Source organism: Paraburkholderia sp. Ac-20336 (genome assembly GCF_017105025.1).
In the GTDB taxonomy this organism is placed as follows: domain Bacteria; phylum Pseudomonadota; class Gammaproteobacteria; order Burkholderiales; family Burkholderiaceae; genus Paraburkholderia.
On sequence record NZ_JAAGPS010000019.1, the window covers coordinates 1 to 57671 of the forward strand.

Annotated in this window: 50 protein-coding genes and 2 pseudogenes (1 of these 52 running past the window's edge); 23 read left to right on the plus strand and 29 right to left on the minus strand. The window is 64.1% G+C overall.

The genetic code is table 11. The annotated features are described in order from the left end of the window. The 7 genes and pseudogenes from GXB81_RS09530 to GXB81_RS09560 all read right to left on the minus strand — a co-directional run. Positions 1-213: pseudogene (locus tag GXB81_RS09530) on the minus strand (hypothetical protein); the annotation flags it as partial. 3 nt (positions 214-216) lie between these two features. Beyond that, positions 217-2337 (minus strand): squalene--hopene cyclase, encoded by a 2121-nt coding sequence (gene shc / locus GXB81_RS09535; RefSeq protein ID WP_205988982.1) that lies wholly within the window; start codon positions 2335-2337, stop codon positions 217-219. Continuing rightward, a complete protein-coding gene (hpnE, locus tag GXB81_RS09540) occupies positions 2334-3602 on the minus strand; it encodes a hydroxysqualene dehydroxylase HpnE (RefSeq protein WP_205988983.1) in 1269 nt (422 codons plus the stop codon). Before hpnE ends, shc begins: the two co-directional genes overlap by 4 nt. A gap of 4 nt (positions 3603-3606) precedes the next feature. Further along, the gene (gene hpnD, locus GXB81_RS09545; RefSeq protein ID WP_167038897.1) at positions 3607-4458 is read right to left on the minus strand and encodes a presqualene diphosphate synthase HpnD; all 852 of its coding nucleotides are present in this window, start codon (positions 4456-4458) and stop codon (positions 3607-3609) included. Positions 4459-4695: 237 nt separating this feature from the next. Further along, positions 4696-5643: a diguanylate cyclase gene (locus GXB81_RS09550; protein ID WP_205988984.1), complete on the minus strand. Its 948-nt coding sequence runs from the start codon at positions 5641-5643 to the stop codon at positions 4696-4698. Continuing rightward, positions 5640-6263, minus strand: coding sequence for a chemotaxis protein CheC (locus GXB81_RS09555; RefSeq protein WP_167038901.1), 624 nt, complete (start codon positions 6261-6263; stop codon positions 5640-5642). The genes GXB81_RS09550 and GXB81_RS09555 overlap by 4 nt, the downstream gene beginning before the upstream one ends. Continuing rightward, positions 6256-6621, minus strand: coding sequence for a response regulator (locus tag GXB81_RS09560; RefSeq protein ID WP_167038903.1), 366 nt, complete (start codon positions 6619-6621; stop codon positions 6256-6258). The genes GXB81_RS09555 and GXB81_RS09560 overlap by 8 nt, the downstream gene beginning before the upstream one ends. Positions 6622-7175: 554 nt before the next feature. Between GXB81_RS09560 and GXB81_RS09565 the strand changes: the two genes are divergently transcribed. Both GXB81_RS09565 and GXB81_RS09570 read left to right on the plus strand, forming a co-directional pair. After that, positions 7176-9470 carry a hybrid sensor histidine kinase/response regulator gene (locus tag GXB81_RS09565; RefSeq protein WP_167038905.1) on the plus strand — a complete coding sequence of 765 codons (2295 nt, stop codon included), beginning with the start codon at positions 7176-7178 and terminating at the stop codon, positions 9468-9470. 310 nt (positions 9471-9780) lie between these two features. Then, positions 9781-10893, plus strand: a complete 1113-nt coding sequence (locus GXB81_RS09570; RefSeq protein ID WP_205988985.1) for a hypothetical protein — start codon at positions 9781-9783, stop codon at positions 10891-10893. Positions 10894-11006: 113 nt separating this feature from the next. Here GXB81_RS09570 and GXB81_RS09575 read toward each other — a convergent pair whose 3' ends face one another. Both GXB81_RS09575 and GXB81_RS31740 read right to left on the minus strand, forming a co-directional pair. Then, positions 11007-11558, minus strand: a complete 552-nt coding sequence (locus tag GXB81_RS09575; protein WP_167038909.1) for an NADPH-dependent FMN reductase — start codon at positions 11556-11558, stop codon at positions 11007-11009. A gap of 325 nt (positions 11559-11883) precedes the next feature. After that, positions 11884-12015, minus strand: a complete 132-nt coding sequence (locus tag GXB81_RS31740; RefSeq protein WP_275691442.1) for a hypothetical protein — start codon at positions 12013-12015, stop codon at positions 11884-11886. A gap of 447 nt (positions 12016-12462) precedes the next feature. Here GXB81_RS31740 and GXB81_RS09580 point away from each other — a divergent pair, with 447 nt between their 5' ends. Then, the gene (locus tag GXB81_RS09580) at positions 12463-13071 is read left to right on the plus strand and encodes an RNA polymerase factor sigma-70 (RefSeq protein ID WP_205988986.1); all 609 of its coding nucleotides are present in this window, start codon (positions 12463-12465) and stop codon (positions 13069-13071) included. Continuing rightward, positions 13058-13264, plus strand: a complete 207-nt coding sequence (locus tag GXB81_RS09585; protein WP_167038913.1) for a zf-HC2 domain-containing protein — start codon at positions 13058-13060, stop codon at positions 13262-13264. The genes GXB81_RS09580 and GXB81_RS09585 overlap by 14 nt, the downstream gene beginning before the upstream one ends. 140 nt (positions 13265-13404) lie before the next feature. On the opposite strand, the pseudogene GXB81_RS09590 reads toward GXB81_RS09585, so the two are convergent. Continuing rightward, positions 13405-13687: pseudogene (locus tag GXB81_RS09590) on the minus strand (DUF1272 domain-containing protein). A gap of 182 nt (positions 13688-13869) precedes the next feature. Beyond that, on the minus strand, positions 13870-15246 hold the full coding sequence (locus tag GXB81_RS09595) for a gluconate:H+ symporter (protein ID WP_167038915.1): 1377 nt from the start codon (positions 15244-15246) through the stop codon (positions 13870-13872). A gap of 411 nt (positions 15247-15657) precedes the next feature. On the opposite strand from GXB81_RS09595, the gene GXB81_RS09600 reads away from it, so the two are divergent. Then, positions 15658-16641 (plus strand): sulfonate ABC transporter substrate-binding protein, encoded by a 984-nt coding sequence (locus tag GXB81_RS09600; protein ID WP_167038917.1) that lies wholly within the window; start codon positions 15658-15660, stop codon positions 16639-16641. A 57-nt stretch (positions 16642-16698) separates the two neighbouring features. Here GXB81_RS09600 and arsC read toward each other — a convergent pair whose 3' ends face one another. Further along, entirely contained in the window at positions 16699-17058 is a 360-nt protein-coding gene (gene arsC, locus GXB81_RS09605) for an arsenate reductase (glutaredoxin) (protein WP_205988987.1), read from the minus strand. A 761-nt stretch (positions 17059-17819) separates the two neighbouring features. On the opposite strand from arsC, the gene parA reads away from it, so the two are divergent. Both parA and GXB81_RS09615 read left to right on the plus strand, forming a co-directional pair. After that, positions 17820-18482 carry a ParA family partition ATPase gene (gene parA / locus GXB81_RS09610; RefSeq protein WP_167038919.1) on the plus strand — a complete coding sequence of 221 codons (663 nt, stop codon included), beginning with the start codon at positions 17820-17822 and terminating at the stop codon, positions 18480-18482. 24 nt (positions 18483-18506) lie between these two features. After that, positions 18507-19562 carry a ParB/RepB/Spo0J family partition protein gene (locus GXB81_RS09615; RefSeq protein WP_167038921.1) on the plus strand — a complete coding sequence of 352 codons (1056 nt, stop codon included), beginning with the start codon at positions 18507-18509 and terminating at the stop codon, positions 19560-19562. A gap of 76 nt (positions 19563-19638) precedes the next feature. Here the strand turns inward: GXB81_RS09615 and GXB81_RS09620 are convergent, their stop codons facing one another. Then, entirely contained in the window at positions 19639-20988 is a 1350-nt protein-coding gene (locus GXB81_RS09620) for a replication initiation protein (RefSeq protein WP_167038924.1), read from the minus strand. Positions 20989-21444: 456 nt separating this feature from the next. Between GXB81_RS09620 and GXB81_RS09625 the strand changes: the two genes are divergently transcribed. Together GXB81_RS09625 and GXB81_RS09630 are read left to right on the plus strand one after the other, a co-directional pair. Next, entirely contained in the window at positions 21445-21753 is a 309-nt protein-coding gene (locus GXB81_RS09625; RefSeq protein ID WP_205988988.1) for a hypothetical protein, read from the plus strand. Between the two features lie 1180 nt (positions 21754-22933). Continuing rightward, positions 22934-24160, plus strand: a complete 1227-nt coding sequence (locus GXB81_RS09630) for a DNA-binding protein (RefSeq protein ID WP_167038928.1) — start codon at positions 22934-22936, stop codon at positions 24158-24160. 51 nt (positions 24161-24211) lie between these two features. Here GXB81_RS09630 and GXB81_RS09635 read toward each other — a convergent pair whose 3' ends face one another. From GXB81_RS09635 to GXB81_RS09645, 3 genes are all read right to left on the minus strand, one after another. After that, entirely contained in the window at positions 24212-25294 is a 1083-nt protein-coding gene (locus tag GXB81_RS09635; RefSeq protein ID WP_205988989.1) for a tyrosine-type recombinase/integrase, read from the minus strand. 120 nt (positions 25295-25414) lie between these two features. Then, positions 25415-25828: a DUF2471 family protein gene (locus GXB81_RS09640; protein WP_205988990.1), complete on the minus strand. Its 414-nt coding sequence runs from the start codon at positions 25826-25828 to the stop codon at positions 25415-25417. Between the two features lie 131 nt (positions 25829-25959). Continuing rightward, entirely contained in the window at positions 25960-26610 is a 651-nt protein-coding gene (locus GXB81_RS09645; protein ID WP_205989001.1) for an XRE family transcriptional regulator, read from the minus strand. Between the two features lie 201 nt (positions 26611-26811). On the opposite strand from GXB81_RS09645, the gene GXB81_RS09650 reads away from it, so the two are divergent. Further along, positions 26812-28026, plus strand: coding sequence for a glycine C-acetyltransferase (locus GXB81_RS09650; RefSeq protein WP_167038935.1), 1215 nt, complete (start codon positions 26812-26814; stop codon positions 28024-28026). 28 nt (positions 28027-28054) lie between these two features. Beyond that, positions 28055-29086 carry an L-threonine 3-dehydrogenase gene (gene tdh / locus GXB81_RS09655; RefSeq protein WP_167038937.1) on the plus strand — a complete coding sequence of 344 codons (1032 nt, stop codon included), beginning with the start codon at positions 28055-28057 and terminating at the stop codon, positions 29084-29086. A gap of 40 nt (positions 29087-29126) precedes the next feature. Here the strand turns inward: tdh and GXB81_RS09660 are convergent, their stop codons facing one another. Then, positions 29127-29777 carry a YceI family protein gene (locus GXB81_RS09660; RefSeq protein WP_167038939.1) on the minus strand — a complete coding sequence of 217 codons (651 nt, stop codon included), beginning with the start codon at positions 29775-29777 and terminating at the stop codon, positions 29127-29129. Between the two features lie 129 nt (positions 29778-29906). Between GXB81_RS09660 and GXB81_RS09665 the strand changes: the two genes are divergently transcribed. The 3 genes from GXB81_RS09665 to GXB81_RS09675 all read left to right on the plus strand — a co-directional run bounded on the left by GXB81_RS09665 (position 29907) and on the right by GXB81_RS09675 (position 31896). Continuing rightward, positions 29907-30641, plus strand: a complete 735-nt coding sequence (locus GXB81_RS09665) for a TetR/AcrR family transcriptional regulator (RefSeq protein WP_167038941.1) — start codon at positions 29907-29909, stop codon at positions 30639-30641. A 13-nt stretch (positions 30642-30654) separates the two neighbouring features. Next, on the plus strand, positions 30655-31134 hold the full coding sequence (locus GXB81_RS09670) for a nuclear transport factor 2 family protein (protein ID WP_167038943.1): 480 nt from the start codon (positions 30655-30657) through the stop codon (positions 31132-31134). Between the two features lie 243 nt (positions 31135-31377). Further along, a complete protein-coding gene (locus tag GXB81_RS09675; protein ID WP_167038945.1) occupies positions 31378-31896 on the plus strand; it encodes a hypothetical protein in 519 nt (172 codons plus the stop codon). A 310-nt stretch (positions 31897-32206) separates the two neighbouring features. On the opposite strand, the gene GXB81_RS09680 is transcribed toward GXB81_RS09675, so the two are convergent. Next, entirely contained in the window at positions 32207-33406 is a 1200-nt protein-coding gene (locus GXB81_RS09680; RefSeq protein WP_205988991.1) for a succinylglutamate desuccinylase/aspartoacylase family protein, read from the minus strand. A 475-nt stretch (positions 33407-33881) separates the two neighbouring features. On the opposite strand from GXB81_RS09680, the gene GXB81_RS09685 reads away from it, so the two are divergent. Beyond that, entirely contained in the window at positions 33882-34079 is a 198-nt protein-coding gene (locus GXB81_RS09685) for a hypothetical protein (RefSeq protein WP_205988992.1), read from the plus strand. A gap of 30 nt (positions 34080-34109) precedes the next feature. On the opposite strand, the gene GXB81_RS09690 is transcribed toward GXB81_RS09685, so the two are convergent. Beyond that, a complete protein-coding gene (locus tag GXB81_RS09690; RefSeq protein ID WP_167038949.1) occupies positions 34110-34769 on the minus strand; it encodes a TetR/AcrR family transcriptional regulator in 660 nt (219 codons plus the stop codon). Positions 34770-34907: 138 nt separating this feature from the next. Here GXB81_RS09690 and GXB81_RS09695 point away from each other — a divergent pair, with 138 nt between their 5' ends. Next, complete coding sequence (locus GXB81_RS09695) at positions 34908-36554, plus strand: acyl-CoA dehydrogenase family protein (protein ID WP_205988993.1); 1647 nt, start codon at positions 34908-34910, stop codon at positions 36552-36554. A 95-nt stretch (positions 36555-36649) separates the two neighbouring features. Here GXB81_RS09695 and GXB81_RS09700 read toward each other — a convergent pair whose 3' ends face one another. From GXB81_RS09700 to GXB81_RS09715, 4 genes are all read right to left on the minus strand, one after another. Then, positions 36650-38290 (minus strand): NRAMP family divalent metal transporter, encoded by a 1641-nt coding sequence (locus tag GXB81_RS09700; protein ID WP_167284113.1) that lies wholly within the window; start codon positions 38288-38290, stop codon positions 36650-36652. A 1091-nt stretch (positions 38291-39381) separates the two neighbouring features. Then, a complete protein-coding gene (locus GXB81_RS09705) occupies positions 39382-39786 on the minus strand; it encodes a BON domain-containing protein (RefSeq protein WP_205988994.1) in 405 nt (134 codons plus the stop codon). Between the two features lie 781 nt (positions 39787-40567). Then, positions 40568-41326 carry an SDR family oxidoreductase gene (locus GXB81_RS09710; RefSeq protein ID WP_167038959.1) on the minus strand — a complete coding sequence of 253 codons (759 nt, stop codon included), beginning with the start codon at positions 41324-41326 and terminating at the stop codon, positions 40568-40570. Positions 41327-41379: 53 nt separating this feature from the next. Then, a complete protein-coding gene (locus GXB81_RS09715) occupies positions 41380-42342 on the minus strand; it encodes a GlxA family transcriptional regulator (RefSeq protein WP_167284112.1) in 963 nt (320 codons plus the stop codon). A 269-nt stretch (positions 42343-42611) separates the two neighbouring features. On the opposite strand from GXB81_RS09715, the gene GXB81_RS09720 reads away from it, so the two are divergent. The 4 genes from GXB81_RS09720 (at position 42612) to GXB81_RS09735 (ending at position 47297) form a co-directional block, all read left to right on the plus strand. Further along, positions 42612-43619 (plus strand): LysR family transcriptional regulator, encoded by a 1008-nt coding sequence (locus GXB81_RS09720; RefSeq protein WP_241016300.1) that lies wholly within the window; start codon positions 42612-42614, stop codon positions 43617-43619. A gap of 104 nt (positions 43620-43723) precedes the next feature. Next, a complete protein-coding gene (locus tag GXB81_RS09725; protein WP_167038965.1) occupies positions 43724-44917 on the plus strand; it encodes a CaiB/BaiF CoA-transferase family protein in 1194 nt (397 codons plus the stop codon). Then, positions 44914-45879: a hydroxymethylglutaryl-CoA lyase gene (locus tag GXB81_RS09730; protein ID WP_205988995.1), complete on the plus strand. Its 966-nt coding sequence runs from the start codon at positions 44914-44916 to the stop codon at positions 45877-45879. The genes GXB81_RS09725 and GXB81_RS09730 overlap by 4 nt, the downstream gene beginning before the upstream one ends. An 80-nt stretch (positions 45880-45959) precedes the next feature. Then, the gene (locus tag GXB81_RS09735; protein WP_167284110.1) at positions 45960-47297 is read left to right on the plus strand and encodes an MFS transporter; all 1338 of its coding nucleotides are present in this window, start codon (positions 45960-45962) and stop codon (positions 47295-47297) included. A 439-nt stretch (positions 47298-47736) separates the two neighbouring features. Here GXB81_RS09735 and GXB81_RS09740 read toward each other — a convergent pair whose 3' ends face one another. Next, positions 47737-48654, minus strand: a complete 918-nt coding sequence (locus GXB81_RS09740; protein WP_205989002.1) for an AraC family transcriptional regulator — start codon at positions 48652-48654, stop codon at positions 47737-47739. Positions 48655-48866: 212 nt separating this feature from the next. Here GXB81_RS09740 and GXB81_RS09745 point away from each other — a divergent pair, with 212 nt between their 5' ends. Next, the gene (locus GXB81_RS09745; protein WP_205988996.1) at positions 48867-49769 is read left to right on the plus strand and encodes an EamA family transporter; all 903 of its coding nucleotides are present in this window, start codon (positions 48867-48869) and stop codon (positions 49767-49769) included. Between the two features lie 212 nt (positions 49770-49981). Continuing rightward, complete coding sequence (locus GXB81_RS09750) at positions 49982-50239, plus strand: hypothetical protein (protein WP_167038975.1); 258 nt, start codon at positions 49982-49984, stop codon at positions 50237-50239. 183 nt (positions 50240-50422) lie between these two features. Here the strand turns inward: GXB81_RS09750 and GXB81_RS09755 are convergent, their stop codons facing one another. Then, positions 50423-51082: a GntR family transcriptional regulator gene (locus tag GXB81_RS09755; protein ID WP_167284107.1), complete on the minus strand. Its 660-nt coding sequence runs from the start codon at positions 51080-51082 to the stop codon at positions 50423-50425. Between the two features lie 363 nt (positions 51083-51445). Between GXB81_RS09755 and GXB81_RS09760 the strand changes: the two genes are divergently transcribed. Then, positions 51446-52585: a branched-chain amino acid ABC transporter substrate-binding protein gene (locus GXB81_RS09760; RefSeq protein WP_205988997.1), complete on the plus strand. Its 1140-nt coding sequence runs from the start codon at positions 51446-51448 to the stop codon at positions 52583-52585. 226 nt (positions 52586-52811) lie between these two features. On the opposite strand, the gene GXB81_RS09765 is transcribed toward GXB81_RS09760, so the two are convergent. From GXB81_RS09765 to GXB81_RS09780, 4 genes are all read right to left on the minus strand, one after another. Further along, positions 52812-54542: a cyclic nucleotide-binding domain-containing thioredoxin-disulfide reductase gene (locus GXB81_RS09765; RefSeq protein WP_205988998.1), complete on the minus strand. Its 1731-nt coding sequence runs from the start codon at positions 54540-54542 to the stop codon at positions 52812-52814. An 84-nt stretch (positions 54543-54626) separates the two neighbouring features. After that, positions 54627-55619: a DedA family protein/thiosulfate sulfurtransferase GlpE gene (locus GXB81_RS09770; RefSeq protein WP_205988999.1), complete on the minus strand. Its 993-nt coding sequence runs from the start codon at positions 55617-55619 to the stop codon at positions 54627-54629. 355 nt (positions 55620-55974) lie between these two features. Next, positions 55975-56226: a hypothetical protein gene (locus GXB81_RS09775; RefSeq protein ID WP_008921056.1), complete on the minus strand. Its 252-nt coding sequence runs from the start codon at positions 56224-56226 to the stop codon at positions 55975-55977. A 643-nt stretch (positions 56227-56869) separates the two neighbouring features. After that, positions 56870-57671, minus strand: partial view of a GntP family permease gene (locus GXB81_RS09780; RefSeq protein WP_167284103.1) — the 3' portion only. The gene runs 599 nt beyond the window's last position; 802 of the gene's 1401 nt are visible here — the last part of the coding sequence; its start codon lies beyond the right edge, outside the window; the stop codon is at positions 56870-56872.

Consider the following 57671-nt stretch of genomic DNA (forward strand, 5'->3'; position numbering starts at 1 on the left):
TGCTGTCCCGAAACTGACGATGCCCGCCGCCCCGCGCTCGAGCGCCGCGTTCAGCGCGCGTTCGAGCAGATCGGCCCGCGCCGCGTAGACCACCTCGACGCCATCGCTGCCGTCGCCGCGCGCAATGCGCGCCTCGAACGCCATGCCCGTCACGACGATCACGGGCAAACCGCGGCGGTCCGCATCGGCGGAACGCGCTGTCGAAAAAGGCATCCGTTACATCCCGACCGCGACGCGCGTCAACCCGTTGCGCTTCAGATGACGGAAGCGCGCGAGCGCCCACAGCGGGAAGAACTTGCAATAACCGTGATAACGCAGATAGAACACGCGCGGGAAACCGGTTGCGGTAAATCGCTCTTCTTCCCACAGCCCATGCTCGCGCTGCTCGCGCTGCAGGTAATCGATGCCGCGCGCGACCGCCTCGTGATTGACCTCGCCCACCGCCATCAGGCCGAGCAGCGCCCAGGCGGTCTGCGAGGCCGTGCTCGGCGCGCGCTCGTAGCCGCGATAGTCGAGCTTGTAGCTCTCGCCGCCCTCACCCCAGCCGCCGTCCTTGTTCTGGATCGACAGAAGCCACTGCACCGCGCGCTTCATGCGCGGATCGTCATGCGGCATGCCGGCCGCGTTCAGCGAGCACAGCGCGGTCCACGTACCGTAGATGTAGTTCATGCCCCAGCGGCCGTACCAGCTGCCGTCCGATTCCTGCTCGTTCAGCATGTAGTCGAACGCGCGCCGCGTAGGCTCGCTGCCCTGCGGCAGTTCACCGAGCTGCGCGAGCATCGACAGGCAACGGCCCGACACGTCCGCGGTCGGCGGATCGAGCAGCGCGCCGTGATCGGAGAACGGAATGTTGTTCAGGTAGTACTGGGTGTTTTCGGGCTCGAACGCGCCCCAGCCGCCGTCGCTGCTCTGCATGCCGACGACCCACTCGCGCGCGCGCGCGATCGCTTCGCGATAGGCGTCGGACTGCGTGAGCGCCGCCGAGCGCTGCATCGCCATCACGACCACGGCCGTATCGTCGACGTCGGGATAATGCGCATTGTTGTACTGGAACGCCCAGCCGCCCGGCCGCAGGTTCGGGCGGCGCGAAATCCAGTCGCCGCGCACGTCGAGAATCTGCAGCGGACGCAGCCATTCGAGCCCGTGTTCGGCCGCCTGCTCGGCGTGCTTCTCGCCGGTTTCGAGCAGCGCATGCGCGACGAGCGAGGTATCCCACACCGGCGACAGACACGGCTGGCAATACGCTTCGTCGTCCTTGACGACGAGCAGCTTGTCGAGCGACTTGCGCGCGATGGCGCGATTCGGATGATCGGCCGGATAGCCGAGCACGTCGTACATCATCACCGAGTTCGCCATCGCCGGGAAAATCGCGCCGAGGCCGTCCTCGCCGTTCAGCCGTTCGTCGACGAACGCGACCGCCGCGCGGATCGCGCGCTCGCGCATCGCCTTCGGGAACAGGCCATCGACCGCGCGCAGCACCGTATCGACACAGCGGAAGAAGCCGAACCAGCCCGCATGCTGATGCGGTGCGCGCTCGTTCATGCCGGTATTCACGGGCGCGCCGCGGAACACTTCGTCGATGCGTACCTTGCGCGGGTTGCGCGCGAGCGGCCGCTTCGCGTTGAGCACGAGCAGCGGCACGATCACGGTGCGCGCCCAGTACGACACCTTCGACAGATGGAACGGAAACCACGTCGGCAGCAGCATGATCTCGACCGGCATCATCGGCACCGCGCGCCACGAGACCACGCCGAACAGCGCAAGCAGAATCCGCGTGAACACGTTCACGTTTTCCGCGCCGCCATGCGCGAGGATCGCCTCGCGCGCGAGCACCATGTGCTCGGCGTCGGGCGAATCGCCGATCATCTTTAGCGCGAAGTACGCCTTCACGCTCGCGCTGACGTCGAGCGCGCCGTCGGTGAAGAGCGGCCAGCCGCCGTTCGGCAACTGGGTGCGGCGCAGATAGCGCGCGATCTTCTGTTCGAGTTCGAGGTTCGGCGTTTCGCCGAGATAGTGGACGAGCAGCACGTACTCGGCGGGAATCGTCACGTCAACTTCGAGTTCGTAGACCCAGTGGCCGTCGGGCTGCTGAGCGGCGAGGATCGCGTCGGTCGCGCGCGTGATAGCGGCGTCGAGCGAGGCCGCGTCGGGGGTAGCAGCAGCAGTCGCTTCGGTTGCCGCCGCAGCCGCCGCCTCAGGCGCCGCCGCTTGCGCGGTCGTTGACGTTGCGCCAGCTTCCGGCGCGTTCTGCGCGGCGGCAGCCCCAAGCGCCGTTCCGGCGGCTTCGGCGTCAGGCAGGACCGCGTCGAGCGGCGGGTTCTGGGATAGGTCGTTCATCGGCGTTCCATCGGTTGATTCAGCAGCGTGTCCGCAGCCTTCTGGCCGGAGCGGATCGCGCCTTCAAGTGTCGCGGGCAGGCCGGTGGCCGTCCAGTCGCCCGCGAGCATGAGATTGTTCCAGCGGGTACGCATGCCCGGCCGCCGCGTTTCCTGATCGGGCAACGCGGCAAACGTCGCGCGTCGTTCGCTCACCACCTGCCACGGCGGCAGCGGCGCGAGCGGCAGATCGACCGCCTGCGCGACCTCGGCCCAGACGCTCGCCGCGAGCGCTTCGTGCGGCGTGTCGAGCAGGCTCTCCGCGCCGTTCAGCGTCACGGAGAAGCGGCCGTCCAACGCAAACAGCCAGGCGGCCGTCCCGTTGAGCAACGCGGTGATCTGCGGCGAGCCGAACGGCGGCTCGACCGCGAAATGCACATTGAGCGCCGCCGCGAAGCGGGTCGGCGCGCACAGACCCGGCACGAGCGCCGGTGCGTCTTCGGACGACAGCGCGAGGATCACGGCATCGTTCGCGTCGAGCGCGATCCTTTCGTCGGCGAAATGCAGCGCCTGCACGCGCGCCGGCTCGGCGGCGAACGTGATCTCGCGCAGACGCGAGCCGAGCCGGATCGTCGTGCCGCCGTGTTGCAGCAGCCGCAGCGCCGGATCGACGAACGCGCTGCCGAGCCCGTTGCGCGCCACCAGCGGTCGGCCGGCGAGGCCGCCGGCCAGTAACGTCTCGCGCACGATCGCGCCGGTCAGCTCGGCCGACGCCTCACGCGGCTCAACGTTCAGCAGCGCATGAAACAGCGGCCGCAACAGCCGGTCCCACAGCGGCCCGTGACAACGCATGGTCTGCGCGACGCTGCGCGCCGGCTTGGCGAACAGCAGCGGCACAAGCGCCAGGTAATCGGCCGGGTGCGTGTCCGGCACGCGCGCATGCGCATCGAAAATCCACCACGGCACAAGCCCCGGCGACAACCGCACGGTCCAGCGCGCTCGCGTCGCCAGATCCACGAACGGATACTCGGGCCGCGCCGGGCCGCTCAGTTCGTCGATCGCGCCGATCGCGCGCACGTAGTTGAGCGTCGCGGCATTGCCCGACAGCACGATGTGATTGCCGCTGTCGATCGTCATGCCGAGCTTCGCATCGTAGTACGAACGGCAGCGGCCGCCGGCGTGGTCTCGCGCCTCGTGCAGCACGACCCGCGCGCCGCGCCGCTGCAACTGCACGGCGGCGGCGAGGCCCGCCACGCCCGCGCCGACCACGTGGACGAGCTTCGGCATCAGCTCAGAAAAGCGCGTACCGCGCGACGATCAACAGCAGACGCAGCTTCGGCTTGCGGACCTTCGTGCGCGGAATGTCGAAGCCGCGCTCCAGCGTGCGCTCGAACAGCACCCGATAGACGCCCGACATGATGCGCGGCGCGCGCACGTGGGCGCGCGGCTCGCGATCCATGATCGCGTCGGACGCCGCGAAGTGCTGCCTCGCGCGCTCGGCAAGCGTCGCGCAGACGCGCGGCAGCAACGGATCGTCGGCGATCTGCGTGGGGTTCGTGATCGCGATGCCCTCGCGCGCGAGCAGCTCGCGCGGCAGATAGCAGCGGTTGATGCCGGCGTCTTCGTCGATATCGCGCAGGATGTTGGTCAGCTGCAGCGCGCGGCCGAGGTGGTGCGCGAGCAGCCGGCCGGGCTCTTCCCGCATCCCGAATATCCTCACCGACAGACGGCCCGCCGCGCTCGCGACACGGTCGCAATAGAGGTCGAGCGTGGCGTCGTCGGGGGCGCAGATGTCGGCGGCGGCGTCCATCGCCATGCCGTCGATCATCGCGTGAAAATCTTCGCGTTGCAGATGAAACGTGTGAATGTGCCGCGTGAGCGCGCGCAACGAGGCGCGCGGCTGGCCGGCATAGCACGCGTCGATGTCGGCGCGCCATTGATCGAGCGCGGCCGAGCGCTCGGCGCGCGGTATGTCGTCGCTGTCGGCGATGTCGTCGACGGCGCGGCAGAAAGCATAGACCTGATACATCGCATCGCGCTGCGCAGCCGGCAGGATGCGCATGGCGAGATAAAACGAGCTGCCGGACGTGGCGGCAGCGGCATCGATTTCGTTGTCGTCCACGACGAGATTGGAAACAGCCAAGACGATCTCCGCTGGAGGCGCCTGCTGAAAGGCGTTCAAAGAAGGTTTTATGCCGACCCGCAGGACAGTGGGCCCGCGCGCGCGGACACGCGCGAAACATCCGGCTGGGAGGCCGGAAACGGCGAAAAGTATAACAACCTTTGCCGGTGGCCGCAGTTTCGCGGCCCCATTTAGGGACAGACAGGAAGGCCGCCGGGCGAGGCGCTCCGGCCAGCGGCCAGCGCGCCCGCCGCCCGGTCAGCCCGGTGGCCGGAAAGCGACCGAGCGGTTGCGCCCCTGCCGCTTCGCGCTGTAGAGCGCCGCGTCGGCCTCGTTGATCAGCACGTCGTAGCTCGGCACGCCTTCGCGCGCCGCCGCGCCGCCGAGGCTCGCCGTCACCGGCACGCTCGTGCCGAGCAGTTCGACCGGCGTTTCGGCGATCACGCTGCGAATCTTGTCCGCGACGCGCATCGCATCTTCGAGCGGCGTGCACGGCAGCAGCAGCGCGAACTCCTCGCCGCCGAAGCGCCCGAACGTGTCCTGCGCGCGCACGACGCCCGCGACGCGCTGCGTCATCACGCGCAATACCGTGTCGCCGACGCTGTGGCCGAACTGGTCGTTGATTTTTTTGAAGTGGTCGAGATCGAACAGCAGCATCGACATATCGCCGCCATAGCGCTGCCAGCGCGCGAATTCGTCCTGCAGACGCGTCTCGAAGAAACGGCGGTTGGCGATGCCGGTCAGTCCGTCGCGGTTCGCATATTCGCGCAGCTTCTCGACCGCTTCCTCGCGTTCGCGCTGCACGATGCTCACGTGCGTGACGTCGGAGATCGTCACGCAGACGGCCACCACGTCGCGTTCGCGCATCAGCGGCATGAACGTGCAGTCCTGCTGCATGAAGTCGACGCCGCCGGTGATCGGCCGGTCGTGATCGAATCTGAACAGATACGGGCGCTGCTCCCACGAACTGAACGCGAAGGTGCCGAGCTGGAACACGCTCTCGATCTTGCGCGCGAGCCACACGCGCGGCAGCTCCGGAAAATGCGCGAAGATCGGGCGGCCGACCACCTGTTGCGCCGACAGCCCGCTGTGGTCCTGCATGAAGCGATTCCACATCAGCACGTTCATCTCGCGGTCGAGCACGAAAATGCCGAAGCCGACCCGCTCGACCACGAGGTCGCTCAACGATTCCACCGGTTCATTCATAGGCTGGACAGCAGCGCGTCGAGCGCGTCGTTCATGGGGAGAATCGATTCCTCGGCCATCAGCATCACGAGATGCGCGCGGAAGTCCCGATCCTCGAGCGTGAAATTGACTTCGAGAAGCAGCGCGACGCGCCATTGCAGCACGCCGGGCTGGAACACCTCGTCGAGCGTGAGCGCCTCGCCGAGCAGGCCCGGCGCGGAGAACACCGGCGTGCGGCCAAGCTGGTCGAGTATCGACGATACGCACGCGCCGCTCAGCAGATTCGCCACGTCGAACATCAGCTCCCGCTGGCTGATCGACTCGTAGCTCGAGCGCGCGTAGGGATCGCCGACGAGCGCACACAGCTGCGCGATGCTGTCGCTGCGGCAGATCACGAGCGCCTCGCCCTTGATGTCCGAGCGAAAGCCCTGGCGCACCGCGCTGACCGTATCGTCGATGCCGGTCATCTCGCGCAGCGCGCGCGCCGCCTCGCTCACGGCCACCATCCGCACGCGCGGCACCGAGAGTTCGATGAACGAATCGAGCAGCCGCGCGAGCCGCGTCGCGGCCCGGCCCATCGCGAGATTGGCGATCTCCTGCAGCGCGTCGCGCTGGTCCTCGGTGAAGTCCGTCTCAGACATACAGCCCGTACTCCTTGAGGACCGGCAGGAGCGCCTCGGACGTCACGGGCTTGGCGATGAACGCGAGCGCGCCGAGTTCGCGCACGCGTGCCCGGGCGAGCGGCTGCACGTCGGCGGAAACGACGATCACGAAGCAGTTCAGGTCCTCGTGCTGCAACGTTTCGAGCACCTGGTAGCCGGTCATGTCCGGCATCGTCAGATCGAGGAACATCACTGGCGCCTTGCCCGCGCGATACAGCGCCAGCGCCTCGCGCCCGTTCGCCGCGTAGGACACCTCGACGTCCCAGTCCGGCGGCAGCGCTTTCGTCAGCACACGGCGGGCAAGCAGCGAATCGTCGGCGATCACAATGGGCAGCATGGCAACGTCGGCTCGGACGGGTTGAAAAGCGGAATGGCTCGTTCGTATCTGCAACGGATGGCGGCCTGGGCTTCGGCGCGCAATCGACCGATGCGCGACAAAGCACACTGGCGCCTGTCGAAATACGGCTTGCCTGGCGAGAAGGGAGCGTGTGCGGCGGGACGCGTTCAGCGGACCCTGACGATCCGCGGCACGGACGTGGCAACGGCTTTTTTGTCGTGGCAAGGATTGTCGAAGCAAACTCGCGCAAAGGCAACTCACCAGGACGAGGTTCATTAATGAGATTTTTCTATGCGAAGCAGATTTTAAAAATGATTAACTAGTTCCAGTGCCCATTCTTTTATCTTTATACTTTTGTGTACGTTTGCGCTTGCCGATTCGTCGCTGTTTGTTTTAAGACTACTTTTAAAGAACAGCGGGAACGGCAAACCCTGGCTCCCGGCGCTTTGCGGCAACTTTTGCCGCTCGGGGTCTATGCTTCCTCTGAAAGCGGCGACAAACTACCGGGCCGCTACGGGGCTGCCCGCTTCAAATGACTTTTGGCATCAACGAAAATGACACCTGACCGGGTCGACTCACCACGTGCGAGCCGCCTTCCCCGCCGTTCTGTCCGCGAACAGGACGACGCCTCGTTCCCCGCCGTGCCGGAACAGAATTTCCATGTGCGGCGCATCACGCTGATCGCGCTGCTGGTCGCGGCCGTCGTGCTGCCGTTCGTCTACGTCGCGGCGATGGCGTTCACCGATCTGCGCTCGCGCGAGGCCGACGCGACCGACATGACGCGACGTACCGTGCGCGTCGCCGAAGAACACGCGCTGAAGGTGTTCGACATGAACGAGACGCTCAACTCGCGCATCGTCGATCTGACCGCGGGCCTCGACGACGACGGCATTCGCGGGCGCGAACACACGATTCACGACAAGCTGCGCACGATGGGCGGCGGCTATCCGCAGGTCGCCGCGGTGTCGATCTTCGGGCTCGGGGGCGACCTGCTCGCGAGCAGCCGCTTCTATCCATCACCGGTGCTGTCGATCGGCGAGCGCGACGACTTCGTCGGCATCCGCGACGGCAACGAACTCCAGCACGTCTCGAAGGTGATGAGCGGACGCGTGGCGAGCGAAGAGGTGTTCAACATGGGCGTCGAGCGCAAGATGCCCGACGGCTCGTTCGCGGGGGTCGTGTCGATCGCGCTGCGGCCGAGCTATTTCGACGCGTTCTATCGCGAACTGCTCGGCGGCAGCGGCGATACGCCGATGATCATGAGTCTCGTGCGCACCGACGGCGCGGTGCTCGCGCACTATCCGCCCGGCCCGCGCGAGGCGACGGCGATCTCGCCCGACACGCCGTTCACGAAAGCGGTCGCGCAAGGCCAGCGCACGGGCGTCGTGCGGATGCATTCGCCCCTCGCCGGCGGCAACCTGATCGTCGCATTCCGGCGCGTCGGCTCGTATCCCGTGTACGTGCTGTGCGGCTACCGCACCTCGGCGATCTGGACCGCCTGGTACACGCACCTGAGCGTGCTGATCCTGTCGATGTTCACGCCGTCGATCGCGCTGTGGTGCGTGATCTGGCTGTCGCTGCGGCGTCTGAGCGCCGAAGAGGAAGCGTGGCAGCGCTGGCAGGCCGAGGCGTCGATGCGCCGCTCGATCGAATCGGCATACCGCCAGTCGCGCAAGATGGAAGCGCTCGGCACGCTGGTCGGCAGCGTCGCGCACGACTTCAACAACCTGCTGATGATCCTCTCCGCCAACGTGCAGATCGTGCGGCGGCGCGGCGTCGGCGGGGTCGAGCGCGAACTCTCGGCGATGGAGCGCGCGTTGAAGAGCGGCCAGTCGCTCACGCGGCAGTTGCTCGGCGTCGCGCGCAAGCAGCCGCTGCGCACCGAGACGCTGTCGCTCGAACGCTGGCTGCCGACCTGCCGCGAACTGCTGCGCGCGTCGCTCGGCGCGAAGGTGTCGCTCGTGATCGACAGCGGCGCCGATACGTGGCCGGTGCGCGTCGACGTCGCGGAACTCGAGCTCGCGCTCATCAACGTCGCCGTGAACGCGCGCGACGCAATGGCCAACGGCGGGCGCTTCGCGGTGCGCGCGAGCAACGTGGTGTTCCGTCACGAGGACGGCTTCCCGCTCACCGGCGAATTCGTGCAGATCTCGCTCGAGGACACCGGCACCGGCATGGCGCCCGAGGTGCTCGCGCGCGCCTTCGAGCCGCTCTTCACGACCAAGCCGAAGGGCATGGGCACGGGCCTCGGGCTGCCGCAGGTGTTTGCGTTCTGCGAGAGTTCGGGCGGGCTTGCCGCGATCGACAGCGCGATCGGCGCGGGCACCTCGGTGCGCCTGTATCTGCCGCGCGCGTCGGCCGAGCCGCAAAGCGTCAGCCCGGACGAAGCGGGTCCGCAGGAGATCGAAGCGCCGCAGGGGCTGCGCGTGCTGCTCGTCGAGGACAACCAGGAAGTGGCCGCCGGCACCGAAGCGCTACTGCAGATGATGGGCCACAAGGTCACCGGCGTATTCAACGCCGACCTCGCGCTGCGCCTGCTCGACGACGCCCGCGCGAAGCGCGCGGACACCGGCGAGCCGCTGCCGTTCGATCTCGTGCTGTCGGACATTCACATGCCCGGCAAGCTGAACGGCATCGATCTGGCCGAAGCGGTGCTCGCCTTCGATACGCAACTGCCGGTCATTCTCGTCACCGGCTACGCGGAAGAACTCGACCGCGCGCGGCATGTGAACGTGCGCGTGCTGTCCAAGCCGTTCGACATCGGTCTGCTCGAGAAGCTGCTCGAAACGATCCAGCGCAATCTCGCGCAGACGGATAACGATCCGGTGACGCATCCGGCCGATTCCTGAGGGGCGGGGCCTCCTGACCTCATGGCCTCGTAGCTTCTCGGCCGTGTGCTCCGTGCGCCTGAATCCGGGGGTCATGCAGGCATCACCCGGACGTCACTCAGGCGTCATTTACCAGGACTTGTAAAAGCGCGGCGGCGACACGCCGCGCTTTTTTGCATGGACGCCCCACGCGGCGTGGCCTCACGGCAGATCACAGCGGATACGCGAGCGCGCGGCCACGCTCCGGCACGATCGTTGCGGCGTCCACGGGGGCAAGGCGGATAGCGCGTGCGGCGCTGCCCGTTCCGCCTGAACATGTCGGGAGATAGCCATGCAACACACCGTGATGGGTTTATTCGACACCCGCGTGCAAGCCGAAAGCGCCCGCGACACGCTCGTGCAGACCGGTTTTGCACGCGAGGCGATCGATCTGCGGACGAACCCCGAGCCGTCCGCCGGCCCGGCGAGCGACGATGTCACCAATGCGGGGATGTTTGCGAATATCGAGCGCTTTCTGTCGAGCCTGTTCGCGACCGGTTCGCGCGCGCTGGACACCGCGCGCTACGCGGAAGCGCTGCGGCGCGGCGCAGTGCTCGTGTGCGTCAATGCTGCGAGCGAATCGCATGCGGAGCTTGCGCGCAATACGCTCGTGCGGCTCGGTGCGACCGAGGTCGACGACCGCCTGCCCGACTGGGACGCGCAGACGGCAGGTGCGCAGGCCGCGGCACGGCGCGAATATTCGGTGCTCGACGAACTGGGCATCGGCGCGGTGATGCCGGGCACGCCGCACACGTCCAGCGCAACGACGGCGGCGGCCGGGGCGGCTACGTCACTGCGGGCGGCGGGGGCGCCGGGTGCGGCTCGCGCGTCCCCCTCCACCGCGACAATTGAAAACACCGGTGTAGCCGGAACGACGAGCGCGACTGTGCCGATGGGTGCCACGCCACGCGATCCGCGCCACACCACGCCGCCGGACAGCCTCCGAGCCGAACCGTTCGCGCCGTCGCCGCTCGACGAGCATCCGAAGTCCGATCCGCTGAACGCGCGAGCCAGCGACGTGGACCGCAGCGCGATTGCCGCCGGCTTGGTGCCGGGCTCGGGCGCGGTCATGCAGCCGCCGGAAGTCATCCCCGAACGCGGGCAGCCGACTGCGGAGCCCGGTGCCCGGATGCCTAACGAGTATCTGGAGTACGAAGAAGATTTCCGCGCCCATTACGACGAACAGTACGCGTCCGACAACCCGCGTTACGAGGACTATGTGCCGGCTTATCGTTATGGCGCGGAGATCGGCAACGATGCGCGATTCCGCGATCGTCCGTGGGAAGAGATCGAGCCCGAAGCGCGGCGCTACTGGGAAACCACGTCGCCGGAGAGCACGTGGGAGCGCTTCAAGCTCGCGGTGCGTCATGGGTGGGAGCGGGTGACGGGACATCACCACGCCTAGACAGGCGAGCGGCGGATCAGGCTGTGGCCGCCGCCCGCGTAGGCCTCTCACACGCGGGTGCGGCCTTCGGGCATGCGACGCGCCGCCGGTTGTTGCGTTAGCGAAACGGCCCGTTACGCCGCGTGCCGCTTGACCCAGGCGACGTAGCGGTCGACGAAGGTTTGCAGGAACTTGCGCGTGCCGTCGTTCACGATCTCGCCTTTTTCGTTGATGACCGACAGATCGTGCTTGATGAAGACTTCGGGCTGGGCAAGCGTGGCGACGTCGAGGTAGGCGAGCACGTTGCGCAGATGCTGCTGCGCGAGCGCCGTGCCGGTTGCGCCAAGCGACGTGCCGATAATCGCGCCGGGCTTGTTGCCCCACGAGTTCGTGCCCCACGGGCGCGAACCCCAGTCGAGCGCGTTCTTCAGCACGCCCGGCATCGAGCGGTTGTATTCGGGCGTCACGAACAGCAGGCCGTTCGCGGCCTCGACCCGTTCCTTGAGCTTTTTACCGGCTTCGGGATAGTCGGCATCGTAGTCCTGGCAGTAGAGGGGCAAGGAGCCGATATCGATGAACTCGAAGGTGAAATCGGATGGAGCAAGGGAAATGACCGCTTGGGCCAACTGGCGATTGAACGAATCCCGCCGCAGACTGCCAACGACAACTGCAATGTGATAAGCCATGGTTCGCTTCCTCGGGTAAGGCGCTCGACGCGCAAAGAGTACGAGGTGTTCATCATAGGCAAAAGCCGCGCGAGTGGCGACGCGGGGCGACAAATTGGCGGAGCGGGACAGGCCGGAAGGCGGCTACGGAGATCGTGCCGGTGGATAACGATTTATCCCTGAAAGTTATCCACAAATTCACTGAATAACCTTGTGGATAACTGAGACTTTTGCCTTGTCAATCAAGCCCGCCCCCGGGCCGGGACGATTTGAGGCAAAGCGATGCAATGCATTTATCGAGGACCGGACCGGGTCGATGTTCTGTCCGGCCCTGCGCGTGCTTCGATCAGTTGCCGAAGAACACGTTGCAGTACGACGGCGGGCCGTTGCACGCGGCCGGAGCGGCAGCGTGAGCCACGCCGGAAGCAGCGGCAAACAGGGCGGCGGAAGCGATCAGGGCGGAAAGAATGCGTTTCATGGCAAAGGTCCTCGTCAGCGTGTGGTTTGCGATCTCGGGTGATCGTTGGCGTGAAGCATAGCGAGCCGCTCACTGCCCACAAACAGCGAAGATGGGAAGATATTTTCTTATAAAATGAAATAATTGGAATTATCCCTCTGTGTCAATTCGGTGGCAGAACGGCGCATGCCTGTTTGCCGTGCTGCCGATTGACCACCGTTTCGCCCACGACTTTAATTTCATTTTTCGAAATAATCTCTTGCCGTTGTCATAAGCTGCCGCGTCGCGCGACCAAGCTATCTGGCGATCGCAGACCGGAGATCTATGTTCAATACCGATTCGCTTGCGCAGGAGCGTGAGGGAGAATGGCGCACGCATCCGCAGACAGCGCAAGGACGATCATCCGCTCATGAATCGCGAAGTCTCAGAAGAACAGGCGCGGCAGTCCGTGCATCGAAGGAGCGCGACATGACGCAGCCACGTGGCGCGGCGCTCGACGATCCCGTCTATCTCGCGCAACTGCGGCGCGATCTCGTGCGCTTCGCGCGCCTGCAATTGCGCGACGCCGCGGCCGCCGAAGACGCCGTGCAGGAAGCCCTGACCGCCGCATGGACCCAGGCCGAGCGCTTCGCCGCGCAATCGGAACACAAGACGTGGGTGTTCGGCATCCTGCGCCACAAGCTCGTCGACACGCTGCGCGCGCGGCGGCGCACGATCAATCTGTCGGCGCTCGAAACCGAACTCGACGGCGAGGCGCTGCTCGATCGCGAGCTGTTCAAGGACAACGGCCACTGGTCGAGCGAGACGAAACCGCGCCCGTGGCCGACGCCCGAAACCGCGTTGCGCCAGCAGCAGTTCTGGACCCTCTTCGAGATGTGCCTCGATCATCTGCCTGAGCACATTGGGCGCGTATTCATGATGCGCGAGTTTCTCGACCTCGATATCGCGGCCATCTGCACCGAATTGCAGATCAACGCGAATCATTGCAGCGTGCTGATCTATCGGGCGCGCTTACGGCTACGCACGTGTCTGAGCGAAAAGGGCTTATCGAGCGAGGATGCCAATGGGGAAGTGTAAGAACATCACGCGGCTGCTATCCGACGCGCTCGACCGGTCGCTGACAAGCGGCGAGTGGCTTGCGATCCGCCTGCATCTGCCGACGTGCAGCGGCTGCCGTAACTATCGCAAGCAGATACGGTTGTTGCGAGCGGCCGCGCACACGGTCAGCGGAATCGAGTCGGCGGATGCGGCGGGGAATGACGAGCGGTGAAATTCAAGCGATGGGATGCAGAGGCTCTGGACGGAGCGCTGAGGGCGTAGCAAGGCTTGGACGCCTGGCACGGCGCCTGTGCCTCGATGTGCCATTCACTGTCCGCTGTTCGCTTGCTTCGGTGTTGGCGGCGCCAGCGATCAACGCTCGGCCGGTGGCGTGTCGCGATAGCGTTCGAAAAAACGCGCATGCGACGCTTCATCGATAAGGACGGGATTGGCTTCGGTCCGTGCCAGATGTTTCGCGAGCTGCGCACGGGTGCGAATCGGCCGAGGCGCGAAATTGCCGCCGCAATTCGCGGCAGACGTTGCGCAGTCGCGTCAGCGCACAGACCTCGCAGAACGTGCATTCGTACGTGCAGATCATCGCAGCGGGCGCGTTCGGCGGCAGCGACTTGCCGCAACCTTCGCAGGACGGTCTCAGCTCGAGCCTATCGGCGGCTCCGCTTCAGGAACGCGAGGCGCGGGGGGCGTCTCGCTCTCCGGTCAGTGTAAGCGGCCGGCCGCTCGCGGCGGAAGGAGCGGTGCGGGAGCGCCGGCCTACCGTGCGTGCATACGTCGATCGCCGGCAATGACGATACGCCTCGCTCCCGTTGCGTGGCATCGTTACGTCAGCACGTTCCACAACACGAGCGTCAACGCGAGTCCGACGACCGATACGATCGTCTGCAACACCGACCAGACCAGCACCGTCTGTTTCAATTGCAATCCGAAGTATTCGCGAACCATCCAGAAACCCGCGTCGTTGACGTGGCAGAAAAATACCGAGCCCGCGCCGATCGCGAGTGCCATCAGCGAATTGTGTGTCGCGCTGAGGCCGGCCACGACCGGCGCGACGATGCCGGCCGTGGTCGTCGTGGCGACCGTTGCCGAACCGGTGGCCTGACGCAGCGCGACCGCGATGAGCCAGGCGAGCAGAAGCAACGGCATATGCGAGCCGAGCGCGATCTTGCCGATCGTCGTGCTGATACCCGCGACGACGAGCGCCTGCTTCAAGCCGCCGCCCGCGCCGATGGTCAGCAGCAGCGCGGCGATCGGCGGCAGGCTTTTGCGCAGAATGCCGCCGACGCGCTCGCGCGCCATGCCACGCGACCAGCCGAGCGCGACCACCGCGAACAATACGGTGAGGCCAAGCGCGACCAACGGTTCGCCGAGAAAATTCAGCGCATCGAAGAGGAATGTTTCGGGCTGCAGCAGCAGCTTCGCGACCGTGCGCCCGAGCATCAACACGACGGGCAGCAGGATCGTAATCAGCGAAATCGCGAAGCTCGGCGGCTCGGTGCCGTTTTCTTGCGCCGTGAAGAGCTTGCCCATTTCTTCAGGCTCGCCGACCTGTATCCGCTTGGATAACCAGACACCATAGAGCGGCCCCGCGAGAATCACGGCCGGAATCGCGACGATCAAACCAAGCCCGAGCGTGAGGCCGAGGTCGGCGTGCAGCGCGCTCACCGCGATCAGCGGACCCGGATGCGGCGGCAGCAACGCGTGCAGCGTCGTCATGCCGGCGAGCGCGGGAATCGCGATGCGCAGGATCGGCTGCTGCGAGCGGCGCGCCATCACGAAGATGATCGGCACCATCATCACGAGGCCGACTTCGAAGAAGAGCGGCAAGCCGATCAGCAATGCGACGACGGCCATCATCCACGGCAGCGTGCGTGGCGTCGAATGTTTGAGGATGGTCGACACGAGTCGGTCGGCCGCGCCCGATTCGGCCATCAGCGCGCCGAGCATCGCCCCGAGCGCGATGATGATGCCGACGTCGCCGAGCAACGCACCCGCGCCTTTGCTGAAGGCGCTCGCCACCGCTTCGAGCGGCAGACCGGCCGCAAAGCCCGCCGCGAACGTGCCGACGAGGATCGACAGGAACGGCGCGAGCTTGAGCACGCTGATGAAGACGATGATCAATGCGAGCCCGAGCACGCACGACAGGATGAGCTGCGTATCGTGGGCAGCCCACGGGGTGAGTGTTGTTATCGGATGCACGGAGGTCCTTTTTCGATTGGTTGATGCGGACGTGGTTTTGCGTGATTGCCCGGCGGCGTTGGGGGTTCACGCTTTCAGACGTTTGGGCGACTGGCCGATTGTAGCGGCGGGGAACGACAGGCTGCAGTGTGGTGGGCTTGGGCTTGGGCTTGGGCTTGGGCTTGGGCTTGGGCTTGGGCTTGGGCTTGGGCTTGGGCTTGGGCTTGGGCTTGGGCTTGGGCTTGGGCTTGGGCTTGGGCTTGGGCTTGGGCTTGGGCTTGCGTCGTGCGATGTGACGGGTACACATGGCAATGCTTCGCTGCGACCGCGTGATTTGCTTATGCGAATTTATCGGTTCGTCCAGGCGGACAGACGAATTATCGTCGGAGCCAATCGGGCCATTTTGCGTCCGTCTTTTTTACGAGCATGTTCATGTCCCGTCATTCGCCGCTCACGCGCCGCGCGTTTCTGACCAGCGTAGGGGCTTCACTGGCCGCCGCCGCGTTGCCTATCGTCTCCACGTCCGTGTTTGCCGCCGATGCGCACGTAAAGGAATTTCGCATCGGCTATCAGAAAGCAGCGAGCACCCTCGTGCTGCTCAAGGCGCACGGTACGCTCGAAAAACGGCTTGCGCCGCTCGGCATCGGCGTCAAATGGACCGAGTTTCCGGCCGGCCCGCAGTTGCTCGAAGGACTCAATGTCGGCGCGATCGACTTCGGCTACGTGGGCGAGGCGCCGCCCATCTTCGCGCAGGCAGCGGGCGCGAACTTCGTCTACACCGCGTATGAAATTCCGACGCCGCACGCCGAAGGCATCCTCGTGCATCCCGATGCGCCGATCAAAACATTGGCCGACCTGAAGGGAAAGAAAATCGCGCTGAACAAAGGCTCCGATGTGCACTGGTTCCTGGTGGCCGCATTGCAGAAGAACGGCGTGAAATTCAACGAGATTCAGCCCGTCTATCTGCCACCCGCTGATGCGCGCGCGGCCTTCGAACGTGGCGCGGTGGATGCATGGGCGATCTGGGACCCGTTCCTCGAAGCCGCGAAGCGACAGTCGAATGCGCGCCTGCTCGCGGATGCCGAAGGCATCGTGAGCCACCATCAGTTTTTCTTGAGCGCTCGGCCGTTTGCGCAACAGAACGGCGACGTGCTCGCCATCGCGATGGACGAAGTCGGCAAGGAAGGGGAGTGGGTGCGAGGGCACTATAGCAAGGCCGCGGCGCAACTCGCGCCGATTCAGGGGCTCGACGCGAGCGTGATCGAATCAGGCCTGCGCCACTACGCGCATATCTACAAACCTGTCGATCCCAACGTGCTTGCGGAACAACAACGTATTGCAGATACGTTCAGCGAACTGCGCCTGATCCCGACGAAGATCGTCACCAGAGACGCAGCGCTGGCAAGCAACGCCTAGCGTCGGCGCGTGAGCTTGCGCCACGCGCATCCTTGACGTCAGTACTCGCCCATTTGCTCAGGCGAAGAGTGCGGCGACGTTTTCAGGCGGGCGGCCGATCACGGCACGCCCGTTTCGCACGACGATCGGACGTTGCAGCAGGATCGGATGCTGCGCCAATGCGTCATACAACTGCGCGTCGCTCAGCGACGGATCGGCGAGATTGAGTTCTTTGTATTCGGCTTCGGTGTCACGGATCATTTCGCGGACCGGACAGCCGAGTTGTGCATTGATCTGTTTGAGTTCGGCAACGGTACGCGGTTGTTTCAAGTACTCGACGATCTCGGTTGCTTCGTTCGCGCTGTTGTAGGTACTCGTGATCAGTTCACAGGCGGCGCGCGATTTGGAGCAACGGGGGTTGTGGTAGATGGTGATCATTGAGATTGAGCGGTTCGGTTTGGGTTTGCGTTCCAGGGTCTGGCGACGAGGTAGTAAAAGGGATTTTAGCGGGTGGGGGGCGGTTGGGTGTTGAGCTTGGCGGGGTCGCCTGTTGAGCCGTGGTTGGATGACGGCTGCGGGGCACGTGGTTTATCGGCTCCCGAGTTTATGCGCATAAACCGGCCCTCGCTTCGGCTAGCGGCGAGGTCGAGAATTGAATTCTGGTTTTCCTGGAGAAATTCACGCGGGGCTAGTGATTCAGGTAAAGGGCTCTCGCGAAGATCGGCGTAGGCAACCTTCCGCCAAACCCCAAAGCCGTTTGCCCCGCCGCCTGATGCGCCATCGGCGCCTCGTAGCGTTGCCCTCTTCGATAGACATCAATCCTTGCCGGGATGACCCGGACTTTATGCGCATAAAGTCCCGCAGGCGCGTCGCACGCCGCAGGCGGAAATCAACGGCACATGTCTCAGTAGCTGCCGACGCAAAGCCAAACCTCTTTGTCCCAAGACCACACACTCAAAGCAGCTCGCCCCTCTCTCAATACTTCATTCCCCGATTGCGCCCACGACGAGAAAACCTCTCGCGCCTTCTCTCCATCACCGCGAGCCGGTCATCGCATCATCTCTCGCGAGCGCTCCTGTCATCTTTATGCGCATAAACGTCTGCCGAACGGCTAATTTTCATTTCTATTTACTCAAGTCATTTGAAATAGGAAATCAACCAGGTAAAATCCAACTGCGTCTAAAAAGAGGAGGTGAAATTTGGCTGCAGAAATCATCGCGGTAACACAGCAGAAGGGTGGCGTCGGGAAAAGCACAATCGCGATGCATCTCGGCGCTGCGTTTCACGAGAAAGGTAAACGCGTTCTCGTCGTCGACGCAGATGGCCAAAACACGCTGATCCACTGGGCCAGCGCTTCCTCTGACGGCGACGTCGGCATCCCATTCCCTGTCGTCAATCTCTCTGAGGCGGGCAGTCAGATCCACCGCGAGATCAAGAAATTCGTGGCTGACTACGACATCATCGTCGTCGACTGTCCGCCTTCCATCACCGAAAAAGTCTCCGGCGTCGTACTGCTTGCGGCGAGCGTGGCAGTCATCCCAACGTCGTCATCGCCCGCCGATTACTGGTCGAGCATCGGCCTCGTCAAGCTGGTTCAGCAAGCCCAAGTCATGAACGAAGACCTGCGCGCCGTCTTCCTGCTCAACAAGACGGAAGAGAAGCGGATGCTGACGCGCGAACTGAAACGCGCGCTCGAAGAACTCGGCTTCCCTTTGTTGAAGACCCAGATTCCAACGCGCGAAGCCTACAAACAGGCCATGGCGCTAGGGCAGACGGTGCTGCAGATGACCGACCGCGGCGCCAAGCTCGCCGCTATCGAAGTCAGGGCGTGCGCGAATGAGATCGCCGCCCTGCTCCCCTGAATTTATGCGCATAAAGGAGCCTGAATGAAACCGTCCCAATTCGCCAAAGGCTTTCAAGCACGTCCTGACACGACCAGCAGCGAAAAGCGCACCGCGCTCGACCGTCTGAACGCGATCGACGGTCTGGTCAAAAACGCGCCGCAAAATCCCGCAGCAGCCGGACGCGCGATACCTGCCGTCGTACCGCCAGGCATGCAGGAAATCGATGCCGTCGACACCGCCAACGAATCGGCGGCGTATCGTGCATGGCGGCTCGAGCACGGCTATCGTCCGGGCCAGGTCATCGAGCTTGCGCTCAAGACGATCAAGCCGAGCCCGTTCAATCCAAGGCACTTCTATCTGAAGTCGTCGATCGCCGAGCTCGCCGTCAATCTGGCTAAGCAAGGGCAGCAGCAAGCCATTCACGTCATTCCCGACTACGACAATCCCGGCACCTACTTCGTCAGCGACGGCGGCCGGCGCGTACGCGCCTTGAAGGAAGCGAACAAGGAATCGGTGAAGGCGATCGTCATCGATCTGCCGATCGGCCTGCAGAGCTACAAGCTCGGCTACGACCTCAATGTCCAGCGCGACTCGCAGACCGTGTTCGACAATGCGGTCGTCTGGAAGCGATTTCTCGATGAACGGCATTTCCAGAGCCAGAAGGAGCTTGCCGAACACCTTGGGCTCGATGAATCGACGGTCGCGGTCGCGCTGTCCGTCGCCAAGTTGCCGGAAGCCGTGATGCACGAGATGGTCGCGCGCCCCGACCGCTTCGGCTCGAACATGGCTTACCAGGTGGGCCGCTATCACACGGCGCGCGGCGCGGAAGCCACACTGCGCTTGATCAACCGAATCCTTGCCGACGACCTGAGCACGCGCCAGGTCGCCGACATCGTCCAGGGCAGGGCGACCGCGCAGGAAAGCGCCAAGCCCGCCGGTCGGCAGCGCTACGCGCAACGTCTGGAAATCAAACTGGAAGGGGTATCGGTCGGCGATCTCAAGTCCTACGGGGACGACCGGCTCGAGCTGCGCCTGAAAGGCCTCACGCGCGAGAAACGCGACGACATTCTGCGGCAGATTGAAAAGATGCTGAAGTAAGCGGACGAGGTGGCCACGCAAATGCGCAGCGCCACCCGCCATTCGCGACGGCCGGTTATCGCGCGGCAGACCCCGCTCAGGCCGCGCGCGACTGGCTCAGCGTAAAGGCAAGCAGATCGCCATCGGTCGGCTCGCCCCAAGTCTTGCGCGAAAGCCAGTCGAAGAACGCCGTTTCGACGATTTTCGAATCCAGCCCACGGCGGCGCCAATCGTCGCGCAGGTGCGAACCGAGCCCCGGCAGTTCCTCCTCCTCGAACGACTGCCGCGCCATATCCCGTTCCGCGTCACCCTGTTCGTTGTATAGCTCGTAGGCCTGCTTGCGGCGATACGCCGAATATTCGCCCAGCAGACGCGCCTTGAGGTCGTCGGCCGGCGTCGCGACGGCTTTACCCACGCCGACAGCGGTCGGCAGCGCCTCGACAGGCGGTGCATAGCCTTTTTTCAACGCATCCTTGAACAGCGCGGGCGCGCTGCGCACCGGCGGCAGCGAAGTACTGCGCATGCGCTGCTCGGTCATCTGCAAAGCCGCGCGGATACGATTTTCCTCGCTGTCCGCATAGAGCGTCTGCGCTTCCTTGAGTGGAATGCCGATCTTCACCATGCGATCGACGAGCGTGCTATCAAACACGTTCGGATGTTCGTCGAGCGCGAGCATCGGCTGCTTGCGCTCGGTCACGCGAAACTGGATTTCGGCGACGCGCCGTCCCTCGCGATGCTCGATCAGCTCGACGAAAATGTTCGTGACCGCATTGACCTCGGCGATGGCCGGACGCAGATAATCGCGCTTGAAATACTTGTACTCGCGCTTCGCTTCGTCGCCGGCTTCCGTGTCCGGTGTGCCCGACAGAATCGGACGCCACCATTCCCACGTCTCGCGCATCGTCAGATGACTCGGGTTGGTCAGATAGCGCACGCAGATCTCGTACAGCGCGAGGCCGGCGCTACTGCGCAACTGGCTCTGGAATTGCAGGCTCAGACGCGCGTACTGAACCGGATCGAGCAGCTTCTTCTTGATCTTCGGCGCGAACGAAAACTCGACCCAGACACGTCGGGTGGTCGGATCTTCGAGAATTTCCGCGTCCGCGATCAGCGTCGAAATACCCCATTTACGGCCAGGCTTCTGACTGGACGTGCCGGTGCTCCATTCGACCTGCACCGACACCATGCGGCGCAAGTGTTCCTTGACGAGCGCCGTATCGTTCGAATCGAATGCCGAATTCGCGACGATGTCCGACAGCAGCGCGCGGTACGTGTCGCCCGACTCGTCGGCCTGCTGGGCCACCGCGAGCAGCACGTTGAAGAGCTTGCGGGTCAGCAGCGTGATCTTGCCGCTCTTGGGCTGGATCGCGATCGCCTCGACGGCTTTGCGCAACTCAGCCGAACTCGGGCTGACTACATCGGTCTTTTTCGCGCGCTTCGTGGCCATGCGTCGGGGTGAGAAGGGGGAATTTCGCGTGAGCATACCGGCTGGGGTGATACGCGTCTATAGCGTCCCTCTCACCATTGCCGGTGAAGTGAGTTTACGAAGCGCGGCTCACCTCGAACCACTCCCGAAAACCCTCACCTCAGCCGTCTGCCGCTAGGTTCGGGGTGTCCTTGCAGGTCGCGGCGTTTGCCGATCCGGACAGATTCGCAGTCCACGGGAACGGGGAGTTTTTGATCCCGAACTTCCTCACCTCAAAAAATTGCGGATTTTTTTGAGGCTGCGCGTAAACAAGAGGGACTCGGTGGCGTAACGACCGGGTGGCGAAGTCGCCCCTCCGCAGCTTTGTCACCGGCAGGATCGCGTCCAGCGGCGCAGACCCGACGCTTCAATGGCACCGATGCAAAGAAATGCGCTCAGCCCCCTCTCCAATGCTCTGCTCAAGCAGTCGCTTCCCGTTTGTTCGGCGTTGCGCTCGCAACTTCTCCGTTCACCCAAACGGCTCAAAACAATGGCCAAAGTCCATCGTCAACCGTGGGTTTCCTGCCGTTAACTCAGCCTCTCTTCCGCGATATCCCCGAAAAAGCTCACCTCGACGCCACTGAATCACGTGAGGTGATGCACGCTCAAGCCGCGCCAGCACCGACCTGCGCCGAAAAACTCTCCCGAAAAGTCTCACCTTTAGGTATTCCCGAGAGCGACGCGAGGTTGCCACGGAAAGTCCCGAAAAACCTCACCTTTGCCGACGGTCCAAATAATTATCAATGATTTCAGTAGGTTAGAGTAATCCACAAACGTTACCAATCGCCTCGATCTCCCGAAAATTCTCACCTCAAATCACTTTGGGACCTCGAAGGTCTCCCCGCTTACCGGCTCCAATCCTCCTGAAAAACCTCACCCGTGAAATCCAGTCTCCCATGGAGCCGGTAGATCGTAACGGCCATCAGACGGGCATCTCCAGCCGATGAACCTGATTTTTCTCCCGTATTTCCTCACCTTAACGTCCGAAAACCCTCGTAGCACTTCCCGAAAAGCCTCACCTTTAGCGAAATTGTCCGCCTGAGCAGCCTCGCAGATCGAGCCAAACGCTCACGTCCCGGATCCGCTCACCTTTCCGATCCTCGTGGCCACCAGCCAGTCAACGCCGCGGACAAATCTGGATTACAAAATCCGCTCCTGTCCTGTAAAAGCTCACCTTAGGGCTCCGAATGCTCAAAATTGAGGCAAAAACGACCTGCTGGCCCCGTAAAACCTCACCTTCAATCTGCATTTTCTCCCGACTCATCTCACCAATGGGGTTAACAGCCCAAAAACAACCCAGAAAATCAGTGCTCGCAAGACTCCCGAAAGCGCTCACCGTTGGGCCTGCCGGCCCAGGAAGAGCTTTTCGCGTGTGGCCGGGCGATTCACGGCGCCAGGCTCCCGCAAAACCTCACCTTTCGCCAAACCGCCCGTATACGTCGTTTCCTGAACTCGCTCACGTTCTGTCCCGGACCTTCTCACCAGGCTCCCCGAACCCCATCACTCGAGGTTCCCGCAGAATCTCACCACGTCTCCCGCAAAGCTTCACCTTGTCGGCTTGAACCCCCCGCCAGATAAGGGTTTGCCGAGGCGTTAACGTTTTTAACAAGGGTTCAAAGGTGTTTACTTTTATTACTCTCAAGCTTTTCCACCCCGCGAGCTTCCGAAACACTACATCCTCAATCCGCCAACGCTCGTGAAACAGTGCGCGATCATTGAAAAATCAATAAAAGCTCTTTCTTTACAAGAGCTTATTAGCTATTCTTCGTTTTGTTTCACGGAAATAAAACTGTCACGCAGGTTCAGCAGTGCTTTGCTCCCTCAAAAGCACATCTGTTTACCTCAATCCCCTCGTCACGGATAAATTGGTAGCAAACGCTACGTAAATTGTTATGATTCATCCAATTCGAGCAACATCGAGGTTGATATGAATCTGGATCAGGAACGGCAAACCATTCGGGACGAGCTTGAAGCCATGCGTGCCCAAGGCATGCGCCGGCAGGATCTTTCACTGCACGCCTGCAAGCGGCTCTTTTTCGATCTGGGCATTCGCCCGTCGATGGCTGCGGTTCGCGATCTGACACAAACCGGCAGCGCTAGCGACATTCCAAAAGACATCGATCACTTCTGGGAACGCATCCGCAATGTCTCGCGCGTCAAGGTCGGCGCCGGTGCGATCCCGAAAGCGCTCGAAGAACGTGCCGGCGAACTGCTCGGCGTGCTGTTTGAAGAAGCCGTGGCCGAGGCAAAAGCGGCACTCGATAGCGAACGCGAAGAAATCCATGCGCAAATCGGCGCTGCCGATCTGCGTACCCGCGACGCGGAAATTCGCCGTGACGCAGCCGATGAGGCCGTCAAACGCAGCGAAATGCGAGCCGAAGCCGCTTGGGAACGTGTCCGGGTGCTAGAAACCGAGCTATCGAGCGCGACCACGCACGGCAATATCCATCTCGAGGGATTGCAAGCGACCACGCGACGACTCGACCAGGAAAACGAGACGCTCCGCCAGCGTCTCGAAACCGAGCAAGCGACGAACGCAACGCTGCGCGACCGGATCGACGCACTACACGTCGAATTGCGGCAAAGCACCGAACACTATGCGCAGCAGATCAAGGACGCGGTTGCCGAGGCCGAGCGACGCGTCAAGCCGATGCTGGTCGAGCTCGATTCGCTGCGCAGCATGGCCGCGACCTATCAATCCGGTGTGCGCGACGCGAGCCGCAAGGAATTCGAGTTCATTCAGCAGATTGCCGCGGCCAAGGCTCGTGGGGACCGGCTCGACGCGCAATTGCGCGAACAGTCGGATGAGGTGGACACGTTGACCAGGGAAGTCGCGATGCTGCGCGGCCAGCAAGGTATCGACCCGGCGATCGCCGCCCTGCTTTGCTCGCTGGTCAACGCCGGCCGGCTCACGAACGAAGAGTTGAGCATGATCGGCACTGCGGCGGACGGTCACGTGACGTTGCCTGCGCGCTGCCCGAAATGCGAGGAAGGTGAGCCGGAGTTGTCGCAGGTCGATCACCGTTTCGAGCTGCTTTGCCCAGAGTGTGAGCATTCCTCGGGCCTCGGCGAATCAAGGCTGGCGGCGGTTAGCCAGTTTCTGTCAGACGCTGCGGCCGCACAGTCCACGCGAGCTGTCGATATCGTGCGATAGCGGATAAAGCGCTAAAGGTGAGGAAATCCGGGAGTCAAGAGGTGAGGACTTTCAGGGTGGGTTTTCTCCCGTTGTATTCGTCAAACGCCCGTCACGCCGAGGTGTCGACAAAGGTGCCGCTGCTGGATCCGGCACATTGGCGGCCGGCGAATCCTGCTGATCCATCCACGTTTGCCACGCGCGATACAGCCGGTTGGCGGACACCGCCTGCACGAAGCCGAGCCACTGACCGACCTGTTCGGCCTCGACCCCGCTTTCGAACAGGTCCGCCGCAAATGTGTTGCGCAAAGTCTGTGGACTCGCGCGCGACGTTCTCGATCCGGCGATTCCCGCAGCATCGACCAGCGCATCGACGGCGCGCAGCATCGTGGCTTTGTGCATCGGCCGCCCGGACGGCGCTGCGGGAAACACGAGATTGCCGGCCAGTTCCGTCAGACGTCGTTCGGCGAGCCACGCGTCGAGAATGGCCGTTGCGAATGGCGCAAGCCGTGTACGTCGCGTCAGCATCGGATTGGCCGACTCGATCGTGACCCACGGCGAACCCGCATTGACGCAACTAACCGTGAGGGATGCCGCCTCGCCGGTCTTCAGTCCACCGCCGAGAAACACGGCAATCAAGGCGCGATCACGCCGTTCTCTCCAGCGTTGCGCCGCCGACAAATCCGGCAATGGCGCAAACAGATGCGCGATCAAGGCGGTTCGCTCGGCATGCGTGAGAAAACCGGTCGGGTCATTATCGCGTGCATTGCGCCACGCAGCTTCGCCATCCTGAGCAATAAAGCGAGCTGGGTTGGTCGAGGCGGATTCGATCTCGCGAACGTGATCGAGTACGCGCTCGATCAGCCTTAAATAGCGGACTCGTTGCGTTTTCCGTATTTCGAGTCCAGCGACAAATTCGGCGATCGCGTGCGAGTCGACCGTGGCCAGGCTTTTTTGCTGCGTACCGAGCCAGTCGAGAAACTGTCCCCACTGCGCCTGATAGACCAACGCGGAAGAACGTCTGAAATGCTGCTTCGCTAGCCATGCGTCGAAAGCGATCTGAGGATCGAGACGCCAGTCTTCGCGCTGCTGATCGAAGAGATCGGTCGAAGGCGCGGGACGTGGGACAGGGTCGGACAGATGAGGAGGTGACATCGGTATTCTTTCCGTTAGTTGCGCCTTTGCTGTGCCTATTGTAGGCGGCAATGGACACCGGATCGGAACGCAAAACACAAACCGGAGCGAAAAGCCGAAGAAAATCAACCTGCTGCCGTATCACCCGCCCCAGGCACGCGCGCGTTTCAGTGTCATATCGCGCGGCACCGGTTGCGTGGCGGCGAGACGTGCCGCTTCCCGCGCCGCGTCTTCGTAGGCGTTAACGGCAAACGCAAACACTGCGGGCAGCGCATTGGACGAGCCGAAATCCACGGTGTCATCGGTTTCGGGATAGGGCAGATCGGATGGCCGCTCGAACAGGCCCAGCATCACGGCATCGTGCCGGCTTGCGAAGCCGAGATCGGCCAACGCCTCGGCTTCGATGGCATGCAGCAGACGCCACGTGAGCGGCACCTGTTTGACGATGTAGCGGGCCGCGATATTGCGCACGATATGTTCGAGATCGCGCGCGGCGGTCTGATAACGCAGCGCGGCCAGAGCTTGATCGGTAGGGTTCGCTTTCAGGTTGTTCATTATCGGCTCCAGTCGACAGATAATACTGTACAAACATACAGTATTGAGCGCAACCTCGGCCGAATGGCCTATTTCACCAACGGCCCGTCATCCGCTTGTCACCGGTCGCCCGATCTGCCGCGCCCCGCCGCTCAACCGTGAATCACGACCAGCAACGCTTTCGCCTCACCCTTGCCGGCATTGCGAATCGCATGCGGTTCGTCCGCGACATAGCGCGCGGTGTCCGCTGCCTTGAGCCGCTTCGTCGTACCGGCCGCCTCGACTTCGATCGATCCGTTCAGCACGGTCAGATGCTCGCGCGTGCCGGGTTCGTGGGCGTTCGACACGAGCGCTCCGCCCGGCTGTAGCGTCAACTCGTACCACTCGAACTTGCCGGCCAGCTCGATCGGCCCCCACACCCGCAATTGATATTTCGCATCATGGCCGCTCAAGGTCGGAATGTCGTGCGCGCCGGAGACCGCGATCGCTTCCGGCGCCTTCGGCGGCGCAAACAACGAATCGAGGTTCACGCCAAGCGCATTGGTGAGCCGCCACGCGACCGCGATCGTCGGATTGGCCTTGTCGCGCTCGATTTCCGACAGCATCGATTTCGACACGCCCGCCGCGCGCGACAGATCGTCGAGCGTCATGCGCCGCTCGGCGCGCAGCCGCTGAATCTGCTCGCCGACGCGCGGCGGTGCAGCATTGACCGGCGCCGCCGTCGTGCCCGCGGCGGACGCTGTTTGGGCCGTTGCCTTGCGCGCGGTGCGGCGGATACCCGAACTTGCCATTTCCTGACCTATCGTTTAGAGTTGTTCGATATACCGGATTTTAGTTCGAAAAAACGAAAATATCCGATAAAGCTGACAGCCGACTATAACAGGCCGCCTCGCTGCTGCACACGCCGTCGATGCGGACTATGCTGATGTCAAGCGCCGACGTTCAGTGCAGCGACTCAGCGCAGCGAGTCAGGTCGTCTCCTTCATCTCTCCGGAGTCTCGTTCATGCGTGACCAATGTGACCAGTACCTTGCCCATCTGCGCGGCACCCTCGCGCAGATCCGCGCCGATGGCTTTTACAAGAGCGAACGCGTGATCGCGAGTCCGCAATCGGCCGACGTGCGTCTTGCCGACGGCACGGACGTGCTGAATTTTTGCGCGAACAATTACCTCGGCCTCGCCGGCGACGCGCGGCTCATCGACGCCGCGAAAGCAGGGCTCGACAAGGACGGCTTTGGCATGGCGTCGGTGCGTTTCATCTGCGGCACGCAGACCGTGCACAAGCAACTCGAGGAAGCGCTCGCCGCGTTCCTGCAAACCGACGACTGCATTCTCTATTCGAGCTGTTTCGACGCGAACGGCGGCCTGTTCGAAACGCTGCTCGACGAAAACGACGCGATCATCAGCGACGAGCTGAATCACGCGAGCATCATCGACGGCGTGCGGCTGTCGAAGGCGAAGCGCTTTCGCTACAGGAACAACGATCTCGCCGATCTCGAAGCGCGCCTGAAGGAAGCCGACGCCGCTGGCGCGCGCTTCAAGCTGATCGCGACCGACGGCGTGTTCTCGATGGACGGCATCATCGCGAATCTCGCGGGCATCTGCGATCTCGCGGACCAATACGGCGCGCTCGTGATGGTCGACGACTCGCACGCGGTCGGCTTCATTGGCGAACACGGGCGCGGCACGCCCGAGCATGGCGGAGTGATGGCGCGCGTCGACATCATCACCGGCACGCTCGGCAAGGCGCTCGGCGGCGCATCGGGTGGCTACGTCGCCGCGCGCAAGGAGATCGTCGAATTGCTGCGGCAGCGCTCGCGTCCCTACCTGTTCTCGAACACGCTGACGCCGAGCATCGCCGCCGCTTCGCTGAAAGTGCTCGAATTGCTCGCGAGCGACGAAGGCGCGCGATTGCGCGCACGTGTGCGCGAAAACGGCGCGCATTTCCGCGGCAAGATGAGCGCGCTCGGCTTCACGCTCGTGCCGGGCGAACATCCGATCATTCCGGTGATGCTTGGCGACGCGCAACTCGCGGGGAAGATGGCCGACGCGCTGCTGAAGGAAGGCGTCTACGTGATCGGCTTTTCGTTTCCGGTCGTGCCGCGCGGCCGCGCGCGCATTCGCACGCAGATGAGCGCCGCGCATACGCCCGAACAGATCGATCGCGCCGTCGAGGCGTTCGCGCGCGTCGGCCGCGAACTTGGCGTGATCCCGGCCTAGTCGCCGCGCGATTCGAACGGAGACGCAAATGAAAGCATTGGCAAAACTCGAACGCGCACCGGGCCTCACGCTCACGGACGTGAAGAAGCCGGAAGTCGGCCATAACGACGTGATGATTCGCATCACGCGCACCGCGATTTGCGGCACCGACATTCATATCTGGAAGTGGGACGACTGGGCGCAAAAGACGATTCCCGTGCCGATGCACGTCGGCCATGAGTACGTGGGCGAAATCGTCGAGATGGGGCAGGAAGTGCGCGGCTTTGCGATCGGCGATCGCGTGTCGGGAGAAGGGCACATTACGTGCGGCTTCTGCCGCAACTGTCGCGCGGGGCGCCGTCACTTGTGCCGCAATACGGTCGGCGTCGGCGTGAATCGCGAGGGCGCGTTCGCCGAGTATCTGGTGATTCCGGCCTTCAACGCATTCAAGATTCCGCCGGAAATTTCCGACGATCTCGCCGCGATCTTCGATCCGTTCGGCAATGCGACGCACACGGCGCTGTCTTTCAATCTCGTCGGCGAAGACGTGCTGATTACCGGCGCGGGACCGATCGGCATCATGGCGGTCGCGATTGCGAGGCACGTCGGCGCACGCAACGTCGTGATTACCGACGTCAACGACTATCGCCTCGAACTTGCGCGCAAGATGGGCGCGACGCGCGCGGTGAACGTGTCGCGCGAATCGCTGCGCGACGTGATGCACGATCTGCATATGACAGAAGGCTTCGACGTCGGCCTCGAAATGTCGGGCGTGCCGAGCGCCTTCACGGGCATGCTCGAAGCGATGAACCACGGCGGCAAGATCGCGTTGCTCGGCATTCCGCCCGCGCAAACTGCGATCGACTGGACCCAGGTGATCTTCAAGGGCCTCGAAATCAAGGGCATTTATGGGCGCGAGATGTTCGAGACCTGGTACAAGATGGTCGCGATGCTGCAAAGCGGCCTCGATCTGTCGCCGATCCTCACGCACCATTTCAAGGTCGACGATTATCAGCAGGCCTTCGCGACGATGCTCTCCGGCGAGAGCGGCAAGGTGATTCTCGACTGGACCGCCGCCTGAGCGAGCACGGCGCAGTTCGATTGACCGACGCCCGCGGCGCTTACGCGCCTGCGGGCGTTTTCACGAATTCGGCCTGAATGCGCACGTGAATGTCGTCGCCGACGGCCGGATACCACGTCGCCAAACCGAACTTCGCGCGGCTGAAATGGCCGTCGGCGGAAAAGCCGAGCGTGTCTTTCTTCGTCAGCGGATCGGGTGCGAAGCCGTTGAACGTGACGTCGAGCGTTACCGGTTGCGTGACGCCGCGTATCGTCAGATTGCCGCTCAGCGTGCCGCGCGCGTCCCCTGTGCGCTCGAAACGCGTGCTCGCGAAGCGAATCTCCGGATAGCGCGACACGTCGAGCATGCTGTCGCTCTTCACCATCCTGTCGAGCAGCGGCACGTTCGTGTCGATGCTCGCGGCGTCGATCGTGACCGATGCCGTGCTGCGTTCGAGGCCGCCCTCGTTCCAGTCGAGTTGCCCCTGCTTGCGATCGAAGCGCATCGTAAAGCGCGAGTACTTGAAGTGATCGACGTCGAACGTGATGCTCGTGTGATCCGGGTCGATGTCGTAGCGGCCGACCGGCACGCGCGCTTCGTTCCGGCTGACCGAATGCGTGAGCACCTGCACCGGCGTGCAGGCCATCGCAGTGAGCAGCGTGACGCCGAGCAGCGCCCGCATCCATGCGGTGCGAACAGAAGAGGAGTTCATCGAAGCCGTTCCGGTTGAGCGATCTTCGTCACGATAGCAGCAAGCGCAGCCTGCGCGCGGAAACTCCATAACGATCACACAGGGTCGGAAAAACTTGACGAAGGAGAATGATCGTTCTACCTTTCGTCCATGACACGCGAAACCCTTAGCGACCCGACACCGACCGGCCAGGCGCGCGAGCGTCTGCTCGATGCGGCCGAAGCGCTGATTTACGCCGGCGGCATCCACGCAACCGGCGTCGACGCGATCGTGCGGCAATCCGGCACCGCGCGCAAAAGCTTCTACACGCATTTCGAATCGAAAGATGCGCTCGTGGCGGCTGCGCTCGAACGGCGCGACGAACGCTGGATGAACTGGTTTATCGCCGGCACGCAGCGGCGCGGCAAGACTGCGCGCAAACGCCTGCTCGGCATGTTCGACGTGCTGCGCGAATGGTTTGCTTCGGCAGATTTTCATGGCTGCGCGTTTCTGAACGCGGCCGGCGAGATCGCTTCCGCCGACGACCCGATCCGGATCGTCGCGCGCCAACACAAGGAGCGTCTGCTCGATTTCGTGCGGACCGAGTGCGCGGCGTTCTCGGCGGAATCGGCTATGGATACGCGCCGCGTTGCGCGTCTCGCGAGGCAGTGGCTCGTTCTGCTCGACGGCGCGATCGCGGTCGCGCTCGTGAGCGGCGAGGCAGACGCCGCGCTCGATGCGCAGACGGCCGCGAAAACCTTGCTCGATGCGCAAGCGGGTTTTGCCGCGAAGCCGGCGGCGAACACAGCAGTGAAATCGGAAGCAAAGCCGCCAGCAAAGCCGGCCGCGAAATCAGCACACGCTCCCCCAACCCAACGACCGCCATCCCGGCGCACCGCTACCTGAATGAGGAACCCTCATGGCCGATACGACCGAAACCCGCCCGCCGCTGCCGCCGTTCACGCGCGACACCGCGATCCAGAAAGTGCGCGCCGCGGAAGATGCCTGGAACACCCGCGAGCCCGAACGCGTCTCGCTGGCCTATACGACGGATAGCATCTGGCGCAATCGCGCCGAATTCGTTCATGGGCGCGCGGAGATCGTCGGCTTTCTGCGCCGCAAGTGGGAGCGCGAACTCGACTATCGCCTGATCAAGGAGCTGTGGGCGTTCACCGACAATCGCATTGCGGTGCGCTTCGCGTATGAATGGCACGACGATTCGAACAACTGGTTTCGCTCGTACGGCAACGAGAACTGGGCGTTCAACGAGCATGGCCTGATGGCGCGTCGCCATGCGAGCATCAACGATCTGCCGATTCGCGAGGCCGATCGCCTGTATCGCTGGCCGCTCGGGCGCCGTCCCGACGATCATCCGGGCCTGTCGGACCTCGGTCTGTAAGCGTCTCGCCAGCGTTCATCGCCGACGGCGCGTTCGCCACGCGCCGCGGATTCACCGCTTTGCCATCGGTTCTCCGTTATCGTTGCGGTTTTGGCTGCGGGCGCGTGCTGTGCCCGCAGTCGAGTAGATCCTCAAGCAGGTCCTCAACATCGCCCGCGCGGGTTGAGGTACAGTGCGCGACGGGCGGCAAACAGACCGTCGGAACATCGATGACCCCGGCGCTCGACCGGTGGCGGAGAAGACATGCACTTTCGGCAGATGAACAAAAATATCCGGCGTATCGCCGTGGCACTCGTGACGAGCCTGGCGGCGGCCACCGCCGCGCATGCGAGCAGCTGGTGCGAGGGGGGCATATGGGCCGACGCGATGCTCGGCTCGTATCACATCGATCCCGATCCCGGCACCGATTTCGAACAGTTCAACCCCGGCCTCGGCGTCGAATGCTGGCTGAACAACCAGTGGGCGCTGACGATAGGCGGCTTTCGCAACTCGCTGCGCCGGCCGTCCTACTATGGCGGCGGCGTCTGGGCGCCCGAGTTCGCGCACTGGGGCATCGTGCGGCTCGCGGCGATCGGCGGGATCATCTCGGGCTACAACTACGGCAACTGGGGGCTCGGCCGCAATCACACGATCGGGCCAGTGGTCGCGCCGATCGTGATGGTCGAATACAAGCGCGTCGGCGCGAACTTCATCGTGGTGCCGCCGATCCCTTCGGACCATCTACCGTTTACGATTGGATTTCAGGTGAAGTTCAAGTTTTGAGCGGGAGATAACCGGGACGTGTTCCGGTTATCCGTGGGCGCAGCCAGCCATTGGCAAAGGTGAGGCTTTTCGGGAGCGTGCCGTAGGCTGGACGGCGAGCCAAGGGGTCAATGGCCCGACAACCTGCTTTCCGGTGTGGATGCAACTCCTGGAAATCCTCACCATTCTGAAAAATGCGCCCGGTTCGGTATCGCCATCTCCTGGAATTCCTCACCATCCTGGAAGAACTCACCTTGAGCGGCGAGTTCACCCATCCCCTGGAAATCCTCACCATTCGCGACTCAGGCGCGCCGGTCCACTTCGACTCGCGTTACTCGGAATAATCCTCGGGATTCTCCCGCCCCGCACTCTGATAGAGCACCATCACGAGAGGAATGCCGGGTTCCGCCGTCGCATCCGTACGATACCCCGTCACTTCGCCGGCGACCCCGCTCGTATACTCCGCGACCACTTCGCCGAACGTGTTGCGCTGGATCGCCACCTTCTGCCCGGCCGTGACCTTCTCGTTCAGCTTGACCAGCAGTTCGACGAAGCCGCCGTGCGTCGTGAGGACCGTGTGCGCGCTATTGCCGACGAAGATGCCGACGTCGCGGCCGGTCTTCCCGATCGGGCCCGGCACGACGCCATAGCGCTTGAGCACGTTCATCGTGCCTTCGACAAACTGCGGAATCATGTTGAGGTCGATGATGCGCGCGGCGCCGATCTCCGGCGTGATCGCGGGAATGCCCACGTCGATCAGCGCGTTCGCAAGCAGCGTGGGATACGCGGGGTTGTCGAAGATCTGCGTGATCGGAAACAGCTCGGCCATCGCGCGCGCTTCCGGCAACTCCATCCGCGCGAGATTGAACGAGGTCAGGTCCATACCGGTCGTGCCGGTGTGAAAGTCGATCGCGTAGTCGGCGTTCGGCCGCAGCAAGCGGTTGAATAGCAGTCCCGCGTGCCGGCTCGGCGCACTCGCGCCATTCTCGTTGCCCGGCCATTCGCGGTTGATGTCGATGAGATCGAGGCCTCGCCCCGAGTTCGGCCATCTGCGTTCCATCGCTTCGAGCGCGGGGCGCGACACGTCCAGCACCGCGAGCACCGTGCCCGACATCTGGGCCGGATCGAGCTGGCTCACGACGCTTTGTATCGTATGCACGGGGCTGATCTCATCGCCATGCACGCCGCTCACGAGCACCACGCGCTTGCCCGGTTTCGCACCACGCACGACGATTACCGACACGTACCAGTGCTGGCCCGTCGGCATCTGCACGCCCTGAAAATAGAACATATGCTTCGCGCCGCTCGGCAGGTCGTTGACGTCGAGCGAGCTGATGACCTTCTTGCCGTCTATCACGTCGCCGGTGTAGACCGTGCCCCGGTGCGCGCCCGTCCCGGCGGCCGGCGCATTCGCGTTCTGCGCGTACGCGGTGCCGGCCTGCGCGACGAGCGCGGACGATGCGCCGACCAGCGCAATGGCCGTCTTCATGAAGTTGCGTCGATCGACACCGTCTTTTGATTCGTTCTGCATGGCGAAGGATCCTTATGTTGTGTGCAGGCGTGGCCTGTTCTGATCGCAACGAATTCAACCGCGCTGATGCTGGCCGTTCTTTTCCTCGTGTTCGCGGAAGATCATGACGCCGGCGACACTGATCGCGCTGCAGCCCATCACGTACCATGCGGGCGCATAGAAGCTGCCCGATCAGCGCCATAGACCGAGCACGATGAGTTGTGCGAAACCACCGAAGAGCGTCACGTCCATAGCATAGATGACCCCGAGCGATGTTGCACGTACGTCGGGGCTGAAGGCCCTCAAAATAGGAACAAATGCGGCGGGACTGGAGAGCGTCATTAATCCGACCAGCAATGCGACGATACTGGTGATCAGTTAGGTCGACGGAAATTTGTGAATTGTGTGAAATGCCAGCGGCAGCAGCACGCAGGTGCCGATCGACGTCACGTACACGAGTGTCTTGTGGTTTTGTACGCAATTGATCAGGAGTCCAGTGAAAGTCGAGCCGACCTTCCGGCTCGACATGGCGCGTTACAAGATTGCGACATTGCGCCTCGTGGAGTCGTTTCCCGGCACGACCGTATCGACGGTGGTGCGCGGCGATCGTCCTTTGACGTCGGCGGCGCAGCGCGTTCTATCCTGTTTCGAAGACGTGGTGCGGCAGTTCGCGCACGAACGCGGCAGGCGCTAATGCATTGATGCGCACACCAGGGCGGAGCCGTCAGAACTCGAAGCGATAAAGCCGATAGGCGCGCGGCGCGATCAGCGAAAGATACCCATGCACGGCGGTGCGCAGCAAACGACGCAGCGCCGCCACGTCGTGAGGAGCCGGGCGCGTCATCAGCGCCTGCGAGACGAGACCGTAGATCGTCGCGTGTACCGCGAACGCGGCATCTTCCGTCGGCGCATCGGCGGGCCAGTCGGGCGCCGAGGCAAGCAGGCCGGCCCATAGCCGCACGAACTCCGCGTAAAGCTTGCGGTAGGCATCGATGCCGGAAACCCGGCGTTCGAGTTGAAAGAGCGTCGACCACTGTTCGGGTTCCGCGAGCGGCGCGCGAATCTGCGCGTTCAGCAGGGCATCGGCTCGCGCGGGCAATGCTTCGTCGCGCGTGGCCGGAATGCATTCGCTCATTTCGATGGCGATCCGCTTGATGCGCAGATGAATGCACACCGCCGCGAGTGCTTCCTTGCTGGCGAAATATTCATAGAAGCTGCCGATACCGACGCCGGCCGCCGTCGTCACCTGGCGGATCGATACCTTGTCGTAGCCGTGCTCGACCAGAAGCTGAACAAAGGCCTGCTGAATCGCCTCGGCCGTGGCGAGCGCGCGCGATTGCGCGGGCTTGCGGCGCGTGGTTTTGACGGGGAGCGGTTCCTTCATGTCGGCGAATCCGAACACTCGCGCCGAAGCGCGTCCCTATACTGGGTAACCAGAAAAAAGCCCGCGCGGCAAGCGTACAGGTTCGTCGATGACGGATCGACCTTGGACCGATCGGGGCACCTTGAAAAGGAGCCGCTCATGAACTGGAACACCCATGAGGTGACGAATGTCGTGCCGGAGTTGGCCGATTATAACCTCTACACCACGGACCTCGCTCTGCGCGAAGCGGTGCAACGCGCGGGTGCGCAGGCGCACGAATCCGAACTGAGCGACTACGGCGAGCGGCTCGGCAGCGCGCAAACGCTGCGCATGGCCGAGGACGCGAATCACTTCAAACCCGAACTTCACACCTTCGATCGCCAGGGACATCGCATCGATCGCGTCGAGTTTCATCCCGCGTGGCATGGCCTGATGAAGATGCTGCGCGAACAGAATCTCGTCTCGCAACCGTTCTCCGATACGCGGCCCGGCGCATGGGCTGCGTACGCGGCCGGTTTTTCGATGCACGGACAGATCGAGGCCGGCTCGCAGTGCCCGACCTCGATGACCTTCGCGAGCATCCCCGTGTTGCGCCAGGAGCCCGGGTTGTTCGAGCAGTTGATGCCGAAACTCTATTCGCGCAGCTACGACGCGCGCGATCTGCCACTCGAACAGAAGACGTCGATGCTGGTCGGCATGGGCATGACCGAGAAGCAGGGTGGCTCCGACGTGCGCGCGAATACTACGCACGCCGTGCCGGTGCGTGGCGAGGGGCGAGGCGGCGAATACGAGATCGTCGGTCATAAATGGTTCATGTCCGCGCCGATGTGCGATGCGCATCTCGTGACCGCGCGCACCGAAAACGGCCTGTCGTGCTTCTTCGTGCCGCGCTACCGGCCGGACGGCAGCAAGAACGCCGTGCAGATCCAGCGTCTGAAGGACAAGGTCGGCAACCGCTCCAATTCGAGCAGCGAAGTGGAATTCCTCGGCGCGTGGGGGCGCATGATCGGCGAGGAAGGGCGCGGTATTCCGACCATTATCGAAATGGCGTCCTATACGCGGTTGAACTGCGTGATGGGCAGCGCGGGTACGATCCGCCAGGCCGTGGTGCAGGCGATTCACCATGCGCGCGAGCGTCACGCGTTCGGCAAGCGCCTCGCGGAACAGCCGCTGATGCGCAACGTGCTGGCCGACATGGCGCTCGAAAGCGAAGCCGCGACGCAGCTGATGATGCGCCTCACGCAGGCGTTTGCGCTCGCGGACCATGATCCGCTGCAGCACGCCTATAAACGGATCGTGACGCCCGCCGCGAAATTCTGGGTGGCCAAACGCAGCATCGAACTGTCGGCCGAAGCGATGGAAGTGTTCGGCGGCAACGGCTACATGGACGAAAGCCCGATGGGTCGGCTTTATCGCGAGGCGCCCGTGATCTCGATCTGGGAAGGATCGGGCAGCGTGATGGCGCTCGACATGCTGCGCGCGATCAGCCGCGATCCCGCCGCGCTAGCCGCGTTGATCGACGATATCCGGCCGATCTGCCACGGCGAGGCGCGCCTGCGCCCGCATATCGAGGCGCTGGCCGGCGCAGCCGGTGCGGGGACCGCGATGCACGAAGCGGCCGCGCGCCGCGAAGCGCAGCGCCTGATTCTGCTCGTGCAGGCGTGCCTGCTGCGCGAGCACGCGCCGACCTACGTCGCGGACGCGTTCATCGCAAGCCGCTTCGACGCGCAGTGGGGCCGCGTGTTCGGCACGTTGCCGGAACATGGGCAACAGGCGCGGATCGTCGAGCGGGCATGGCCTGTGTGATTGCGTTTCCACAGGCTGGCGATGATGCGCAACGCGGCTCCCGTAAATCCTCACCGTTAGCGCATCTCCTGGAACTACTCACCATTCGCGCGGCTTCACAATGCCATCTGCACGACCTTCACGATGACGAGGCCGATCGCGAGCAGCAGATAAGCGCGCAGCACGCCCATCCACATGCGCTTCGCCAGCGTCAGATTCGGCGGCGGCAATTCGTCGAGCGCGGGCATGCGCCAGGCGTTGCGCGCCTCTTTCGAATAGACCGGCGACGGTTCGGCCACGGGCTCGCCGCGCAGCTTGCGGATGCCGAGCGCCGCGCCATAACCGGTCACGGCGAGCAGCGTGCCGCCCACGAGCATTTCGATAATCGTTTTGCCGGCCATGTCCGGATAGATCACCGACGCGGTCAGGATGATCGACAGCATCACGAGTACCCAGACGACAGCGCCCGTAAACAGATTCAGCTTTTTCGAATTGGCCCACGGACCGAGCACCGCGCGGTCGTTGCAAAGCAGCAGCAGGAACACGGTCGCGCTCGGCAGCAGCACGCCGGCCAGCGTTTGCACCGCTTCAGTCAGAAGACCGAGCGGGCTGCCCGGAATCAGCACGAGCGCCGCGGCCGCCGCGACGATAACGAAGTACACGAGATAGAAGCCCTTCGCGTCCGAGACGCTGCGATGCAGCGAGTGACGGATCTTGAACACGTCGCCGATCGCATAGGCGGTGGATAGCGACACGGCCGCCGCGCCGATCACGCATGCGTCGAACAACGCGATCGCAAACAGCACCGCCGAGGTGCGTCCCGCGTATTTTTCGAGTCCCGCGATGACGCCGCCCGCATCGGTGAAGTTGCCGAATTCGGGCCGGCCGTCGAACAGCGCCGCGCTGAACGAAATCATCGCCACCGCGCCGATCAGCACGAACACGATACCGATCCACAGGTCGGCCTTTTCGTAGTTCATGAAGCGCGGCGTGATGCGTTTGTCGATCACGTAACTCTGCTGGAAGAACAATTGCCACGGCGCGACCGTCGTGCCGACGATGCCGATCACGAGCAGCATCACGTCGGAGAGCTTCGAGTGGGCGGGCCAGTTCGGAATGAAGAAGTCACGCGCCATCTGGCTGACGGGCGGATGAATCGACACGAGCACCGGCACGAGCAGCAGGCTCAACACGCACAGCACGACCGCGAAGCGTTCGAAGCGGCGGAAGTCGCCCGTGCTGACGGCGGCCATCGTGAGGGCCGCGGCGATGCACACGCCCGCGATCTTCGAGACGCCGAAGAAGTCGAGCACGAACGTGATGCCGATAAACTCGGTCACGATGGTCAGCGCGTTGAGAATGAACAGATCGACGACGCTGAACGCCCCCCAGAACTTGCCGAAGCGCTCGAAGATGAGGCGCGCATGGCCGACGCCGGTGACCGCGCCGAGGCGTAGCACCATCTCCTGATTGACGTAGAGCACGGGTACGAGCAGCAGCATGGTCCACAGCAGCGTCGTGCCGTAGTTCTGACCTGCCTGGGTATAGGTGCCGAAGGCGCCGGCATCGTTGTCGCCGACCATCACGATGAGCCCCGGACCGAGGATCGCGAGCAGCGTGCGCACGCGCGCCCACCAGTTGGTGCGTGGCGCGACGTCATGATGCGCGATCGTGCCGAGCGCGCCCTTGATGTCGCCGACGTGCGCCGAATCGAGCACGGCGCTGCGGGCGGAGGAAAGGTTGGTGGGCGTGGACATGACGTTCTTCCCTGGTTGTGTTTATAGACGGCGACATGCGTGCTCCGGCATACGCAAGGACATGGGCAGCGTGCGAGTCGAGTGCTGGCTGAGCCGCTTGCGTATGACGGAAGAATCGCGAAACGCTACGAAAGATGAAGAACGCGTGCTTTCAGACGGCGCCAGAACGGCACGAAAGCATGTGTTTCGCGGACGTGCAGCATGAGCAGGCTGTCGTAATGGACGCGCGACTCCTGTACGTGCGGGAGCCGCGAGAGAAGGAGGCCGAATTGCATGATATTTCTCCGTGCGTTGCATGCAACGCGCTGGGCGGAAAGCCAGCAGACACGGAGGCCGCGCGTATCGACGCGGCGGTGGCGGTCTACTCGCTTTCCTCAGTTAAAAGAAGCGGTAAGCGGCATAAGGGATAACTGTCACTGTCTGTCATGGCGGCTCCTTGCTGGCTGGTTTCTCTCTGCCATCGCGGCGCGCATTCGGGACGCGCGCCCGCGACAGGCGTGTTTATTCTCGCGTCCGTGCGCGTTCCGTCGAACTGACGAAACGCGTGCGAACACGCACGCGAGCCTGATGCTCGCGATACAAAGCCGCGTCAGCGTATGGACGCGATCAGACGCGTCGATCCGTATGGCGCGGATATAACATTAACCAGGGTGCACGGGGAGTTGCTGCGACGCGCACCGTCTGCCTGCTGGCAAGACGGCGGCTAGGAAAGGAAGCTCGGACGTCCTGCCGTTCAGGCAGCGAATCTGTTCGAAAGTCGACTACTGCAGGTGTCCAAGGCACGAGCCTCACTAGTGAATATTCCTGAATTCTAGGGGGCGTATTTGGGCAAGGTCAATCGGTTTCTTAAGCAGAGCAGAAAAAAGTGTGCTGCGAGCAACGCAGTGCTTTCGGATTGAAAGACCGGATGAGAACCGGAGGATTTCAGCGAAGCGGATCGTGCCCGCGTTGACCGGTGCGAAGGAAGGCGGCTGCGCGATTGACGCGGAAGGGACAAAGCAGAGGGAGTCAGGCAGAGGAAGTAAAGCGGAGACATTCGGCGCTCACGAAGGCGGCATCGGTTTCATCCGACCGATGCCGTCTCGTTCGACTCAATGACCCGAGCCGCGCCTCGTTCGCACGGTCAGTCGGTTCGACACCGCTCTCACGCCTTGAACCGATCTTGCGGCGCTGCCGGCCCGTTCGATCTGCGAGCGCTGCGGCACCGAGCCGGTCAATGTCACGAAGGCATGACGCGACTCGACGTGAATGCTCGCCGAATTTAATCCCGGTGTGCGCGTGAAGGCGCGGCGAACGTCGCGGACCAACTGGGTATCCGATCTGTTTCGACGTGGAGCTGGAGCCGCCACCCCCGGCCGGCTTTGCATCGGCATGTTTTGCGCCGACATGTCGCCCGGTGTGCCGCCGGGCGTTTGCGCGTTCGCATAGGTCACGCAAGTCGCGAAGGTCATCGCGAACATCGCGCCGAGTATTCTGCTCGCGCCGTTTGTTTTCATTCTTCCTCCTTTGCCGGTTTGTCAGGAACTGCTGTTCGAGCCGCATGCTGTCAATGGGGAAGAGGCGGCGCCACGCGCTGCCGCCTCGAGACGAGTGTTCGACCGTCTCGTCCGATTATATGCCGCGACGACTGTGCGAATAAGGCATCGACGGGGGGGTTATGCGGCCGTGCCGGTTGCCCTGCTCGCGGCGCGATCCGCGCTGCATGACCGACAGGTGAGAAGATTCGGGAGCTGGCGCGGTGAGAATCGGCGCACCTGTACGCGCACTGCAAATCTGGAGGTGAGGGTTTTCGGGGAACGTCCGCGCATGGTTCCCGGCCAGCGCTCGAACCCGCCGAATACACGAATAAACCGCACGGCAAGATGATTCCGGCAGCACACGTATCGCGGCTGTCACGCTCAAAGGTGAGGATATTCAGGAGCCGAGTGATACGAAGCGGCTATGCATTCCTTGCAAATGCGTAATCCGCTCGGGAAAAACAGCCTGTGCTAAGGCGCGTGCGTCACGTAACCCGTTGAATGTCCAGGCGATATTGCCTCGGCCTTTATCAAAGGTGAGGGTTTTCGGGAATGGCGTATGCCGTGCGTGGCGCACTGGCCGTGAGCCTGCATTTATCCCGCTACGGCCCTCAAGGTGAGCGTTTTCGGGAGCAACGGCGGGGACTATTTGCGTCGATCCGCTGCTGCTCCGTGCTAAAGGTGAGAATTTTCGGGAGCGTCGATGCTGCCGATTGCTGCCCGTTACTGCCGAGTGCGGCCATGGCAACCGCTGCACCGACTACGCCTGCTTCACGATCTCGCGAATATCCGCGACCGGCGTTTGACCGAATGCATCGCTGAGCGCGTAGTCGATCAACTGCGTCGCGCATTGCTCGGGCGTCGACAGTTGGCCGTTGCGTTTGAGGTCTTCGAAACGCGCGCGCATCGGGAACTGTTCTTCGCCGCTGCCGCGAATCTGCGCCTGCATGTCCGTATCGATCACGCCCGGCGCGAGACTGCAGATGCGCAGCGCGCGATTCGCGTCGAGTGCAACGGCGCGCGCGTGATGATCGAGCGCGGCCTTCGTCGCGCAGTAGATGCTCCAGCCCGGATACGCATTGCGCGCCGCGCCGCTCGAAATATGCACGATGCGCCGGTCGCTCGCCTCGACGGCCGCGGCGGCGAGCGCGCTCGCGAGCATCAGCGGCGTGGCGATGTTGAGGTTCACCGCGTCCGCGATGCTGGCCGGGTCCTGTCCTTCGATCGGACCGATCGGCTGCACCATGCCCGCGTTATTGATGAGCAGCACCGTTTGCGCGCCGCTCGCGAAGCGGCGCAATGCGTCGGTGGCGAGCCATTGCGCGACGCGCGCGGGGTCGGCCAGCGGCAGTTCGATCTCTTCGAGCTGCGCGGCGAATCGCGCTTTCAGCGCGGCGTGCCGCGAGCGCGACAGACCCAGCACCGCGACGCCGCGCGCGAGCAGTTGTTCGGCGAGCGCCGCGCCGAGGCCGCGCGTATGGCCGGTGACGATCGCGCGAATCGGAGAAGAGGAAGTCATGTCGTTCCTTGTGATCGTTGGCTTGCAGAGTCGCCGATTTTCTCACGTCGCCTTCACGACGAACGGAAACGCTCGCGATACTGCATCGGGGTTACGCCAAGCCGCTTCGCAAACACGATGCGCATGCGGTCGGCGGTGCCGAAGCCGCAATCGTAGGCGATCGCCTTGAGTGCCGCGCCGCTGCTTTCGAGCAGTTTGCGCGCGGCATCGACGCGCGCGCGTTCGACGAATTCATGCGGCGTCACGCCGGTTTCCTGCACGAACACGCGCGCGAAGTTGCGCGCGCTCATGCCGGCGACGTCGGCGAGCTGCCTGACCGTAAAGCTCTCGCGGATGCGCGCCATCACGTGCGCCTGGACTTTCGCGGCGGGCGAGGTGTCGTCGGCGGGCGCGGTCAGGTAGGGGCTGAATTGCGACTGGCCGCCCTGGCGCTGCGCGAATACGACGAGCCGCTTGGCGACCGCGAGCGCCGTGTGCGGACCGTGATCCTCGGCCACCAGCGCGAGCGACAGGTCGATGCCGGCCGTCACGCCCGCCGACGTCACGAGCGGTCCGTCGCGCAGATAGATGCGATCGAAGTCGACATGCGCGCGCGGAAACCGCGCGGCCAGTTGCGCCGCATGCTGCCAGTGCGTCGTGACGTTGCGCGCGTCGAGCAGCCCGGCGTGACCGAGCGCGAAGGCACCGGTGCAGATCGAGCCGTAGTGCCCGCAGCGTGTCGCGACGTTCGCGAGCCAGTCGAGCAGCCGCGCGTCGGCCACGTCGTTGTCGGGCAGCGCGGGACCGCCCGCGACCAGCGCGAGATCGAACGGCTCGCGCGCCTCATCGAACGTTGCATCGGCGCTCAGCGTCATGCCGTTCGACGCGCGCAGCGGCGCGGCATCGGCGGCCAGCAGCTTCACTTCGTAGTGCTCGCGTGGCGCGATGAAGCGGTTCGCTTCGGAAAACACGTCGACGGGGCCGGCGACGTCGAGCGCCTGCACGCCGGGGAAGATCGCGATCGCGACGGTGGGCATCGAAAGACTTCCTGGGTGGATGAGCGGAATCCGCGCGCGGCGGCAGGCCAGCATAGCAAACGCGCCTTGACGCTGCACCGCGCGCCGCGTTGATTCCCCTTCCTGCCGTACGTCAGCGCGAAGTTGCACGACATGGAGCTCGTCTTGCCCTGTGGTCGCGAGCACGAGCGCTTCGAAGCGGACGGCGCAAACGCGGCAGTGCGATAAAGTTCGATAGACTGTACGGCGTCATCTTCGAGCGGGACGAATCGCATTCCCCGCGCCGCGCCATGGTCATCAAAAACCTTCTCCGCAAGCTCGATCTCACCACGCTTCAGCTGTTCCTTGCCGTCTTCGAGGAAGGCACGCTCACGCGAGCCGCCGAGCGCGAGGCGATTGCCGTGTCGGCCGCGAGCAAGCGTCTGCTCGAACTCGAACAGGCGGTCGGCGCGACGCTGTTTCAGCGCAACGCGCGCGGCATGACGTTGACGCCGGCCGGCGAAACGCTGCTGCATCACGCGCGCCGCGTGATGCGCGACATCGAGAACATCGGCATCGAACTGGCCGGTCATGCGAGCGGCGTGCGCGGCTACGTGCGGATGATGGCGAACCTGTCGGCGATCGTCGAATTTCTGCCCGAGGACCTGCGCGCGTTCCAGTTGCAGCACGAGCGCGTCAAGCTCGATCTCGAGGAGCGGCCGAGCGGCGGCGTCGTCAAGGCCGTCGACGACAGCCTCGCCGATCTCGGCATCTGTTCCGGCGACGCCGACACGCGCGAGCTGCACGTCGAGCACTACCGGCGCGATTCGCTCGTGATCGTGATGCGCGACGATCATTCGCTCGCCTCGCGCGCGAGCATCGGCTTCGCCGAAACGCTCGACGGCGATCACGTCGGTCTGCATTCCGCGAGTTCGATCAACGCGCGCACGCACCTCGCCGCGCACCAGGCCGGCAAGCCGCTGCGGCTGCGCATCCACGTGCCGGGTTTCGACGCGGTGTGCCGGATGGTGCAGGCCGGCATGGGCGTCGGCGTGCTGCCGCGCAAGGTGTGTCAGCTGATGGGCCGGCCGCTCGGCCTCGTCGGCGTGCCGCTCGAAGACGACTGGGCCGAGCGCAGCCTCGTGATCGTGGCGCGCGACCTCGACGCGCTTTCGCCGGTGGGCCGGCTGCTGTTCGATCATCTGCGCACAGTCGAAGCGTTGGAAGAGGCGGGCGATTCCGCGACCGCCGGCGCATCGGGCGCATCCGCGACGCCTGCCGCCACCGTCACCACCCCGCCCGCCAAACGCCGCCGCTGAGCGTTCGTCGTTCGCGAACGGTCCTTGGCGAATTGCGGTTGGACCCACCGCCGCACCGCTTCTAAGCTGTCTCCCAACACCAAACCAACTCCGGAGACTGCACCATGGCTGGACCCCTTCAGGGTATTCGCGTCGTCGAGATCGGAACGCTCATTGCCGCGCCGTTTGCCGCGCGCCTCATGGCCGAGTTCGGCGCCGAAGTCATCAAGATCGAAGCGCCCCAAACCGGCGATCCCCTTCGCAAATGGCGCAAGCTCCATGAAGGCACCTCGCTCTGGTGGTATCTGCAGTCGCGCAACAAGAAATCCGTCTGCGTGAATCTGAAATCGGCCGATGGTATCGAGGTCGTCAAGCGCCTCGCCGCCGATGCCGACGTCGTAATCGAAAACCTGCGCCCCGGCGCGCTCGAAAAGCTCGGCCTCGGCTGGGACGTGCTGCACGCGCTCAATCCGAAACTGACGATGGTGCGCATCTCCGGCTACGGCCAGTCCGGCCCGTATCGCGACCGGCCGGGCTTCGGCGCGATCGGCGAGGCGATGGGCGGCATCCGCTACACGACCGGCGAAGTGGACGGCGCGCCGGCGCGCGTCGGCGTGAGTCTCGGCGACTCGCTCGCGTCGCTGCACGGCGTGATCGGCGCGCTGATGTCGCTGCTGCGCGTGAAGACGGGACAGGGCGAAGGCCAGGTGGTCGACGTGTCGCTCGTCGAGAGCGTGTTCAATCTGATGGAAAGCCTCGTGCCCGAATACGACCTGCTCGGCCACGTGCGCGAGCGCAGCGGCGGCGCGCTGCCGGGCATCGCGCCGTCGAACACGTATCGCACGCAAGACGACGGCTATGTCGTGATCGCGGGCAACAGCGATCCGATCTTCAAGCGCCTCATGCATCTGATCGGCCGCGCCGATCTCGCCGACGATCCCGCGCTCGCCTACAACGACGGCCGCGCGAAGCAGGCCGCGATGCTCGATCAGGCGATCACCGCATGGACCTCGCAGCATACGACCGAAGACGTGCTGGCCGCGCTCGAACGTGCCGAAGTGCCGTCGGGGCGCATCTATTCGGTGGCCGACATCGTGGCCGATCCGCACTACCAGGCGCGCGAGATGCTGCTGCAGGCGCAACTGCCGGGCGGCGCGTCGGTAAAGATGCCGGGCATCGTGCCGAAGCTCTCGGACACTCCGGGCGAAGTGCGCTGGCAAGGTCCCGCGCTCGGCGAGCATACCGGCAGCGTGCTGAGCGACCTCGGCTTTGAAAACGACGACATCGAGCGGCTGCGCCGCGAAGGAGCCGTGCAATGAGCGCCGCCATCTACTCCACCGCCGACACTGCCTCGCTCGACAAACTGATCGTGCAGGAAGTCGCGCCGCGCGACGGTCTGCAGATCGAGCCCACCTGGGTCGACACGCCGGACAAGATCGCGCTGATCAACGCGCTTTCCACATGCGGCTTCACGCGCATCGAGGGAGGCTCGTTCGTCTCGCCGAAAGCGATTCCGGCGCTGCGCGACGGCGAGGCCGTATTCCAGCAGATCGAGCGACAGCCCGGCGTGATCTACGTCGCGCTGATTCCGAACCTGAAGGGCGCCGAGCGCGCGCTGTCCGCGCGCGCCGACGAGCTGAACCTCGTCATGTCGGCGAGTCAGACCCACAACCGCGCGAACATGCGCATGAGCTGCGAGTCGTCGCTCGCCGCGTTCGGCGACATCGTGCGCCACGTCAAGGGCTCGGGCGTGCTGCTCAACGCGACGGTGGCGACCGCGTTCGGCTGTCCGTTCGAAGGCCGCATCGACGAAGACCGCGTGGCCGGCATCGTCGATACGTATCGCGAGATGGGCATCGAAGGCATCACGCTCGCCGACACGACCGGCATGGCGAATCCGCGCCAGGTCGCGCGGCTCGTCGCGCGCGTGCTCGAACGCGTGCCGGCCTCGGCGCTCACGCTGCATTTTCACAACACGCGCGGCTTGGGCCTCACCAACGTGCTGGCCGCCTACGAAGCCGGCGCGCGCCGTTTCGACGCCGCGCTCGGCGGCCTCGGCGGCTGTCCGTTCGCGCCGGGCGCGTCCGGCAACATCTGCACGGAAGACCTCGTCAACCTGTGCGACGAAGTGGGGATTCCGACCGGGATCGATCTGGAGAAGCTGCTGGTGCTGTCGCGCGGCTTGCCGGCGCTGCTCGGCCACGACGTGCCGGGGCAACTCGCCAAGGCGGGCCGCAATTGCGACCTGCATCCGGTGCCCGAATACGTGCGGCAGATCTGACCGGCCACACGGCAACCATCATCGACCATCAACCATCAAGCGACCGGACGGCGGCGCCGAATCCGGCATTGGAGACAAGCATGAGTGACCTGGGCGTAGCGGCGGACAGTAGCCGCACAGGCAGCGACGATCTCGCGGCCATCATCCGTAAAGTCGCGTGGCGGCTGATGCCGCTCATCATGATCTGCTACCTGTTCGCGTTCTTCGACCGCATCAACATCAGCTTCGCGAAGTTCCAGTTGCAGAGCGATCTCGGTTTGTCCGACACCGCATACGGCCTCGGCGCGAGTCTGTTCGTGATCGGCTATGTGTTGTTCGAAGTCCCGAGCAACCTGTTCCTCTACAAGGTCGGCGCGCGGCGCTGGATCGCGCGGATCATGATTTCGTGGGGTCTCGCGACCGCCGCGATGGTGTTCGTCAACAACGAATGGCAGTTCTACGGATTGCGCTTCGTGATCGGCGCGATGGAAGCGGGCTTCGCGCCCGGCGTGCTGTACTACCTGACGCTGTGGTTTCCGACCGCCTATCGCGGCCGCATCACGTCGATGCTGTTTCTCGCCTCGGCGTTTTCGGGGCTCGTCGGCGCGCCGCTCGCGGGGCTCGTGATCGGCCATCTGGACGGCGCGCTCGGCATGCCGGGCTGGCACTGGCTGTTCCTGCTCGGCGGCATGCCGTGCATCGTGCTCGGTGTGCTGGTGCTGCTGCTGCTGAAGGATCGCATCGAGGACGCGGGCTGGCTGTCGGCCACGGAAAAGACCGTGCTCTCCGCGCAGATCGCGCAGCAGAGCCGTCATCCCGCAAGCGGCCATTCGCTGATGGGCGCGCTCAAAACGCCGGGCTTTCTGACGCTCGGGCTCGTGTACTTCCTGATCCAGATCGCCTCGTACGGATTGAATTTCTGGGCGCCGCACCTGATTCACGTGGCGGGCACGAAGAACCCGACCGTGGTCGGCCTGCTGACGGCGGTGCCGTATGTGTGCGGTGCGATCTGCATGGTCGTGGTGGGGCGTCTGTCCGATGCGAGCGGCGAGCGGCGCAAGTTCGTGTTCGGGCTGCTGCTGATGTCGGCAATCGGCTTCTTTGCGGCGGGCTACTTCGACAAGCAGACCGCGTTGCTGGTCGTCGCGCTCGCGGTGATGGGCGCGGGCGTGGTGGCGTCGATCCCGGCGTTCTGGGCGCTGCCGCCGAAGCTGCTCGCGGGAGCCGGCGCCGCCGGCGGGATCGCGCTGATCAACACGCTCGGCCAGTTGGGCGGGATCGTGAGCCCGGTGATGGTCGGCCGCGTGAAGGATCTGACCGGCAGCACGACGCCGGCCTTGTACGTGATCGGTGTGCTGAGCGTCGTGTGCGCGCTGATCGTGCAGTATGGCCTGCCGGAGTCGCTGCGGCGCCGGGAAACCGAAACCGCGCAGGGATGATGGCGCGGACGGGACGGCGGGCTGCGTCGGACGATGCGCCCCGGCCCGCCGCCCCGTTGCCTGCTGCCGAACCTGAGAGAGATACGCCTGCTGCGTCAATCACTTGGCAGGACTATGCGCAGGTTGTCCACAAGCTTGTTCCCAAAATATGTGGACAACTCCATGTCGAGGACGATGGGCGTTGTATGGTGTCCCTGGCAAAGCGGTCGGGCCGTGCGGTTTGCCGGGCGGCGGCGCAGGCTGCCTACGCGTGAACCGCAAGCGGATAATGCCGCTGCGTCAATGACTTGGATGGCCTATGAGAAGGTTGTCCACAGCCTTGCCAACATTTTACGTGGACAAGTTTCCACATCGGCTTTAGCTCAGCGATCCTCAATATCGGGTATGGGCTTCGCGTTTCCCACCTCAATTCCCGCCGCCGCCCGGGCTCATCCTTCAATTACCCGCCCATCACCTGCCGATACACGCTCGGCGTCACCCCCGCGCTTTCGCGAAAGCGATGGCTGAAGTGGCTTGCGTTCGCATAACCGCATTGCTCGGCGATCCGCGCGAGCGGCAGCGCGGTCGTGCGCAATAGCGTGCGCGCGTGTTCGAGCCGCTGCTGCGCGATCCACGCGGCGGGCGGCAGACCGAACGACTCGCGGAACATGCGCGCCAGGTGGAACTCCGAGAGCGCCGCGACTTCCGATAGCTCGCCGAGCGTAAGCGGCTGCGCCAGATGGCTGTCGATATAGTCGCGCAGCCGCCGGCGCGTCGCGACCGACAGCCCGCCCTTCGGCGAGACGCCGGTGCGCCGCACGCCTTGTCCGCGCAACAGCAGGCTCAGCGCCTCATGCGCGGCTTCGTTGGTGCGCAGCAGGCCGTCGGGGCTTGACCAGTCCTCGTTGACGAGCGACTGGCACAGCGTCGAGAGATGCGGGTCCTCGAAATAGGTGCGATCGGCGAGCGTCAGTTCGCGCGGCTCGCGGTCGAGTTCCTGCACCGCGCGCCGCGTGAAGTGCTCGGGCAGGAAGTACAGGTGCATGAAATGCATGTGGCCGCGCACCCACCAGCGCGATTCGTGATCGCCGGGCAGCGCGCACAGCCGCGACGGCGCGCCGTAGTGGCCCGGCATTTTCTGGCGCTCGGTGCGGTAGCCGCCGTCGAGATAGCACGACAGCGTGTGATGGCCCGGCCGCTCGTAGACGGTTTCGGCCTCTTTCGTGTTGCGTGTCCAGAGCGCGATCGCGAGTCCGTCGCCGAGCCATGCGAAGCGGTCCAGATTCGCGTTGGCGCTGGCGAGCGTATGACAGACCGACTGCAGACCGAACGGCGTGCCGGCAGCGGAGATCTCGGGGATAGACGGGCTGGCGTTCACGGCGGCGAGCGGACGATGGGCGGCGAGGGGTGGATGGCTGAGCGGCCAGTATACGGCGAGCCTCGCGAGGCCGCCCAGCGCCGCGAAAATGTGCGCAATCCTGGACAAGTCCGGACGGCGGCGCGGCGGCATAGTCGGGTTTTCGTCATCGCGGCTTACCGTGGCCTGCCGCGCGACATGGCCGACCACGGATTGCCGACCCGGGCTTCATCATGAATCTGCTGCTCTATGTTTCGACCGTGCTGATCTGGGGCACCACCTGGATCGCGATCAAATGGCAACTCGGCGAGGTGCCGCCGCCCGTGTCGATTGCGTGGCGCTTCTGGATCGCGGCGCTGCTGCTGTTCGCGCTGCTGCGCGTCATGCGCCGGCCGATCTGGCCGCCGCGCGCCGCGTGGCGCTATCTCGTCGCGCAGGGCCTCGCGCTGTTCTGCCTCAATTTCCTGTGCTTCTACTACGCCGAGCAGATCGTGCCGAGCGGTCTCGTCGCGGTCGTGTTTTCCACCGCGCCGCTGCTGAACTCGATCAACGGCCGGCTGTTCATGGGCCGTCCGCTGCAACCGACGGCGATCGCGAGCGCGCTGCTCGGGCTCGTCGGCATCGTCTGTCTGTTCGTGCAGCAGATGGCCGGGCACCTCGGCGATCACACCGCGTGGCTCGGGCTCGGCGTCGCCTTGCTCGGCACGCTGTGCTTCTCGGCCGGCAACCTGTTGTCGAGCCGCATGCAATCGATGGGCCTGCATCCGTTCGCGACCAATAGCTGGGCGATGCTGATCGGCGCCGGCATCCTGACGATCGGCAGCGTATTCGCCGGCTACTCGTTCGCGCCCGATCTGTCGCCGCGCTATCTCGGCGCGCTCGCCTACCTCGCGGTATTCGGCTCGGTGATCGGCTTCACGGCCTACCTGATGCTGGTCGGACGCATGGGACCGGAGCGCGCCGCTTACTGCACGGTGCTGTTTCCGATTGTCGCGCTGGCGGCGTCGACGATTTTCGAGGGCTATCGCTGGTCCGCGCTCGCCGTGGTTGGACTGCTGCTCGTGGTGGCCGGCAACCTCGTCGCATTCGATCTGACGCGGCGCATTTTCGTGCGGCGTACGGTGACGGGGTCGTGAGCGGGGGGCTTCACTGCCACCGCTTAAGGTGAGGATGTTCGGGAGCGGAAAAAGCCTCTGCATCGACACCAGGTGAGTGTTTCCGGGAGCCGGTTTTACCGGCTCCGATAACCGACGAATGCCGGGGACACGAATGGACGGCGGCGCACGATCGGTATATAACAACGTGACAGGTTCGTTCACCGATGCATCAACAGGAGCGATGTTTCATCATGACGCAAGACGTTTCTCCCAAGCCGCCTTCCGACGATCGTCCCGGGATGGAGCAGCTCGACGCGGCGCTCAGCCATGTCGATCAACAGGTATCGTCGGGCAACATCGCGTCGGGTGCGGCGAAGGGCATTGTGTATAGCCTGATCGAAACGCTCGGCGCGCTGGTCGGCGATCCCGATCTGCCGGAGCATGCTCGCTCGGGTTACGAAGGACTGCTGGAAGCCGCGCGCGAGTTGCGCGCGAAGCTCGAGCACTAAGGCGGATTGCCGGATGGGCCGTTGATGAGGCCTTGAAGCGGGCCTTTGAAGCGGATCGTTGAAGCGTCCATCTGCCTTGGCGCCTCACGAGCGCTGTCCACGATAAAAAAGCGCACGGTGTCATTCACCGTGCGCTTTTTTTCATGTCTGCTCAGCGGCCTGACCGCCGGGTAGCCTGACCCGTTACCCGAGGCGGGCGGCCGCCAAGACTTCGCGCTTGGTTTCGAGAATGTGCTGCTCGAGCAGCGTCACGACCTCGTCGACGGCGCGCCGCTTGCACGCGTCGAGAATGCGGTAATGGTCGTGCTGCACGTCGTCCTTTTGCGTATCCAGCGACATCCGCAGATGCGGATAGCGATTCGTCGTGCTCAGGCAATACTCCTCGATCATCTTCTTGAGCCGCTCGTTATTCGACGGCGCGCACAGTGCCAGATGGAATTGCCGGTTGCACTCCGCCCATTCGGCCGGGGTCGTGGCGATGTCGTATGAGGCGAGGATGCGCTTCATCAGCTCGATGTCGGCGGACACCATGTTGGGCACCGCGAGCTTCGCCGCATAACTTTCGAGCGCGGCGCGGATGTCGAGCAGCTCGCAAATCTCGCTCGTCGACATCGCGATCACCACCGCGCCGCGATTCAGCTGATAACTGACCAACCCTTCCGCTTCGAGTTGCCGCAACGCTTCCCGCACCGGAATCCGGCTCGCGCCGAAGCGCTCCGCCAGATTTTCCTGGCGCAGTTGCGTACCGGGCGGCAACTGTCCCCGCAGGATTTCATCGCGCAGTTGATCCCGGATGGACTGCGGCAGCGATCGTTGCTCTGCCTTGGCCTGCACTGTCGTCATGGGTAAAAGCCGGTCGTGCGCCGACCGACGAAAAAAGTTGTCGTCAAAATTGTGGGTTGCTATGATTGTATCCAATCAGCGCATCTATGGATAAATATCACCAAGATGTGAATCCAATATGTCGTCGCACCAAAGCCTGGAAAACCATGCCCGACGCACCCGGAGACAAGCAACCCATCTTAGCGTATGACCCGGCTCGTCGGAGCGCGGGCCCGGTCCGCGTGTGCGCCGATTTCAGATGAGCAAAAAGCAGTACCCAACGGCTTGACGGGCGCCGCGCCGGTTGTGCGCGGTGAGCCTTCTCGTGCCATTTCATAACGAAGATATAACGAAGACGAAGAGGAGCATCAGATGAGCATGCGCATGAAACACATCGCATCTGGCGTGGCCGCCAGCGTGCTCTGTTTGAGCGGAGCGAGCGCGTTTGCGCAGCAGGCACAGGACGTGAAGATCGGTTTCGCCGCGCCGTTGACCGGCGGGCAGGCGCACTACGGCGAAGATTTCCGCAGCGGCGTGACGCTGGCGCTCGAAGACTTCAATGCCACCAAGCCGGTGATCGGCGGCAAGCCGGTGCACTTCGTGCTCGATGCGGCCGACGACCAGGCCGACCCGCGCACCGGCACGACCGTCGCGCAAAAGCTCGTGGACGATGGCGTTGCCGCTGTGATCGGCCACTTCAATTCCGGCACCAGCATTCCGGCGGCGCCGATCTACGCGAAGGCCGGCATTCCGGAACTCGCGACCGCCACCGCGCCGGCCTACACCGCGCAAGGGCTGCCGACCACCTTCCGCCTCGTCACGTCCGATGCGCAGCAAGGCGGCGTGCTCGGCAAATACGCGGTGGAAGACCTGAAGTTCAAGCGCTTCGCGATCGTCGACGACCGCACCGCGTACGGCCAGGGCGTGGCGGAAGAATTCGCCAAGGCGGTCAAGGCGGCGGGTGGCACCATCGTCGCGCAGGAGTTTACCAACGACAAAGCCGTCGATTTTCGCGCCATCCTGACCCACATCAAGCAGGCGGACGCGGACGCGATTTTCTACGGCGGCGCGGACACGCAAGCCGCGCCGCTCCTCAAGCAGATGCGTTCGCTGGCGATCAGGAGCACGCTGATCGGCCCAGACATGATTCACTCCGATGAACTGCTCAAGATTGCCGGTCCTGCGGCTGAAGGCGTGCTGGCGTCGTCGGGCGGCAGTCCGCTGGACCAGATGCCGGGCGGCAAGTCGTACGTCGACCGCTACAAGAAACGCTTCGGCACCGAGGTCCAGCTGTATTCGCCGTACGCGTACGACGGCACGATGGCCGTGCTCAACGCGATGAAGAAGGCCGACTCGGTCGATCCGCACAAGTATCTGCCGGTGCTGAAAGCAACGCAGATGAAGGGCGTGACGACCAACGAACTCGCCTATGACGATCACGGCGATCTGAAGTACGGCGGCGTGACCGTCTACAAGGTGAACAACGGCGCATGGGCAGCGCTGCAAACGGTCGGCACGAAATAACCGCTGCGGAACGATCCGTTAATCGTGCCGCTGGCGCTGTATCGCGGCGTTGGCGGTAACGAGGCGGTCGAATCCGGCGGTGAGACTTGGGCGGTGAAAATCGCGGCGCAAGGAAGCTTAAGGTTTCCTGAGGATCGTCCACCGGTTCGCGACCCGTGCCGCATGGCCCCGCGTGCGGCGCGGCGTTGACTCCAGACCCCAGCGCGCGAATCGCGGGCGATAAATCTCACGCGCCCAGCGCCACCGCTTCCTCGCCGACCGCCGCCAGCAACTGATGAATCTGCGCGACCGCCGCCGCGCCTTCCCCCACCGCCGCCGCCACCCGTTTCGTCGACCCCGCGCGCGCGTCGCCGATCGCGTACACGCCCTTGACCGTGGTGGCGAGATCGCAGGCCGCAGCCGAGCCATCCGTGCCGACGCCGGTCAGCACGAAGCCCTTTTCGTCGAGCTGCACGCCGCAGGTGCGCAGCCATTCGGTGTTCGGGTCCGCGCCCGTGAAGAGGAACAGATGCCGCGTGTCGAGGCGGCTCACGCCATCGGGTAGTGGCCTTTTCAGCGCGACCGAGACGAGTCCGTCCTCATCGCCGTCGAGCCGGCCGATTTCCGAATTCGGATGCACGAACACGTTCGGCAGTGAGCGGATACGGTCGATCAGGTAGCGCGACATCGTCGCCTCGAAACCGCTGCGGCGAATCAGCACGTGAACCTTGGCCGCGTGCGTCGCCAGATAGACGATCGCCTGGCCGGCCGAGTTGCCGCCGCCCACGAGCACGACTTCCTGGCGCTTGCAGAGCTTTGCCTCGACCGGCGATGCCCAGTAATAAACGCCGCGTCCGTCGAAGCGTTCGAGCCCTTCGAGCGCGGGCCGCCGGTATACCGCGCCGCTTGCGATCACGATCGCCCGCGCGCTGATGTGGCCGCCGCATTTCAATTCGAGCCGGTACGGCGACTGGCCGCACTGGAGTGCCTTCACGTTGACCGGAATCGCCACGTGCGCGCCGAACTTCTGCGCCTGCACGAAGGCGCGGCCCGCGAGCGCCTGGCCCGAGATGCCGGTCGGAAATCCGAGGTAGTTTTCGATCCGCGAGCTGGCGCCCGCCTGGCCGCCCGGCGCGCGGCTGTCGAGCACGATCACCGAAAGCCCTTCGGAAGCCGCGTACACCGCGGCGGCGAGGCCCGCCGGCCCGGCGCCGACGATTGCCACGTCGTACACGTGCGAGTCGTCGAGATCGGGCAGGAGACCGAGGCAGGTCGCGAGTTCCGGCATGCTCGGATGACGCAGCACCGAGCCGTCCGGGCAGATCACGAGCGGCAGGTCCTCGCGCTGCGCGGCGAATTGCCCGATCAGACGCAACGCGTCTTCGTCGCGCTCGTCGATTACCGAATGTGGATGGCCGTTGCGCGACAGGAAGCCTTGCAGCATCACGAGCCGCGCGTCGTTGCTGTTGCCGATCAGGATCGGCCCGCCCGCGCCTTTTTCGATCAGCGAGACTCGCCGCAGGATCAGCGCCCGCATGATGCGCTCGCCGAGTTCCGCCTCGGCGACGAGCAGCGCGCGCAGACGCTCGGGCGGGATCAGCAGCGCCTGCACCGAACCGAGCGCCATGCCGTTGACGAGCGCCGGCTTGCCCGACAGTTGTCCGACTTCGGCCAGAAAATGTCCCACGCCATGCTCGCCGATCACGACCTCGCGGCCGATGCCGTCGCGCTGATACAGCTTCACGCTCCCTTCGAGCAGCACGAACATGCCGGGGCCGGGCTGACCGGTCTCGAACAGCAGTTCGCCGGCCTGCCAGTGACCGGTCTCGTCGAAGCGGCGCAGCCGGTCGATTTCCGCGCAGGTGAGCGCGGGGAACATCTGGTGCATGCGCATCGACAGCGACGAAAACGGCGCGTCGGCGACGACTCCCTGCTGTCCGTCCATCTCTTGAGTCGAAACGTCCTGAGTCGAAAGCATTGAACCGCTCCTTCGGTGTTCATTGAACGATTGAACGGAAGGCGAAGCGGCGCGCGGGCACGCGCGAGAGCCGCGCGCGCCGTGCTAGACGGCTTTGGGCGCGATGTCCTCGACCGCGACTTCCGCCTTCGGCGCGTCGGGCAACGCATCCACCGGCTCGCCCGAGTCGCGCCACGCTTCCATGCCGCCGCGCAGCGGCAGCACGTCGGAGAAACCGGCCGCGCTCAGTTGCTTCGCCATCCACGCCGCGGAAATCTCGTTCGGGCAGGAACAGTAGATCACCAGCTTCTGGTCGTGCGGATAATTGGCGACGATGTTCTCGAGATGCCGCTCGTCGGCGAATTGCGCGCCGGGAATCACGAACGGATCGAGCTTGCGTTTCTCGTCCGAACGGATGTCGAACACGACCGGCGCGTTGCCGGCCGCGAACAGCTTGCCGAGTTCGTTGACCTCGATGCGTCCCGACTCGAGCGTCGCGAGCAACTGGCGGCGCCGGATCCACCGGTATGCCGCGTACAACAGCAGCAGCGCCACGACGATGAGCGCCGCGGTGCGGCCGAGCCGGCCGGCGACCGCGAACAGCATGTCGATCTGCCGCGAGAACAGCGCACCGATGATGAGCCCGGTGCCCGACCACAGCGCCGCGCCGATGCCGTCGTAGCTGAGGAAGGTGCGGTAGCGCGTGCCCATGGCGCCCGCCATCGGAATCGACACGATCGACAGGCCCGGGACGAACTTCGCGATGGCCAGCACGCGCACGCCCCAGCGGCCGAAGAAGCGCTCGGTTTTCTTCACGCAGGTGTCCCGCGAAAGCGACAGCCGGCAGATCGTTTTCAGCGTATTGCCGCCGTAGATGCGGCCGGCGAGATACCACGCGCTGTCGCCGATCAGGGTGGCGAAGATCGACAGCACGAGAACGGGCATCAGTTGCGTGCCGACGGAGCCGGGGTGCATCGCCGCCATCGCGCCGAACAGCACGAGTGACGGCATGGCCGGCACCGGCAGCCCGAGTGCGGCGGCCAGCACGTTGACGAATACGAGCGCGGGGCCGTATTGCTCGACGAGGTCATGTAGCATCGGTTTACGTCCGTGGCCCTTGCGGGCGCGTCACGGTGAGGAGAGCAAAGGGGAATGCAAGGATTATGGACGCATTTTCGAGGCGTGCAAACGACCCGGACGCGTGCCCGTCATGCACAGGTCGAAACGCGGTCATGGCGCGCCGGGGGCTTGGCGCTCGCGTGCGGAAACGATCGTAAAAACGCGCGCGCGCAGGCATGCGGAAAAGCGTCTTCTATTAGCCGCCGCGGCGGAACAACGATGCGCGGTTTGGCGCTCGCGGACAGGGCAGGCGCGAACAATGCCGCCTACCCGCATCGGCCGCGGGCGCGCGATGCGGGCAACGCATGCGGCGCTCGTGTGCCGCATGCCGGTTTTACTGACGATGATTGTGTTGCTCGCCCGGCAACTCGGCGCCGTGCGCGCGGATCGCGGCAATCAGTTCGGCGGGCGTGATTTCGTAGCGCACTTCGCGATGTATGCCCGGTTTGCGCTCATCGACTTCGATCAGCAGGATGCCTTTGCCGTCTTCGGTCGATTCGAGGCGCAGCGAGCGGAGTTCGCGCGCCGTTGCGTCGTCGTATTCGGTGAGCAGGGCCATTGACCCGGAGGACCCGGTGATGCGCATCGAAGTTGTCCTTCTTCCGTTGTTGATCGAATCATTGTACGGGCAGGCGCGCGTACCGTCTGCCGCGCCTGCCCGCCGTGCATGTCCTTCTCTGTCACGCCCGGGTTGTGCTTGAGTGTGGCGCCGCCTGTATGGTGACCCCGGTGCGTTTCAATCAGTTTAACGCGACTCCCCGCTATGACGACTGCATTTTTCATGCTCCTCGGCGGCGCGCGATGTGTGCGCGGTTGTCATGCGGGTGACGTGCGGGCAAGGTAGATGAGGCAATGCATTGCGGTACGGGTGCAGCGCGCAGGAGAGCTTACGGATCGTCAGGACAGCGTAGCGGCGGCTCCCGTATTGACTCACCGTTGGCTGTTCGTCCTGCGGCTCGCAACGCCTCGTATTTCGTCCACCTGCGCCACGATCAGCAAGACCATGAAAAAATGGCCCGTCCGGATAAGCGGACAGGCCGTTAAACGCCGTTGTTACTCGGGTCAGGCTGCCCTTGCAACGATTGGGCGCTGACATTCCCATCCTCTTGCTTCAGTGGCGGCTTGTCGAGGTGGGAGTAATGCCGATCTATCAGATCAATGCGGCGGGGCCGGTAAAAACGCCCGCGCCCCGTGCGAACCGATGCGGTTGAACTGCAGTTAGGTCGGGGTTAAACCAGGCCCGTTGCGTAATACACGGTGATGACGAAGAACACGGCCAACGTCTTGATGACCGTGACCGCGAAGATGTCGCGATACGACTGGCGATGCGTGAGCCCCGTCACCGCGAGCAGCGTGATGACCGCGCCGTTGTGCGGCAGCGTGTCCATGCCGCCGCTCGCCATCGCGACCACGCGATGCAGCACTTCGAGCGGAATATGCGCGGCTTCGGCGCCCTTGATGAACACGTCCGACATCGCCGCGAGCGCGATGCTCATGCCGCCCGACGCCGAGCCCGTGATGCCCGCGAGCGTGCTGACCGACACGGCCGCATTGACGAGCGGATTGGGGATGCTCTTCAGCGCATCGCCGACCACGAGGAAGCCCGGTAGCGCCGCGATCACGCCGCCGAAGCCGTATTCCGACGCGGTATTGAGCGACGCGAGCAGCGCGCCCGCGACCGCCGCCTTGGTGCCGACCGCGAAGCGCTGGCTCACGCGGCCGAACGCGGTCACGACGACCATCACGATGCCGAGCAGCAGCGCGCCCTGCACGGCCCAGATCGCGACCACGGCCTTGACCGTCGTTTCGACCGGCGCATGCAGGCCGGGCAGGATGTCCGGCGTGATCGTGTAGGTCGGGCCGTACCAGGTCGGAATCCAGCGCGTCAGCAGGAAGTTCGCGACGCCGACCACGACGAGCGGCGCAACCGCGAGCAGCGGATGCGGCAGCTGCTTCGACTCGACGCGCTCCGGTTCGTTGACGAGCTCCGTGCCGTAGCCTTCGCCGGTCGCCATCGCGGCGCGGCGGCGC

Excerpts from the sequence above, each read along its gene's own strand:
- GXB81_RS09600 (WP_167038917.1), top strand. The coding sequence starts at position 15,658 with ATGTCCCGTCATTCGCCGCTCACGCGCCGCGCGTTTCTGACCAGCGTA.
- GXB81_RS09745 (WP_205988996.1), top strand. The coding sequence starts at position 48,867 with ATGAATCTGCTGCTCTATGTTTCGACCGTGCTGATCTGGGGCACCACC.
- GXB81_RS09735 (WP_167284110.1), top strand. The coding sequence starts at position 45,960 with ATGAGTGACCTGGGCGTAGCGGCGGACAGTAGCCGCACAGGCAGCGAC.
- GXB81_RS09750 (WP_167038975.1), top strand. The coding sequence starts at position 49,982 with ATGACGCAAGACGTTTCTCCCAAGCCGCCTTCCGACGATCGTCCCGGG.
- GXB81_RS09570 (WP_205988985.1), top strand. The coding sequence starts at position 9,781 with ATGCAACACACCGTGATGGGTTTATTCGACACCCGCGTGCAAGCCGAA.
- GXB81_RS09720 (WP_241016300.1), top strand. The coding sequence starts at position 42,612 with ATGGTCATCAAAAACCTTCTCCGCAAGCTCGATCTCACCACGCTTCAG.
- GXB81_RS09630 (WP_167038928.1), top strand. The coding sequence starts at position 22,934 with ATGAATCTGGATCAGGAACGGCAAACCATTCGGGACGAGCTTGAAGCC.
- GXB81_RS09660 (WP_167038939.1), bottom strand. The coding sequence starts at position 29,777 with ATGAACTCCTCTTCTGTTCGCACCGCATGGATGCGGGCGCTGCTCGGC.
- GXB81_RS09695 (WP_205988993.1), top strand. The coding sequence starts at position 34,908 with ATGAACTGGAACACCCATGAGGTGACGAATGTCGTGCCGGAGTTGGCC.
- shc (WP_205988982.1), bottom strand. The coding sequence starts at position 2,337 with ATGAACGACCTATCCCAGAACCCGCCGCTCGACGCGGTCCTGCCTGAC.
- GXB81_RS09665 (WP_167038941.1), top strand. The coding sequence starts at position 29,907 with ATGACACGCGAAACCCTTAGCGACCCGACACCGACCGGCCAGGCGCGC.
- GXB81_RS09635 (WP_205988989.1), bottom strand. The coding sequence starts at position 25,294 with ATGTCACCTCCTCATCTGTCCGACCCTGTCCCACGTCCCGCGCCTTCG.
- GXB81_RS09725 (WP_167038965.1), top strand. The coding sequence starts at position 43,724 with ATGGCTGGACCCCTTCAGGGTATTCGCGTCGTCGAGATCGGAACGCTC.
- GXB81_RS09555 (WP_167038901.1), bottom strand. The coding sequence starts at position 6,263 with ATGTCTGAGACGGACTTCACCGAGGACCAGCGCGACGCGCTGCAGGAG.
- GXB81_RS09700 (WP_167284113.1), bottom strand. The coding sequence starts at position 38,290 with ATGTCCACGCCCACCAACCTTTCCTCCGCCCGCAGCGCCGTGCTCGAT.
- GXB81_RS09575 (WP_167038909.1), bottom strand. The coding sequence starts at position 11,558 with ATGGCTTATCACATTGCAGTTGTCGTTGGCAGTCTGCGGCGGGATTCG.
- GXB81_RS09770 (WP_205988999.1), bottom strand. The coding sequence starts at position 55,619 with ATGCTACATGACCTCGTCGAGCAATACGGCCCCGCGCTCGTATTCGTC.
- GXB81_RS09640 (WP_205988990.1), bottom strand. The coding sequence starts at position 25,828 with ATGAACAACCTGAAAGCGAACCCTACCGATCAAGCTCTGGCCGCGCTG.
- GXB81_RS31740 (WP_275691442.1), bottom strand. The coding sequence starts at position 12,015 with ATGAAACGCATTCTTTCCGCCCTGATCGCTTCCGCCGCCCTGTTTGCC.
- GXB81_RS09670 (WP_167038943.1), top strand. The coding sequence starts at position 30,655 with ATGGCCGATACGACCGAAACCCGCCCGCCGCTGCCGCCGTTCACGCGC.
- GXB81_RS09615 (WP_167038921.1), top strand. The coding sequence starts at position 18,507 with ATGAAACCGTCCCAATTCGCCAAAGGCTTTCAAGCACGTCCTGACACG.
- tdh (WP_167038937.1), top strand. The coding sequence starts at position 28,055 with ATGAAAGCATTGGCAAAACTCGAACGCGCACCGGGCCTCACGCTCACG.
- GXB81_RS09705 (WP_205988994.1), bottom strand. The coding sequence starts at position 39,786 with ATGAAAACAAACGGCGCGAGCAGAATACTCGGCGCGATGTTCGCGATG.
- arsC (WP_205988987.1), bottom strand. The coding sequence starts at position 17,058 with ATGATCACCATCTACCACAACCCCCGTTGCTCCAAATCGCGCGCCGCC.
- GXB81_RS09775 (WP_008921056.1), bottom strand. The coding sequence starts at position 56,226 with ATGCGCATCACCGGGTCCTCCGGGTCAATGGCCCTGCTCACCGAATAC.
- GXB81_RS09755 (WP_167284107.1), bottom strand. The coding sequence starts at position 51,082 with ATGACGACAGTGCAGGCCAAGGCAGAGCAACGATCGCTGCCGCAGTCC.
- GXB81_RS09730 (WP_205988995.1), top strand. The coding sequence starts at position 44,914 with ATGAGCGCCGCCATCTACTCCACCGCCGACACTGCCTCGCTCGACAAA.
- GXB81_RS09620 (WP_167038924.1), bottom strand. The coding sequence starts at position 20,988 with ATGGCCACGAAGCGCGCGAAAAAGACCGATGTAGTCAGCCCGAGTTCG.
- hpnE (WP_205988983.1), bottom strand. The coding sequence starts at position 3,602 with ATGCCGAAGCTCGTCCACGTGGTCGGCGCGGGCGTGGCGGGCCTCGCC.
- GXB81_RS09650 (WP_167038935.1), top strand. The coding sequence starts at position 26,812 with ATGCGTGACCAATGTGACCAGTACCTTGCCCATCTGCGCGGCACCCTC.
- GXB81_RS09580 (WP_205988986.1), top strand. The coding sequence starts at position 12,463 with ATGACGCAGCCACGTGGCGCGGCGCTCGACGATCCCGTCTATCTCGCG.
- GXB81_RS09585 (WP_167038913.1), top strand. The coding sequence starts at position 13,058 with ATGGGGAAGTGTAAGAACATCACGCGGCTGCTATCCGACGCGCTCGAC.
- GXB81_RS09680 (WP_205988991.1), bottom strand. The coding sequence starts at position 33,406 with ATGCAGAACGAATCAAAAGACGGTGTCGATCGACGCAACTTCATGAAG.
- GXB81_RS09765 (WP_205988998.1), bottom strand. The coding sequence starts at position 54,542 with ATGCTTTCGACTCAGGACGTTTCGACTCAAGAGATGGACGGACAGCAG.
- GXB81_RS09690 (WP_167038949.1), bottom strand. The coding sequence starts at position 34,769 with ATGAAGGAACCGCTCCCCGTCAAAACCACGCGCCGCAAGCCCGCGCAA.
- GXB81_RS09565 (WP_167038905.1), top strand. The coding sequence starts at position 7,176 with ATGACACCTGACCGGGTCGACTCACCACGTGCGAGCCGCCTTCCCCGC.
- GXB81_RS09675 (WP_167038945.1), top strand. The coding sequence starts at position 31,378 with ATGCACTTTCGGCAGATGAACAAAAATATCCGGCGTATCGCCGTGGCA.
- GXB81_RS09715 (WP_167284112.1), bottom strand. The coding sequence starts at position 42,342 with ATGCCCACCGTCGCGATCGCGATCTTCCCCGGCGTGCAGGCGCTCGAC.
- GXB81_RS09560 (WP_167038903.1), bottom strand. The coding sequence starts at position 6,621 with ATGCTGCCCATTGTGATCGCCGACGATTCGCTGCTTGCCCGCCGTGTG.
- GXB81_RS09760 (WP_205988997.1), top strand. The coding sequence starts at position 51,446 with ATGAAACACATCGCATCTGGCGTGGCCGCCAGCGTGCTCTGTTTGAGC.
- GXB81_RS09710 (WP_167038959.1), bottom strand. The coding sequence starts at position 41,326 with ATGACTTCCTCTTCTCCGATTCGCGCGATCGTCACCGGCCATACGCGC.
- GXB81_RS09550 (WP_205988984.1), bottom strand. The coding sequence starts at position 5,643 with ATGAATGAACCGGTGGAATCGTTGAGCGACCTCGTGGTCGAGCGGGTC.